Annotated in this window: 31 protein-coding genes and 2 pseudogenes (1 of these 33 running past the window's edge); 26 read left to right on the top strand and 7 right to left on the bottom strand. The window is 65.1% G+C overall.

Annotated features, from left to right (window positions below; genetic code table 11):
* Positions 1 to 187, bottom strand: the 5' end (the start) of a protein-coding gene (gspI, locus tag CRO75_RS17290; RefSeq protein WP_097137028.1) for a type II secretion system minor pseudopilin GspI. Its footprint begins 242 nt before the window's first position; 187 of the gene's 429 nt are visible here — the first part of the coding sequence; its start codon is at positions 185 to 187; the stop codon falls past the left edge of the window.
* 148 nt (positions 188 to 335) lie between these two features.
* Between gspI and gspG the strand changes: the two genes are divergently transcribed.
* From gspG to CRO75_RS32560, 13 genes are all read left to right on the top strand, one after another.
* Complete coding sequence (gspG, locus tag CRO75_RS17285) at positions 336 to 815, top strand: type II secretion system major pseudopilin GspG (protein WP_097137026.1); 480 nt, start codon at positions 336 to 338, stop codon at positions 813 to 815.
* An 8-nt stretch (positions 816 to 823) separates the two neighbouring features.
* Positions 824 to 1,807: a type II secretion system minor pseudopilin GspK gene (gene gspK, locus CRO75_RS17280; RefSeq protein ID WP_092418653.1), complete on the top strand. Its 984-nt coding sequence runs from the start codon at positions 824 to 826 to the stop codon at positions 1,805 to 1,807.
* Complete coding sequence (gene gspL / locus CRO75_RS17275; protein ID WP_097137024.1) at positions 1,804 to 2,997, top strand: type II secretion system protein GspL; 1,194 nt, start codon at positions 1,804 to 1,806, stop codon at positions 2,995 to 2,997. The genes gspK and gspL overlap by 4 nt, the downstream gene beginning before the upstream one ends.
* The gene (gspM, locus tag CRO75_RS17270; RefSeq protein WP_097137021.1) at positions 2,990 to 3,556 is read left to right on the top strand and encodes a type II secretion system protein GspM; all 567 of its coding nucleotides are present in this window, start codon (positions 2,990 to 2,992) and stop codon (positions 3,554 to 3,556) included. Before gspL ends, gspM begins: the two co-directional genes overlap by 8 nt.
* Entirely contained in the window at positions 3,553 to 5,964 is a 2,412-nt protein-coding gene (gene gspD / locus CRO75_RS17265; protein ID WP_097137019.1) for a type II secretion system secretin GspD, read from the top strand. The genes gspM and gspD overlap by 4 nt, the downstream gene beginning before the upstream one ends.
* A gap of 967 nt (positions 5,965 to 6,931) precedes the next feature.
* The gene (gene gspE / locus CRO75_RS17255; RefSeq protein WP_062825739.1) at positions 6,932 to 8,353 is read left to right on the top strand and encodes a type II secretion system ATPase GspE; all 1,422 of its coding nucleotides are present in this window, start codon (positions 6,932 to 6,934) and stop codon (positions 8,351 to 8,353) included.
* Entirely contained in the window at positions 8,353 to 9,564 is a 1,212-nt protein-coding gene (gene gspF / locus CRO75_RS17250; RefSeq protein ID WP_097137017.1) for a type II secretion system inner membrane protein GspF, read from the top strand. The genes gspE and gspF overlap by 1 nt, the downstream gene beginning before the upstream one ends.
* A gap of 602 nt (positions 9,565 to 10,166) precedes the next feature.
* On the top strand, positions 10,167 to 11,318 hold the full coding sequence (locus CRO75_RS17245; RefSeq protein WP_097137015.1) for a substrate-binding domain-containing protein: 1,152 nt from the start codon (positions 10,167 to 10,169) through the stop codon (positions 11,316 to 11,318).
* Positions 11,319 to 11,437: 119 nt separating this feature from the next.
* Complete coding sequence (locus CRO75_RS17240) at positions 11,438 to 12,598, top strand: substrate-binding domain-containing protein (protein WP_097137013.1); 1,161 nt, start codon at positions 11,438 to 11,440, stop codon at positions 12,596 to 12,598.
* Between the two features lie 137 nt (positions 12,599 to 12,735).
* The gene (locus CRO75_RS17235) at positions 12,736 to 25,404 is read left to right on the top strand and encodes a filamentous hemagglutinin family protein (RefSeq protein ID WP_097137011.1); all 12,669 of its coding nucleotides are present in this window, start codon (positions 12,736 to 12,738) and stop codon (positions 25,402 to 25,404) included.
* A gap of 247 nt (positions 25,405 to 25,651) precedes the next feature.
* The gene (locus tag CRO75_RS17230) at positions 25,652 to 27,358 is read left to right on the top strand and encodes a ShlB/FhaC/HecB family hemolysin secretion/activation protein (protein ID WP_097137009.1); all 1,707 of its coding nucleotides are present in this window, start codon (positions 25,652 to 25,654) and stop codon (positions 27,356 to 27,358) included.
* 24 nt (positions 27,359 to 27,382) lie between these two features.
* The gene (locus CRO75_RS17225; RefSeq protein ID WP_239990598.1) at positions 27,383 to 40,642 is read left to right on the top strand and encodes a filamentous hemagglutinin N-terminal domain-containing protein; all 13,260 of its coding nucleotides are present in this window, start codon (positions 27,383 to 27,385) and stop codon (positions 40,640 to 40,642) included.
* Between the two features lie 4 nt (positions 40,643 to 40,646).
* The gene (locus CRO75_RS32560) at positions 40,647 to 41,171 is read left to right on the top strand and encodes a hypothetical protein (RefSeq protein WP_143503942.1); all 525 of its coding nucleotides are present in this window, start codon (positions 40,647 to 40,649) and stop codon (positions 41,169 to 41,171) included.
* A 77-nt stretch (positions 41,172 to 41,248) separates the two neighbouring features.
* Here CRO75_RS32560 and CRO75_RS17220 read toward each other — a convergent pair whose 3' ends face one another.
* Both CRO75_RS17220 and CRO75_RS17215 read right to left on the bottom strand, forming a co-directional pair.
* Positions 41,249 to 41,521 (bottom strand): hypothetical protein, encoded by a 273-nt coding sequence (locus CRO75_RS17220; RefSeq protein ID WP_097137007.1) that lies wholly within the window; start codon positions 41,519 to 41,521, stop codon positions 41,249 to 41,251.
* Positions 41,522 to 41,934: 413 nt separating this feature from the next.
* On the bottom strand, positions 41,935 to 42,537 hold the full coding sequence (locus CRO75_RS17215; RefSeq protein ID WP_097137005.1) for a GNAT family N-acetyltransferase: 603 nt from the start codon (positions 42,535 to 42,537) through the stop codon (positions 41,935 to 41,937).
* 284 nt (positions 42,538 to 42,821) lie between these two features.
* Here CRO75_RS17215 and CRO75_RS17210 point away from each other — a divergent pair, with 284 nt between their 5' ends.
* The 11 genes from CRO75_RS17210 (at position 42,822) to CRO75_RS17160 (ending at position 53,902) form a co-directional block, all read left to right on the top strand.
* Positions 42,822 to 43,433 (top strand): transposase, encoded by a 612-nt coding sequence (locus tag CRO75_RS17210; RefSeq protein ID WP_169897782.1) that lies wholly within the window; start codon positions 42,822 to 42,824, stop codon positions 43,431 to 43,433.
* A gap of 74 nt (positions 43,434 to 43,507) precedes the next feature.
* Positions 43,508 to 45,169, top strand: a complete 1,662-nt coding sequence (locus tag CRO75_RS17205) for a ShlB/FhaC/HecB family hemolysin secretion/activation protein (RefSeq protein ID WP_239990597.1) — start codon at positions 43,508 to 43,510, stop codon at positions 45,167 to 45,169.
* 20 nt (positions 45,170 to 45,189) lie between these two features.
* Positions 45,190 to 47,013: a MotA/TolQ/ExbB proton channel family protein gene (locus tag CRO75_RS17200; RefSeq protein ID WP_097137000.1), complete on the top strand. Its 1,824-nt coding sequence runs from the start codon at positions 45,190 to 45,192 to the stop codon at positions 47,011 to 47,013.
* Between the two features lie 11 nt (positions 47,014 to 47,024).
* Positions 47,025 to 47,450 carry a biopolymer transporter ExbD gene (locus tag CRO75_RS17195; protein WP_007928991.1) on the top strand — a complete coding sequence of 142 codons (426 nt, stop codon included), beginning with the start codon at positions 47,025 to 47,027 and terminating at the stop codon, positions 47,448 to 47,450.
* A 3-nt stretch (positions 47,451 to 47,453) separates the two neighbouring features.
* Positions 47,454 to 48,191 carry an energy transducer TonB gene (locus CRO75_RS17190; RefSeq protein ID WP_097136999.1) on the top strand — a complete coding sequence of 246 codons (738 nt, stop codon included), beginning with the start codon at positions 47,454 to 47,456 and terminating at the stop codon, positions 48,189 to 48,191.
* Between the two features lie 43 nt (positions 48,192 to 48,234).
* On the top strand, positions 48,235 to 49,929 hold the full coding sequence (locus CRO75_RS17185) for a putative porin (protein WP_097136997.1): 1,695 nt from the start codon (positions 48,235 to 48,237) through the stop codon (positions 49,927 to 49,929).
* Positions 49,930 to 49,977: 48 nt separating this feature from the next.
* A complete protein-coding gene (locus CRO75_RS17180) occupies positions 49,978 to 50,622 on the top strand; it encodes a DNA repair protein (protein WP_097137163.1) in 645 nt (214 codons plus the stop codon).
* Positions 50,623 to 50,642: 20 nt separating this feature from the next.
* Complete coding sequence (locus CRO75_RS17175) at positions 50,643 to 51,179, top strand: YbjN domain-containing protein (RefSeq protein ID WP_097136994.1); 537 nt, start codon at positions 50,643 to 50,645, stop codon at positions 51,177 to 51,179.
* Positions 51,176 to 52,129, top strand: coding sequence for a peptidylprolyl isomerase (locus tag CRO75_RS17170; RefSeq protein WP_097136993.1), 954 nt, complete (start codon positions 51,176 to 51,178; stop codon positions 52,127 to 52,129). Before CRO75_RS17175 ends, CRO75_RS17170 begins: the two co-directional genes overlap by 4 nt.
* Before the next feature lie 78 nt (positions 52,130 to 52,207).
* A complete protein-coding gene (locus tag CRO75_RS17165) occupies positions 52,208 to 53,200 on the top strand; it encodes a LysR family transcriptional regulator (protein ID WP_097136991.1) in 993 nt (330 codons plus the stop codon).
* Positions 53,201 to 53,383: 183 nt separating this feature from the next.
* Positions 53,384 to 53,902: a GNAT family N-acetyltransferase gene (locus tag CRO75_RS17160; protein WP_097136989.1), complete on the top strand. Its 519-nt coding sequence runs from the start codon at positions 53,384 to 53,386 to the stop codon at positions 53,900 to 53,902.
* A gap of 171 nt (positions 53,903 to 54,073) precedes the next feature.
* Here CRO75_RS17160 and CRO75_RS17155 read toward each other — a convergent pair whose 3' ends face one another.
* Positions 54,074 to 54,778, bottom strand: a complete 705-nt coding sequence (locus CRO75_RS17155) for an aspartate/glutamate racemase family protein (protein ID WP_097136987.1) — start codon at positions 54,776 to 54,778, stop codon at positions 54,074 to 54,076.
* 79 nt (positions 54,779 to 54,857) lie between these two features.
* Here CRO75_RS17155 and CRO75_RS17150 point away from each other — a divergent pair, with 79 nt between their 5' ends.
* Positions 54,858 to 55,664 (top strand): AraC family transcriptional regulator, encoded by an 807-nt coding sequence (locus CRO75_RS17150; protein WP_097136985.1) that lies wholly within the window; start codon positions 54,858 to 54,860, stop codon positions 55,662 to 55,664.
* 69 nt (positions 55,665 to 55,733) lie between these two features.
* Complete coding sequence (locus CRO75_RS17145) at positions 55,734 to 56,225, top strand: hypothetical protein (RefSeq protein ID WP_177409759.1); 492 nt, start codon at positions 55,734 to 55,736, stop codon at positions 56,223 to 56,225.
* Between the two features lie 53 nt (positions 56,226 to 56,278).
* Here CRO75_RS17145 and CRO75_RS17140 read toward each other — a convergent pair whose 3' ends face one another.
* The 3 genes and pseudogenes from CRO75_RS17140 to CRO75_RS17130 form a co-directional block, all read right to left on the bottom strand.
* On the bottom strand, positions 56,279 to 56,506 hold the full coding sequence (locus CRO75_RS17140) for a CcoQ/FixQ family Cbb3-type cytochrome c oxidase assembly chaperone (RefSeq protein ID WP_085530978.1): 228 nt from the start codon (positions 56,504 to 56,506) through the stop codon (positions 56,279 to 56,281).
* A 99-nt stretch (positions 56,507 to 56,605) separates the two neighbouring features.
* Positions 56,606 to 57,019, bottom strand: a pseudogene (locus tag CRO75_RS17135) (cbb3-type cytochrome c oxidase subunit I); the annotation flags it as partial.
* Between the two features lie 508 nt (positions 57,020 to 57,527).
* Positions 57,528 to 57,671, bottom strand: a pseudogene (locus CRO75_RS17130) (IS5/IS1182 family transposase); the annotation flags it as partial.

Below are 57,671 nucleotides of genomic sequence, written 5' to 3'. Positions count from 1 at the left end.
GGGCGATGGATCTATCCCGCAGCAAACCATTGCTCTGGGTCATCAAGCCGGCCACGCGGATCGCCGCCGACATGGCCACGGCGATGATCGCCAGCGCCACCAGCACCTCGATCAGGGTGAAACCCCGCTGTTTAGCGGCTGGCGGTCCGGCGGGTGGTTTGAGTAGTGGCTGGCGGGCCCGCGGCATGGACGTCTCGTGGCGCAAATGGAGGCTTGCAGGCTACATGGCAAATTTGACCGATTGGCGACGGTCACTCCCGAGCAACGTCAATATCACTGACATATTTTCTTGCAACACTGCGCGACGAATCGAAATCAAGCCAAGGAACGTCGAGATGGATGTCGTGCGCTTCACGTCACACCCCGGATCCCGCTGTCAGCCCCGTCGCCAGCCCCGCCGCCCGCGCGGACAGGGCGGTTTCACCCTGATCGAGATCATGGTGGTGGTGGTCATTCTCGGGATCCTCGCCGCGATGGTGGTGCCCAAGGTACTCGACCGTCCGGACCAGGCCCGGGCCACCGCGGCCAAGCAGGACATCGGCGGGCTGATGCAGGCCCTCAAGCTCTATCGCCTCGACCACGGCACCTACCCGAGCATGAACCAGGGCCTGAAAGTGCTGGTGGAACGCCCGGCGGATGCCAAGAACAGCAACTGGCGTTCCTACCTGGAACGCCTGCCCAACGACCCCTGGGGCCGTCCTTACCATTACCTGAACCCGGGGGCCAACGGCGAAGTGGATGTGTTCTCCCTGGGGGCCGACGGCCAGCCAGACGGTGACGGCGTGAATGCCGATATCGGCTCCTGGCAGTTGTAAGCGCCGCCATGACAGCCCGTTCGCCGACAGCGGCGAAACAGCGTGGCATGGCCATTATCAGCGCCCTGTTGATCGCCGCCGTGGTGGCGGTGATCGCCGGCGGCATGCTGACCCGCCAGACCCTGTTCACCCGGGGGCTGGAAAGCGAGCAGCTGCGGGTCCAGGGCAGCTGGCAGCTGCAGGGCGGCATGGAAGTCAGCCGCCAGCGCCTGTGGGAAGACCGCCAACGCGACGTGCTGACCCGCCTCGACCAGAACTGGGCGCGGCCGATCCAGCTCGCGGCCCTGGGCCCGGGCGCCGGGCCGTTCGAGGGGCGGCTGGAGGACGAGCAGAGCAAGTTCAACCTGCGCAACCTGCTGGCCAACGACCGGCTCGACCCGTTGCAGATAGAGAATTTCCAGCGCCTGTGCGAGCTGCTCGGGGTCAACGCGACCCTGGGCCAGCGCATCAGTCAGCGGGTGATCGCTTCCTACCCACGGCAGTTGAGCCCGGAAGGCACGGCGGCGCCGGTCAATAGCGGTTTCCACAGCGGTCGCGACACTTCGCCCGAGGCCGCGCGCAAGCCGCTGTTGGCCAAGCAGCCGATGCTGCGCAGTCTCGACGACTTGCTGGGGGTGAACGGCGTCGATGAAAAGCTGCTGGCGCGCCTGGAGCCATTTGTCACCATCCTGCCGGCCAATACCTGGGTCAACGGCAACACCGCCAGCGCCGAAGTGCTCGCCGCGACCGTGCCGGGGCTGGCGCTGCCACGGGCCAAGGCGCTGATCGCCGAGCGCGACAGCGGCCAGTGGTTCATCAACCAGGGGGATTTCATCAACCGCCTGCGCATGCCGCACGTACCGGCGGACGCGGTGCGGGTCGGCATCACCAGCGAATGGTTCCGCCTGCAAGGCCAGGCCCGCGGCGAGCGGCGTCGGGTCAAGCTACTGGCCTTGTTGCACCGCAGCGAAGACAACATGCCCCGGGTGATCTGGTCGCGGGTGGGCGTATGAGCCGCTTGCGCGTCAGCCTGCCGCCCTTGCATACGCTGACGGCCGAGAGCCGGGTGAGCTTTGCCCGGCTCCAGGTCAAGGAAGGCCAGGTCAAGGAAGCCGGCGAAGCCAGCCTGATGCAACTGGGGCAGATGCCCAAGGCGCCGGCTGTGGAGTGTTTCCTGCACCCCGAGGACAGCCTGCTGGCGAGCATCGAGCTGCCGGCCCTGGCGCCGGCCAAGGTCAGCGCGGCGGTGGCCTGTGCCGCCCAGGCGCTGATTCTCGGCCACAGCGACAGCCTGTACGTGGCCCACAGCCCGCGCGACGGCGACGGCCAGGTGCACATCAGCTGGCTGCCGCGCGAGGCGCTGGCGCGGCTCGGCCAGGTGCTGGAGCAGGCCGGCCTGAAACTGCGCGGCCTGTACCCGGCGCCCTATGCCTTGCCGGTGCCGGCGGCGGGCCAGTTGACCGCCTGCCTGCAAGACCAGCACCTGTTGCTGCGCCACAGCCCGCGGCAGGGCAGTGTGCAACCGCTACCCGAAGACGCCTTGCAGGCCCTGCTGGCCAACGGCGCCGGGTTGCAATGGATAGGCGAGGCGGCCCCGCCAGCGGCCCTGGAGCAACTGCCGGACAGCTGTCGCTGGACCGGCCAGGCACCCGACTGGGGCCTGCACGGCGGAGTGCAGAACAACAGCGCTCGCCAGCAGGGCTGGGGCCGTGCCGCGGCGCTGTGCGCGGTGGCGCTGGTGGTCTGGACCCTGGGCCTGAACCTGTACGCCGCGCGCCAGGCGGCCCAGGGCCAGCAGCTCAAGGCGCAGATGAGCCAACGGGTGCAGCAGGTGTTCCCGGAATTGCCGGTGATCCTCAACCCCCTGCAACAGGCGCGTCAGCAACTGGCGGCGCGCCAGAGCGGGGCCAGCGGCGACGCTCCGCACAGCTTCAACAGCCTGGTGCTGCAGGCCAGCAATGCCATGCCTTTCGTGATCGGCGGGGTCGAGCGTTTGAACTATCAGAACGGCGAATTGCAACTGAGCCTGCTCAGCGACACCCGTGTCCCTGCGCCCGACAGTGGCTGGCAGGGCCTGCTGACCCAGGCCGGGCTCGAAGCCAGCCCCGGTGACCAGGGCTGGACCCTGCGCGCCGCCACAGGCATGGCGACCGGCGCGGTGCCGATGGAAGCCGACGACAGCGAGGAAGACGAGGATGAATAAGCTGAGCCTCAGCCATTACCGCCAGCGCTGGCAGCGCCAGGCCGCCCAGGCACAGCTGTACTGGAGCGGTCTGGCCCTGCGCGAGAAACGCCTGCTGGCCGGCGCGGCGGCGCTGCTGGGCGGCTCGCTGGTGTGGCTGCTGCTGATCGAGCCGGCGCTGAAGAAGATCGATTACTGGCAGGCCGAGATCCCCAAGCTGCGCTCCCAGTCCGAAGCCCTGGAACTGGTGCTGCACCAGGCCGGTGGGCCCCGTGGCGGCGAGCCGGGGCAGAGCCTGGAGCAGTCCTTGCGCCAGACCCTGGATGCCGCCGGCCTGCAGGGGCTGTACCAGTTGCAGGTGGTGGGCGAGGGCGAGTCCCAGGCCTGGCACTTGAGTTTTCAAGAGGCCCCGGCGGATGCCGTGGTCGGTTGGCTGCTGGGCAATCCCCGGCAGTTCTCCCTGGAAGTGATGGAGGCCCGCCTGCAACGCGCGGGGCCGGCCGACATCGATGGCACGGCAGGCAAACTGTCCGGAACCGTTCGCATGGATCAGGCGCTTGGCGCTAAGGAAGCTTCATGAAGTGGTCAGGTTCTTTCTATGTTCGCCAGTCGCGCAAGGCGCTGCCCTTGCTCCTGCTGGGGCCGCTGGCCCTGGCGCTGGCGGCGTGCAGTCACAACCAGGAGCCACAGCCACCGTTGCTGGTGGACAGCGAACTGGGACGGCCCCTGGGCGAGACCAATCGCAGTGGCGGCGATGTGGTGGCCGAGCGGGAGAGGGCCCAGGCGCAACAGACCCAGCGTCCCAAATTCCAGCATCCGATCAGCCGTGCGGGACGCGCGCCCGGTGCTCCCGCCGCCAGCGGCACCGTGGTGCGCAATCCCCTGGGCGACCAGCCGGTGCGCCTGAATTTCGTCGACGTCGATATCCAGGCTGTGGTCCGGGCGCTGGCGCGTTCCACCGGCCAGCAGTTCCTGGTGGACCCGCGGGTCAAGGGCAACCTGACCCTGGTCAGCGAAGGCGAAGTGCCGGCCCACCAGGCCTACGACATGCTGCTGGCGGCCCTGCGCATGCAGGGTTTCAGTGTGGTGGATGTCGGCGGCGTGGCCCAGGTGGTGCCGGAAGCCGACGCCAAGCTGCTCGGCGGGCCGATCTACAACGCCGGCAAGCCGTCGGCCAACGGCATGCTGACCCGCACCTTCCGCCTGCAATACGAAAACGCGGTGAACCTGATCCCGGTGCTGCGCCCGATCGTGTCGCCGAACAACCCGATCAACGCCTACCCGGGCAACAACAGCATCGTCATCACCGACTACGCCGAAAACCTCACCCGGGTGGCGCAGATCATCGAAGGCATCGACATCCCCAGCGCCCTGGACACCGACGTGGTGCCGGTGCAGAACGGCATCGCCGTGGACATCGCCGGCATGGTCTCCGAGCTGCTGGAAACCCAGGGCGCCGACCCGACCCAGAAGGTCAGCGTGGTCGGCGACCCGCGTTCCAACTCGATCATCATCCGCACCGGCAGCCCCGAGCGCACTGAGCTGGCGCGCAACCTGATCTACAAGCTGGACAACGCCCAGAGCAACCCGAGCAACCTGCACGTGGTGTACCTGCGCAACGCCCAGGCCGGCAAGCTGGCCCAGGCCCTGCGCGGCCTGCTCACCGGCGAGAGTGACAGCGGCACCGGCGACAACGCGCGGGCCATGCTCGGCAGCATGGGCGGCATGAGCCAGGGCGGCAGTTCCAGCAGCGGCCAGAGCGGCGGCAGCGGTTCCACCGGTGGCAGCTCCAGCCTCAGCAGCGGCAGCAGTTCCGGCAGCGGTTATGCCCAGGGCGGCAGTTCCAGCGGCAGCCAGGGCGGCACCCAGGCCTCCGAGCAGAACACCGCCTTCAGCGCCGGCGGCGTGACCATCCAGGCCGATGCCACCACCAACACCTTGCTGATTTCCGCGCCGGAACCGCTGTACCGCAACCTGCGCGAAGTCATCGACATGCTCGACCAGCGCCGCGCCCAGGTGGTGATCGAAAGCCTGATCGTCGAAGTCAACGAAGACGACGCCGCCGAATTCGGCGTGCAGTGGCAGACCGGCAATCTCGGTGGCAGCGGCGTCATCGGCGGCGCCAACCTCGGTGGCAGCGGCCTCAACCTCAACGGCAAGACCAGCCTCGACGTGCTGCCCCAAGGGCTCAACGTCGGCCTGGTCAACGGCACCGTGGACATCCCCGGGATCGGCAAGATCCTCGACCTCAAGGTGCTGGCCCGGGCCCTGAAGAGCAAGGGCGGGAACAACGTGCTGTCGACCCCGAACCTGCTGACCCTGGACAACGAAGCGGCGAGCATCTTCGTTGGCCAGACCATTCCCTTCGTCACCGGCAGCTACGTCACCGGCGGTGGCGGCAACAGCAACAACCCGTTCCAGACCGTGCAGCGCGAAGAAGTCGGCCTGAAGCTGAATGTGCGACCACAGATTTCCGAGGGCGGCACGGTCAAGCTCGACATCTATCAGGAGGTCAGCAGCGTCGACCAGCGCGCCTCGGTGCAGGCCGGCACCGTGACCAACAAGCGCGCGATCGACACCAGCATCCTGCTCGACGACGGCCAGATCATGGTCCTCGGCGGCCTGCTGCAGGACGGCTACAGCCAGAGCAACAACGCGGTGCCATGGCTGTCGACTATCCCCGGGATCGGCGCGCTGTTTCGCAACGAAAGCCGCTCGACCAACAAGACCAACCTGATGGTGTTCCTGCGGCCCTACATCATTCGCGACAGCGCCGCGGGGCGCAGCATCACCCTCAACCGCTACGACTTCATGCGCCGCGCCCAGGGCGGCCTGCAGCCGGACCGCAGCTGGGCCATGCCGGACATGCAGGCGCCGCAATTGCCGACGGCGGAGCAGGGGGTGCCGGGGGTTGTGCCGGTGTCGGCGCCTGCGCCGAACCCGGGGCAGGTGCCGAGGGCGAGGATCAGGGCGGTGCCAGTGCAATGAGTGCGCCTGTTGCGTTTACACGCTCGGCGTCTGGTGCGCTGGGTGATGGGGGGGATATCCGTTGCTGCGGTTATGGCGGCTTAGGGTTTCGCTTTTACAGCGGGGGCGGGGTACATATCCGTTACTGCGGTAATGGCTGTTGGCGGTTTCGCCCTTACGGCGACTCACTTTTTTCAAACGCCGGAGTGCCGGCCCAGCAAAAAGTAAGCAAAAACGCTTGCCCCTCCATTCGGTGCCTCGCTAGAGCTCGGCATGCCCTCACTCCGGCATTGCTCCGGGGGCCCGCCGCCACAGGCCATCCATGGCCTGGGGCGGCTAGCGCGGCATCCCTGCCGCGCTACCCCCTGCGCAACGCCTGCGTTCGGCCTCTGGGAAAGGGGCGGGTGGATCAAGATCAAAAGCCACAGCCAAAGCCAAGCGCGTTGTACGCGCTTCTTGTAGCCGCTGCCGCAGGCTGCGATCGGGCGCGCAGCGCACGCCAAACCAGACGACGCGATGTATCAGGCAGATCGAGGCGCATGGTTTTGCGTCTGCTTCGCAGCCGATCGCAGCCTGCGGCAGCGGCTACAGGGAACGTGTTCTCAGACAGGCCGACCGGCAGGTCGCCTCGCGTTGTTTTTGATTTTCTTGCCCCGTCGGGAGGCCGAGTGGAGGTTCTGCGCAGTGGGCAACCCGGCAGGGATGCCGGGTTAGCCGCCCCAGGCCATGGATGGCCTGTGGCGGCGGCCCACGGAGCAGGACCGGAGCGAGGGAATCCGAGCCCTAGCGAGGACCGGACGCTTGGGGCAAGAGCCTTTGGTTACTTTGGGCTCTTCAAAGTGACTCGCCGTAAGGGCGAAACCGCCAGCAGCCGTGACCGAAGTAACGGATATGTACCCCGACCCCGCTGTAAAAACGAACCCCTAAGCCGCCGTTACCGCAGCACCGGATCTGTACACAGCCCAGGCCAAGCCCCGGAGTTACTCCCATGAACCCCCAACTCCCTTACGCCTGGGCCAAATCCCAACGCATCCTCCTGCGCCATAGCGAGGAGGGCGCCGTACTCCTGGTCTGCCCCTCGACCCCCGGCTGGTCGATCAGCGAAGCGCGCCGCCAGTTCGGCCCGGCGCGGCTGGAGCGGGTGCGCGACGAGGAACTCGACGGCCTGCTGGCCAGCGCCTATTCCGACACCGGCAGCGCCGCCGCGGTGGTCGGCGCCGCCGAGAACGAGGTCGACCTCGACCGCCTGATGCAGGACATCCCGGAAATCACCGACCTGCTGGACACCCAGGACGGCGCGCCGGTGATCCGCATGATCAACGCCTTGCTGACCCAGGCCGCGCGGGACGAGGCCAGCGATATCCATATCGAGCCCTATGAAAGCCATTCGGTGGTGCGCTACCGGGTCGACGGCACGCTGCGCGACGTGGTCTCGCCGCGCAAGGCCTTGCACGGCGCGCTGGTGTCGCGGATCAAGATCATGGCCCAGCTCGACATCGCCGAAAAACGCCTGCCCCAGGATGGCCGCATCGCCTTGCGCGTGGCCGGGCGGCCCATCGATATCCGCGTGTCCACGGTGCCCACCGGGCACGGCGAGCGGGTGGTGATGCGCCTGCTGGATAAACAGGCCGGGCGCTTGCAACTGGAAACCTTAGGCATGGACCCGCAGGTGCTGGGCAAGCTCGACCACCTGATCCGCCAGCCCCACGGCATCGTGCTGGTCACCGGCCCCACCGGCAGCGGCAAGACCACCAGCCTCTATGCTGCCCTGGCGCGGCTGGACGCCAGCACCAGCAATATCCTCACCGTTGAGGACCCGGTGGAGTACGACCTGCCGGGGATCAGCCAGATCCAGGTCAACGCCAAGATCGACATGACCTTCGCCCTGGCCCTGCGCGCGATTCTGCGCCAGGACCCGGACATCATCATGATCGGCGAGATCCGCGACCTGGAAACCGCGCAGATCGCCGTGCAGGCTTCGCTCACCGGCCACCTGGTGCTGGCGACCCTGCACACCAACGACGCGGTATCGGCGGTCAACCGCCTGATCGACATGGGCGTCGAGCCGTTCCTGCTGGCCTCGTCGATGCTCGGCGTGCTGGCCCAGCGCCTGGTGCGGCGCCTGTGCCCGCACTGCAAGGAAGAAGACCCGACCGCCCCCGGCACCTGGCGCCCGGTGGGCTGCCCGGCCTGCAACCAGGTCGGCTACAGCGGACGCACCGGCATCCACGAGCTGTTCTGCATCGACGACGACATTCGCAGCCTGATCCACCAGGGCGCCGACGAGCAGGCGCTGCGCGCCGCCGCACGGCGCGCCGGGATGTTGAGCATGCGCGAGGACGGCGAGCGCTGGGTGCGCAGCGGCGCCACCGCCCCTGAAGAAATCCTGCGCGTAACCCGGGACGCCTGATGAACCGTTATCGCTACGAAGCCGCCGACGCCCTCGGCAAGATCGAGTCCGGGCACCTGGAAGCCGACAGCCAGAGCGCCGCTTTCGGCGTACTGCGCAGCCGCGGGCTGACGGCGCTGATGGTGCAGGTCGAGAGCAACACACCCAAGGCCGGTGGCGGCGGCCTGTTCAGCGCCAAGCTGTCGGACAACGACCTGGCCTGGGCCACCCGCCAACTGGCCAGCCTGCTGGGCGCCAGCCTGCCGCTGGAAGCGGCGCTGAGTGCCACGGTCGAGCAAGCGGAAAAAAAGCACATCGCCCACACCCTCAGCGCGGTGCGCGCCGATGTGCGCAGCGGCATGCGCCTGGCCGAAGCCCTGGCGGCACGGCCGCGGGATTTCCCGGATATCTACCGGGCGCTGATCGCCGCCGGCGAAGAGTCGGGCGACCTGGCCCAGGTCATGGAGCGCCTGGCCGACTACATCGAAGAACGCAACACCCTGCGCGGCAAGATCCTCACCGCCTTTATCTACCCCGGCGTGGTCGGGCTGGTCTCGGTGGGCATCGTGATCTTCCTGCTCAGCTACGTGGTGCCCCAGGTGGTCAGCGCCTTCTCCCAGGCGCGCCAGGACCTGCCGGGGCTGACCCTGGCGATGCTCAACGCCAGCGATTTCATCCGCGCCTGGGGCTGGTTGTGTTTCGGCGTGCTGGCCGGCGGCTTCTGGAGCTGGCGCCTGTACCTGCGCAATCCCCAGGCCCGCTTGAGTTGGCACAGCCGGGTGCTGCGCCTGCCGCTGATCGGGCGCTTCGTGCTGGGCCTGAACACCGCGCGCTTCGCCTCGACCCTGGCGATCCTCGGCGGCGCCGGGGTGCCGCTGCTGCGCGCCCTGGAAGCGGCGCGCCAGACCCTGTCCAACGACCGCCTGAGCCAAAGCGTCAGCGACGCCACCGCCAAGGTCCGCGAAGGCGTCAACCTCGCCGCCGCGCTGCGGGTGGAAAAAGTCTTCCCGCCGGTGCTGATCCACCTGATCGCCAGCGGCGAAAAAACCGGCGCCCTGCCACCCATGCTCGAACGCGCCGCGCAAACCCTGTCCCGCGACATCGAACGCCGCGCCATGGGCATGACCGCCTTGCTCGAACCACTGATGATCGTGGTCATGGGCGGGGTGGTGCTGGTGATCGTCATGGCGGTGCTGCTGCCGATCATCGAGATCAACCAGTTGGTGCAATAAAAGGAGGGCTTCTGTAGGAGCGAAGCTTGCTCGCGATAGCGTCCATCCAGACGATTCGCGTCGCCTGGATCGCGGGCAAGCCTCGCTCCTACGGATCGTGATTTTCCTCGACGGGCGTCTGTAGCCGCTGCCGAGCGCAGCGAGGCTGCGATCGAGGACGCAGTCCTCGCCAAACCTGAGCACGCGGTTCGCCAGGATCAACGGCAGGGCTTGCCGCAACTTTTTTCTCGACCACGCGACGCCACCCGAGCGGCAATCCCGACGAACTCGGGTTCCTCGTTCTGTCATGCACGACCACCCCCAGCGCCCCCAGCCCAAGACCTGTGCCGCGTGCCGCCAGGAACTGGCAAAAGGCCTGACGCAACCTCGCTGTCACCTGCGCTGAAAAGCCCGTGCCAGGGCCCTCGAACACCCGAGAAAGTTTTTCAGAATCAAGCGCTTTCTCCCGAGGTTTTTTCCTTTATCTGTCACCGGAAACTGCGAACTTCTTCCCCATGGCCTCACCCGCACAACGCTCTCAGAGCAGGGCAGAGGAGCTGAGCGCCATGGCGTCATGCAAGAACCATTGACCTCCGTATACACACGACGAAAGGAGATTCTTCATGTTTAAGCGCACTATGATCGCAGCTTCCCTGGCCGTAGCGGCTCTGGCTTCGGCCCAATCGATGGCGGCTGTTGTGGGTGGCGGTGCCACTCTGCCAGAGCAGCTGTACAACACCCCGGGCGTACTGACTCCTGGTTTCGGCACCTACTACGGCGTGGGCAGCGGTGGCGGCAAGACTGCCGTGCTGACCAACAACATCGGTTCGCTGACCACCACCCTGCCAGCCGGTACCACTGTGGACTACGCAGGCAGCGACTCGATTCTCAACGCCACTGAAATCAGCAACTACAAAACCGCCCACCAAGACGTACCGGCTACCGATCCTGCCAACTGGGGCCCACTGCTGCAATTCCCATCGGCCGCCACCTCGGTGACCATTCCTTACAACAAGGCCGGCACCACCAACCTGAACCTGACCAGCGAGCAACTGTGCCTGGCCCTGTCGGCCAACAACGGCGCCGCCCGTACCTGGGGTGAAGTACTCGGCACCTCCGATACCACTCCGGTTCGCGTGGTATACCGCTCCGGCAGCAGCGGTACCTCGGAAATCCTCACTCGCCACCTGAACAACCGTTGCCCATCGGTGTTCACCTCCGTCAGCAGTACTTTCGCCAATGCCCACCCAGGCGCGGAACCAGCTTCCTGGATCGGCGTCAGCGGCAGCGCCGCCGTGGCCAGCACCGTGGCTTCCACCGCCGGCGCCATCGGTTATGTCGGCCCTGAAGATGTCGACGCCACCAACAACGCTGTAGTGGCTCGCATCAACGGCCTGCTGCCAACCGTGGGCAACGTGCAGACCGCCCTGAGCACCATCGCGCCTCCGTCCACCGCCGCCGATCGTGCCGACCTGACCAAGTGGGCACCGGTATTGCCTAACCCGGCCACCGGCTATTCGATCGTCGGCTACACCAACTTCATCTTCGGCCAGTGCTACAAGGACACCGCGGATGTCAGCTCGATCCGCAGCTTCCTGACCAAGCACTACAACGCCACCTTCGCCAGCAGCAACGATCAGGCAATCATCGACAAGAAACTGATCCCGCTGACCTCAACCTGGAAGACCGCCATTCGCAATGCCTTCATTCCACCAACCAGCGCCCAGGGCGTGAACAACGCCAGCGTGTGCAACGGTATCGGCCGTCCAGCCTGATCCAGGCCGGGGTTGACTACCCGTAACACCGATCGGCAACGGCGCCAGCCGTTGCCGATTTTTTCTTCGCGCGAATTTCATGTTGCCATGGGGCATCCCGGGCAACAGAGGGAGTTGCCATGTCCAGATATCGGTTGGCTGCCCTGGCTGGGGCCTTGACCGGCCTTTGTACTGCTCCGGCCTCGGCGGCTCTGGACGGCGGCGGTTCGTACCTGATGCAGGGTTTCTACAACACCTCGGGCGTATTGCCGCCGACAGCTGGGGTCTATCGAGCCGCAGGCAGCGGGGCCGGCAAGAAGGCGCTGCTGATCAATGACAGCCAGGCACTGACCCCGGGCTCCTCTGTGCCGTTTTCCGTGGACTACGCCATCAGCGAATCACGGCTGACCGTCAACGAGCTTGCGCAATACCGCAGCAACCACCAGGTACCGGGGGCCATTGCCGGCTCGGCGGCAGACTGGGGCCCGCTGATCCAGGTCCCGGTGGCGATCACCTCGGTGGCGATTCCTTATCGGGTACGCTTGGCCAGCGGCCAGCCGGTGACCGACCTGGACCTGAACGGCGGCATGCTCTGTGGCCTGTTTTCCGGAGCTATCAGTACCTGGGACCAGATCAACCCGGCCTATTCGCGCACGCCGGTGACGGTGATCTACCGCGCCGACCGCAGTGGTTCCAGCGAGCTGCTTGCGCGCCACCTCAACAGCCTCTGTCCCCAGGCCTTCAACGTCAGCAACCTGTTCGTTTCGGCCCACCGGGGGCCGCTGCCCGGGCACTGGCAGGCGGTACGCAGCGATCAGGCGCTGCTGGCCGGGGTCGCCGCCAGCGAAGGCGCCATCGGTTACACGGGGCCCGCGTCTGTGGATATCAGCAGCAACGCCCAGGTGGCGCGGATCAACGGCCTGTTGCCGCCCTCTGCGCTGAACCAGGTCAGTCTGGCGCAGTTCACGCCACCGAGCACCGTCAGCGATCGTGCCGACCCGCAGAAGTGGGCAGCGGATATCGCCAATCCGGCCTATGGCTATGCCCTGGTTGGCTACAGCTACCTGATCTTCGGCCAGTGCTATCGCGACCCGCGGGACGTTACGGCGATGCGAAGCCTGCTGATGCGCCACTTCGGTCCGAACCCCCAGATCAACACCGATGCCCGGTTGAACGCCCAGCACCTGATCCCTGTGGACGCGCTCTGGAAAAAGGCCGTGCGCGACAATTTCCTGCTGACTGCCAACCCCCTGAGCCTGAACTACCCCAGCGTGTGCAACGGCATTGGCCGTCCGCTCTGAACCCACACGCGGATGAAGTTTTCATGACAAAGGTTCGGTGCCGGCCGGCGCCAACCGCCTACTACCTGAGCGCTCCGTCCGTGACAGCGGGTGGGCCGCCGACCTATTTCGCGACTGTGTAAAAGGATAAGTGAGCGATGCGCCTCGGTAAGCCCAACCCTGTTCTGAAGTCAGTAACCCGCTGCGAGGCGTTGCCTGTCCTGCGTCTCAATCCGCTGGCCCACGCCATTGCCCTGTTGCTGGTGGCGAGCAGTGCCCAGGCCGAGACGGCGTTCAGCGCCGGCTGGTTCGCCAGCAAGGGCGCGGCGCAGCAGACGGCGGGCGTCGGCGGGGTAGCGGGGAGCCTGCCCAAGCCGGGTTCGCCACCGCCCCTGGCCCAGCAGTTGAAGGCCAACCAGCAGTTGCAGCAGTCCTTGAGCAACGTCAATAACACGGTGGCGGCCATCGCCGCGCAGCAGGCGGCCCAGGCGGCCGGGCGGCGTTCGGCGCTGGTGGCGGCCTCGAGTATTCCCGATGGCTTGGGCGAGGGCGGGCTCAAGGTCGACGAGAATACCCTGACCAAAGGCTGGACCAATGCCAGCAACCCGGTGCAGACCCAGGCCGACGGCAAGACCACGGTGAGCATCGGCCAGACCGCGGACAAGGCCATTCTCAATTGGGAAACCTTCAACGTCGGGCGCAACACCACGGTGGATTTCCAGCAGCAGGCCGACTGGGCGGTGCTCAACCGGGTCAACGACCCGCAGGCGCGGCCGAGCGAGATCCAGGGTCAGATCAAGGCGGCCGGCACGGTGATGCTAGTCAACCGCAACGGGGTGATTTTCAGCGGCAGCAGCCAGGTCGATACCCGCAACCTGGTGGCCGCCGCCGCGACCATCAGCGACAGCCAGTTCCGCGAGCGCGGGCTGTATGTCGACAGCATCGGCTCGCAGCCGACCTTCACCGACGCCGCTGGCAAGGTCCAGGTGCAACAAGGCGCGCTGATCCAGACCCGAGCGCCGGGCGTGTCCACCGAGTCCGGCGGTTATGTCCTGCTGCTGGGCAGCGAGGTGGACAACGCCGGCAGCCTGGTCACGCCCAAGGGCCAGGCGACCCTGGCCGCCGGCGACAGCTTCTATATCCGCAAGGGCGCCGGCACCGCCGGCAATACCACCTCGACCACCCGCGGCAATGAGGTGGCCAGCACCCGCAAGGCCGGCAGCCAGGCCGGCAAGGTCAGCAATAACGGCCTGATCCAGGCCTCCACCGGCGATATCACCCTGACCGGCCACCAGGTGCAGCAGAACGGCCTGGTCCTGGCCACCACCTCGGTGGACAGCCGCGGCACTGTGCACCTGCTCAACTCGGCCAGCGACAGCAGTTCCAGCGTGACCCTGGGCCAGGGCAGCCATACGGCGATCCTGCTGGACGCCGCCAGTGGCACGGCCCTGGACAGCCAGCGCAACGCGGGCCTGGCCGGGCTGGGCGGCCTTGGTAACAGCATCGGTGGCGCCTTCGACAACCTCAGCAGCGTGGCCGACCGTACCGACCAGTCGCGGGTAGAGATCGTCAGCGGCGGCACCGTGGACTTCCAGTCCGGCTCCATTACCCTGGCCACCGGTGGCCAGGTGGCGGTCAGCGCCGGCCAGCGCAGCCTGGTGCGCGACGGCGCGCTGATCGATGTGGCGGGTGCGGTCGGGGTCAAGGTGGCCATGGAGGCCAACAGCGTCAAGGTCAATATCCAGGGCAACGAGCAGCGCGATGCCGCCGGCAACCGCGACCAGGGCAGCCTGAACAACAACGATGTGTGGGTCGATGTGCGCGAGCTGGTCTATGTGCCGGCCGGGACCAATGGCTACGCCACGGACCGCTGGTACACCGCCGGCGGCTTGCTGGAGGTCGGTGGCTACCTGGGGACCCAGGCCCACGGGGTGGGCGAGTGGATGGCCCAGGGCGGTACCCTGACCTTCACCGGGCGTGATGTGGTGACCCAGGCCGGTTCGAGCATCAACCTGTCCGGCGGCACCCTCGATGTCCAGGGTGGCCTGGTGCGCCAGACCTGGCTCAAGGGCCCGGACGGGCGCCTCTACGAGTTGTCCCGGGCGCCGGGCGACATTCTCTACAGCGGTATTTACAAGGGTTATGAGGACAGCAGCCCGCGCTGGGGCCAGACCGATTACTACTACAGCCCGCTGATTGCGCCGCAGCAGCGCTACGAAGACGGCTATAGCGTTGGCCGCGATGCCGGCAAGCTGGTGGTCGGCACCGGCAGCGCGGTGCTCGAAGGCCAGTTGCTCGGCAACACCTACCAGGGCGAACGCCAGGCCCTGGCCCCCCAGGCCGGGCTCGATGGCTACGACCAGGCACAGAATGCCGTGGCCCGTGGCGCGCAGTTGCTCGTCGGCAGCTATACACCGTTCTGGCACAAGGACAGCGGCACCCTGCAAAACATCTTGCAGGCCACCGACCGCACCCTCAAGCAGGTGGTCCTGGCCCCGGGGCAGGTCCCCCAGGCCCTGGACATTGGGCTGGACTCGGTCCTGGGCGAGCGCCAGGGGCGGCTGCAACTGGATACCGGGCTACTCAACGGTTTCGACCTGGGCGCGGTGCGGGTCGCCGCCTACGAGAGCGTCACGGTCGACGGTGACCTGCAGGTCGGGCCGGCGGGGGAGATCGCCTTGCACGGTCCGCAGGTCCAGGTGAATGCCGGGCTGACCAGCCATGGCGGGCGCATTGCCCTGGGCAACGTGCTGCGGCAAAGGCCATCGTCGGCAGCTGACCTGATGGACACCCTGATCGGTTCCACCGCATCCCGGGCCAGCCTGGTCTTGAGCGAGGGGGCACGCCTGGACACCAGCGGCCTGTGGAGCAACCTGTTGCTGGCGCCGCAGGACAACAGTGGCCTGGCCTTTGTCAATGGCGGCAGTGTGTCCCTGCGCAGCCGTGGCGACCTGACCCTGGCCGCCGGCAGCCAGGTGGATGTCAGCAGCGGCGCGGTGCTGCTGCTGAACGGCAGCCTGCGTGGTGGCAAGGGCGGTGACCTGACCCTGGCGGCCAATGCCGGCACCAGCATCGGCAATGGCGTCCTGACCCTGGCTGGCCAGCTCAAGGGCCATGGGGTGAACGGCGGCGGCACCCTGAGCCTGCAGGCAGGCAAGGTGCAGATCGGCGGCGGAACGTCGCCCGACGCCGCGACCCTGGTCCTGGCCAGCGACTTTTTCGACAAGGGCTTCGGCGCCTACGACATCACCGGCAACCAGGGGTTGAAAGTCGCCGAGGGCGCCCAGGTGGATGTGCGGGTGCCGGTCTACGCCCAGTCCGCCGGGACGACCCGTGTCGCCACCGGCGAGCCGGCCGCCAGCGCGCTGCAGCCGTGGCTGCCGCAGCCCTACCAGGAGGACCCGGCCAAGGGCCGCCTGAGCCAGCGCGCCGGTACCAGCCTGACCCTGCAGACCGGGGGGCTCGATTCCACTACTGCCGATATCGCCAGCGTGGCCCTGGATATCGGACAGGGCGCCACCGTGAGGGTGGACGATGGCCAGTCCATCGCCTTGCGCGGGATCGGCCAGATCAACATCGACGGTCATCTGATCGCCCATGGCGGCAAGGTCTCGATCAGCGCCACGCGGATGCCGCAGGTGGACACCGACGCCCTGAGCACCCTTCATCAGCGCTCGATCCTGTTGGGGAGCAATGCCCTGGTGGATGTTTCCGGGCGCGCGGTCACTGCCCTGGACGCCCAGGGCCGGCGCTACGGCAAGGTCAGCGACGGTGGCAGCATTGTCATCGGCGGTACCCTGGACCCGGCCACTGGCCGTGCGGCGGCGCCGGATCTGTTCGTGCAGCTCAAGGCCGGTTCGCGCCTCGAGGCTTCCGGCGCCCAGGCCGCCCTGGATATCAGGGGCGCCGGTTCGACGACCGTAGCCAGCAATGGCGGCAGTATCAGCCTCAGTTCGCTCAATGGCCTGTACCTGGACGGTGACCTGCGCGCCGCCGCTGGCGGGCAGGGGGCGGCGGGCGGCAGCCTGGCGGTGGCCTTGGAGACCGCTGCCTATGATCGTGCCCTGCTGGGCAGCGATGCGCCCCTGGCCCCGCGGGAACTGCTGATCAGCCAGCGCCGCTGGTCCCTCGACGAGACGGCTTCCGGGACGTTGGCCTATGGACAAGGCAATCTCAGCGTGGAGCAGGTCGACGCTGGCGGTTTTGGCAACCTGGCCCTGCTGAGCAACGGCCAGATCAGTTTCGACGGCGATGTCGATCTGGCCCTGGGCCAGGGCCTGCAGCTGTATTCGGCTTCCCTGGGGCTGGCCCAGGGCGCGGAGGCCGATACCCGGGTCAGGCTCAGTGCGCCTTACGTGCGGCTGGCGGAGGCTGCTCGGAACAATAACGGCTCCCCAGGGTTGACGGTGCCCGTGGTGCGCGGTGGCAGTTCGACCCAGGCGACCCAGGCGCAGTTGACCGTGACCAGCCAACTGCTGGATATCCGCGATGAGGTCAACCTCGGTGCCCATGGCGACATCAACCTGGGCAGTGGCCAGTTGCCGTTGGACCAGCGCGGCTTTGCCACGATGGAGGTGCGCAGCGCTGGAGACATGCGCATGCTGCGCCCCACGGGCAATATTTCCTTCACCCGCCTGAACACCCCGGGTGACCTGGACCTGACGGTGGCGCAGCTCTACCCGGAGACCCTGGCCCGTGCCGAGATCCGCGCCCGCCACCTGAGTATCGGCCGCAGCAGCGCCCAGGACCCCGGCGTGCCTTATTCGGCCTATGGCAGCCTGCTGCTGTCCGCCCAGAGCATCGACCAGGGCGGGGTGGTTCGCGCGCCCCAGGGCAGCCTGGTGCTGGGCTTCAACGGCGGCCCGCAAGATCACAGCTCGATCGTGCGCTTGCTGCCCGGCAGCCTGACCTCCCTGAGTGCGGCGGGGCTGGTGATGCCCTTTGGCGGCACGGTGGACGGCCAGACCTGGACCCAGGACGGCAAGCCGCTGGGCGAGAGCGTACTCAATCCCATCCTGGGGCCCGAGTGGCTGACCCTGACGCTGTTGGGGCAGTCGATCGATGTCCAGAGCGGTGCCGTGGTGGACTTGTCGGGCGGCGGCGAACTGACCGGCGCCGGCTTTATTTCCGGGCGTGGCGGTTCCACCGATGCGCGTTTCAACCCCTTGGTGCGGATCGGCGCCGACGGTCGTTTCAGCCTGCCGGGGCGGGCCAGCAATCCGGTCTACGCCATCGTGCCCGGCAACCAGGCAGGTTATGCCCCTGGCGCCGGACAGAGCGGTGCCCTGGACCCGGTGATCGGCCAGCAGATCACTTTGGAGGCCGGGGTGCCGGGACTGGCGCCGGGGGTCTATACCCTGTTGCCGGCGACCTATGCGCTGCTGCCGGGGGCGTTCCGGGTCGAGCTCAACGGTGGCGCCGGCCTGGCCGCCCAGCAGCCGGGCCTGGCCATGGCCAATGGCTCCTGGAGTACCTCGGGGCGCTTGTCGGTCCTCGGCACCGGGATCCAGGACAGCCTCTCGCGCCAGGTGATCCTGACCTCGGCCGATGTGCTGCGCCGCTATTCCCAATACAACGAAACCTCCCTGACTCAATTCCTCGTCAGCGACGCGGCGCGCCTGGGCATTCCGCGCGCTGCCCTGACCGCCGACGCCAAGGGTCTGACCCTGAATCTGTTGCAGAACCAGACCGGGCAACCGTCCTTCACCTATGCCGGCACCAGTCGCTTCAGTCCGGACAAGGGCGGCTACGGCACCGTCGCCAGCGTGCTGAGCCAGAGCCAAAGTTCCCAGATGGAGATCGTCGCGGGCGGTCCCAGCGCGGGCTTTACCGGCACCTCGATCGATGCCGCGCAACTCAATGCCCTGGGCGCGGCCAGCCTGCGGATCGGCGGCACCGGTACCCGCCAATATGGCCAGGGCGGCAATTACATCACCTTCAGCTCCAACCTGAGCGACCTGACCTTGCGCTCGGGGGCCCTGTTGTCGGCCCCCGAAGTGATGCTCCTCAGTGGCATGACCACGGGTGGCATCGTGGTGGAACAGGGCGCCGGGATCGATACCCTGGGGCGTGGCGCCAGTGCCTACGATTCCCGCGATGGCTTTATCTACGATCCCGGCAGGACCAGCCTGCTAGCGGTGTCCAACGGCTGGCTCGACCTGCTGCCGCCGACCCCGGCGCAGAACGGCCAGGTGGGGCCGGGCAGTATTCGCATCGGCAGCTGTGCCGGTAGCTGCAGCGGTGTGACCCAGTTGTATTCCGAAGGCACCCTGGCCGCGGCCACCGATAACCTGTTCGAACTGGGGGACGAGGTGCGTTATGGCACCCGCAACCTGACCCTGGCGGTGGGTGGGGTCAATGTCGGCAGCGGCCAGAGCCTGGCCGCAGCCGCCGCGGGCCATACCCTGGCACCGGGCCTGACCCTCAACCAGCAGGTGCTCGACCGCCTGCTGCGCGGCGACCGCGAGCGCGGCGCGCCGGCCCTGGAAACCCTGACCCTGAATGCCCGGGATTCGTTGAACTTCTATGGCTCGACGCAGTTGAGCACCCTGGACCCGGTCACCGGCCAATCCAGCCTGAGCCACCTGATCCTGGGTACCCCGGCGATCTACGGTCATGGCGACGCCGAGGACGTGGCCAGCATTCGCACCGCGAACCTGATCTGGAACGGCACGGCCGGGCTGCCAGGCACGGTGATCAACCAGGGCGCCGGTACCGGCAGCGGCCGCCTGGAGTTGGCCGCCGAGCGCATCGAGTTCGGTTACGGTGCGCAATCGCAGCCCGATAGCCTGGCCTCCTTCGATCGCCTGGCCCTGGGTTTTGCCACGGTCGACCTGCGCGCCAGCCAGCGCCTGACCGCCAACCACAAGGGCAGCCTGGCGGTCTACCAGAGCCAGGGCGCCTACGAGAGCGGCAAGGGCTACAGCTACAGCGGCGGCGAGCTGAATATCGTTACCCCGTTGCTGACGGGCGAAGCCGGCTCGGTGAGCCGGATCAAGGCCGGCGGCGATATCCGTATTTCCGGTGGCGGTGCCGTGCCGGGGTCGATCAACACCCTGGGCGGCGAACTGGCGCTGCAGGGGCGCAGCATCAGCCTGGACACCGCGGTGGTGCTGCCCAGCGGCAAGCTGAGCCTGCTGGCCGAGCGCGACCTGGTGCTGGCGGGCAATGCCCGGCTAGACCTGGCCGGGCGCACCGTGCCCTTCAATGACCTGAACAAATACAGCTGGGGCGGCGATGTGCTGCTGGAAAGCCGTGGCGGCGATATTCGCCAGGCGGCCGGCGCGCGGATCGACCTGTCGGCGCAGAACAACAAGGCCGGGGCGCTGAGCGCCATCGCCCTGGACCCGGGAGCGGGCCAGGTAGAACTTTTGGGGGCGATCCTCGGCGGCAGTTCCGGTCATTACGATGCCGGCGGCACCCGGGTGCCGTACAAGGCCGGCGGGGTGGATATCCGTGCCCAGGGCGTGGGCGATTTCGCGGCCCTCAACCAACGCCTCAACGAAGGCCAGGTCTATGGTTCGCGTAGCTTCCAGCTCAAGCAGGGCGACCTGCAACTTGGCAACGAACTCAAGGCGGGGGAGATCAACCTGTCCCTGGACAATGGCCACCTGACGGTACTTGGCACCGTGGATGCCAGCGGCGAGCAGGTCGGCAGCATCCGCCTGGCGGCGCGCAACGGGCTGACCCTGGGCGCGGCGGCGCTGCTCGATGCCCATGGCACGCAATTGCGGGTCGACAGCTACGGCAAGATCATCGATGCGCCGAACCGCGCGGTGGTCGACCTCACGTCGGGCGAGGGCCGGTTGGTCCTGGCCGAGGGCAGCCGCATCGACCTGCGCCACGGCACCGCCGCGACCCTGGGCAGCCAGCCCGGGCAGTATGACGGCCAGGCCCGAGGCACCCTGGAACTCAATGCGCCACGGCTGGGCGGGGTCAGTGGCGGCGATATCGATATCGATGCCAGCGGCCGCCAGCAGATCAGCGGGGCCAGGTCGATCGCGGTCAATGGCATCTGGCGTTATGACGACAGCGACAGTGACGCCTTGCTCAAGGACGGCAGCGACGCCGCCAGCGGCAGGCCGTACCGGGTGATCGACCAGGCCTACATGAACCGCAAGCACGACCAGAGCACGGCCTTCATCGACGCGGCGCTGGCCAACACCGCGTTGCTCGACGGCAAGCTGGCCGGCCTGACCGCCGGCGGTTATGCCGATGCCTTGCACCTGCGCCCCGGGGTGCAGATCAGCAGCGAGCGGGACGTGGTGATCCAGGGTGACCTGGACCTGTCCGGCTACCGCTATGCCAGCCTCAATCCGCACTTTGCCAGGACCGCGGTCTACGGCTCCGGCGAGACCGGTAGCCTGGCGATCCGCGCCGCCGGCAACCTCGAAGTGCGCGGCAGCGTCACCGATGGCTTTACCCCGCCGCCCGCCACCCCGGACGATGCCGGCTGGGTATTGTTGCCCGGCATGCAGCCGTTCGGCGGCGAGCTGGTGGTGCCGGGGATGGGCGTGACCCTGGCCGATGGCTCGCTGTTCCTGGGCGGCAAGACCCTCAACTACGACTTGCCGATCAAGGCCACCACCTTCGCCAGTGGCGTGGTGCTGCCCACCGAGGGCCGCCTGGCGCAGGCGCTGACCCTGGATGCTGGCAGCGTCGTGCGCGGTGATGTGCGCGCCGCCGACGGCAGCCTGCTGTACGCCGCCGGCACCTTGCTGGAGCAGGCGGTGACCCTGCCTGTGGGCACCCGGCTCGGCGCCGGGACTCTGTTGACCACGCGCACCGCCTTGCAGGCCATGCTCTGGCCCAAGGGCGTGGCGCTGCCAGCGACCCTCGATCCGAGTAGCGGCCAGCAGGACACTTATGCCCTCAATGGCGATCTGGCGCTGAAAGCCGGTGCGCTGATCCCGTCCCAAACCGACGTCAAGCTGCCCAACGGTGCCTTGTCGGTGGCCTTGCGTCCGGCCGATGGCGAAAGCCAGGGGCGCAACTGGGCGATCGCGGGGTTGCTGCCCGAGGGCTCGCAATCCTGGTCGCTACGCCTGGTCAGCGGTGCCGACACCGAGGCGGCCGACACCCGCAGCGTCAAGCCCCGAGTGGTCGATGGCCAGTTGATCCTGGCCGATACCCATTACTCGCTGTTCAGGGACCGCGAGATCGTTCCTGGCAAGCCGGGGGGCAACTGGGTCTGGGGGGCTGAGGTAGAGAGTCCGGATTGGAGCTGGTTGGGCGGCGTGGTGGGGCAGCCGCTGTCGCCGGAAGATCTAGCTAACGGTTATTGCGATTGGGCGCCGGGACTGTGTGAATTCAAGCCCAGTGTCGATAGCTGGGTTTGGGGGCCTGAGGTGGAAAGCCCGGATTGGAGCTGGTTGGGTGGCGTAGTGGGGCAGCCGCTGTCACCGGAAGATGTGGCTAATGGTTATTGCGACTGGGCACCGGGACTGTGCGTCTTCAAGCCCGGAGAGCCAGGCGAACCCGACAAGCCCGGAGAGGTGATCGCGGTGCGCGCCATGGCGCCGATCTTCAGCGTGCTGCGCACCGGCACCGGCGACCTGGACCTGGTTTCCGGCGGCGACCTGAGCATGCAATCGGTATTCGGCGTCTACACCGCCGGCACCCAGTCCGAGGCCATGGGCGCAGGTTATGCGGCAACCCGCGGCGTGGGCAGTAAAGGCACGGTACTGGGCGCTTACGACAACCTCGATCTGTACAGAGACGCCAATTACAAAGCTGGTTTCGACGAGCAGGTGGCGGCCTACGAAAAACTAGTGGAAGGCGATAGCCTCTACCAGGCCTGGTACCCGGAGCAGGGCGGCAACCTGCTGCTGTCGACGGCGGGCAGCCTGCGTGGCGATGCCTTGGGCAGTACCTTCGACCAGGGCCAGAGCACAGGCAGCAGTGCCCTATCGAGTGTCGGCATAGGCAACTGGCTATGGCGCCAAGGTAGTGGCTCTGCGGCGGTGGACCAGACGGTTCCAACTGCCTGGTGGATCAACTTCGGGACCTATGTCACCCCGACCATTGGCACGCCCATGCCGCAGGTTACCGGCTTTACCGGAGTCGGTACTTTGGGTGGCGGCAATCTCGAGGTACGGGTCGGCGCCGATGCCGGCACCCTGCTGCGCCGTGGCGACCGTACAACCCTGGCCGCGCCGCGCAGCGAGGCGCTGATCCTGGCGGTGGGCAGCACCGGGCGGGTGGGCGCCGATGGCGGCTTGACCCTGACCGGGGGGGGCGACCTCAAGCTGAATATCGGTGGCGGCCTCAATCCTTCCCTGGACGCCCGGGCTTCTAGTGTTCGCAGTGGGCCCGCGCAAGGGCAGAACCATGACTTGAACGGCGCCCTGATCAATCTACGGGGCAATGTGCAGGCCAATGCCGGGGCCATGGGCGGTATCAAGCAGAATTTCGGCCGCTTCAGCTTTAACCAGGATGCCCGCGAAGTGCGGGCCTATGATCCGTATTCGTCCTCGGTGGCCAGTGCCACCGGCGGCCTGGTGATCGTCCCCGGCGATGCCACGGTCAGCCTCGCCACCCGCGGCGATCTGGTGCTGGGTGGCGCGGTCGACCCGGGTCGCACGCGGCAGCACAATACGTCGGCGTTCAGCCTGGACGGCACTACCTACCTGGGCGGCGGTAGTAGCTGGTTTTCGCTCTGGACCGAGCATACCGCCATCGACCTGTTCTCGGCGGGGGGCAATCTGACGCCTTCGACACAGACCGGAGAACTGGCTGTGGGCAGCAATGACACCCCCCGGAGCCAACTCAATACCTCGCCGACCGACGGGCGCTTTATCTATCCCTCGATCCTGCGGGCCGTCGCCCCGGGCGGCAACCTGTACTATGGCTCTTCGGCGCTCTCTACCGACAGTGGCCAGAAAAACTCGCCTTATTCCCTGGTACTGGCACCTTCGCCCAACGGCCAGTTGCAGATGCTGGCCGGCGGCTCGATCTTCGCCGGCGGTTATGCGCTCAATCAGTCCGGAGCCGATAGCCGCCTGCTGCCGACGCCGTTCATGCCGGCCTTCGAAGGGCGCGAGCAGGGCGGTGGCGAGCGCCTGCTGGTGAACAATCTCAGCCCCGATGGTTTGTCTTCTCTGCAAGGCATGGGCGGCTTCCCGCTCTTCGCCTTTGGCGGCGACACCCTGACCACTTTCGGCGGCCGGCGTGAGCCGGCGCGCTTCTATGCCATGGCCGGCGATCTGGTGGGCATACGCTCGGGTGAGCAACTGAACTTCAGCGCTTCCGGCTCGCGCCCGGCCCAGACCTGGTACGACGCGGCCGCGCCGGTCTGGATGCTGGCCGGTCGGGATATCGTCAACAGCGGCACCCCGTTGGGGCAGGCGACAGTCATCGTGCCTTTGCTGGGTAGTGGTTCGAGCAGCGGCAACCTGTTCGTGCATAACGATCCGCTGGATATCTCCCTGGTCTCGGCCGGGCGCGACATTCTCTACAGCAGCTTCAATATCGCGGGGCCCGGCCTGCTGCAAATCAACGCCGGGCGCGATATCCGCATGGAAGACAAGGCGTCGATCACCAGCCTCGGTGCCTTGGTGCCGGGTGACAACCGACCGGGGGCGAGCATCGTCCTGCAGGCGGGGGCCGGGGCCAGTGGGCCGAACTACACGGCCTTTGCCGCGCGCTACCTGGACCCGGCCAACCTGGCCAGCGACAGCGCTTCCCTGGCCGCGCAACCGGGCAAGGTGGCCAAGACCTACGAAACGGAACTGGCCAGCTGGCTGAAGCTGCGCTACGGCTTCAGCGGCAGCGACGAGCAGGCCCGGGCCTACTTCGCCGGCTTGCCGGCGGTGGAGCAGGGATTGTTCGCGCGCCAGGTGTATTTTGCCGAGCTGCGCGCCGGCGGCCTGGAGTACAACCAAGTCGATGGTCCGCGCCAGGGCAGCTACTTGCGCGGGCGCAACGCCATTGCCGCGCTGTTCCCGGACACCGATGTGGCCGGCAACCCGATCGTCTACCAGGGCAATATCACCCTGTATGGCGGCGCCGGGGTGCACACCAATGTCGGCGGCGATATCCAGATGCTCACCCCGGGCGGGCAGCAGGTGTTTGGCATCGAGGGCGAGGCGCCACCGTCCACGGCGGGGGTGATCACCCAGGGCCAGGGCAATATCCAGCTGTACTCCCAGGGCAGCATCCTGCTGGGCCAGAGCCGCATCATGACCACCTTCGGCGGTTCGATCCTCGGCTGGTCGGCCGAGGGCGATATCAACGCCGGGCGTGGCTCGAAAACCACCGTGGTCTACACCCCGCCCAGAAGGGTCTACGACAACTGGGGCAATGTGACCCTGTCGCCGTCGGTGCCGAGCACCGGGGCCGGTATCGCCACGCTGAACCCGATTGCCGAGGTGGCGCCGGGGGATATCGACCTGATTGCGCCTCTGGGCACCATCGACGCCGGCGAGGCCGGGATCCGGGTCTCGGGCAACGTCAACATCGCGGCCTTGCAAGTGGTCAACGCCGCGAACATCCAGACCCAGGGCAAGTCCTCGGGGATTCCGGTGGTGGCGTCGGTCAATACCGGGGCCCTGACGTCGGCCAGCTCGGCGGCGTCTTCGGCGACCCAGGCGGCCGAGGATGTGGCGCGCCAGCAGCAGGCGGCGGCGCGGCAGAACATGCCGTCGGTGTTTAGCGTGCAGGTGCTGAGTTTCGGCCAGGAACGCCTGGCGCCGACCCGGGATGGCGCCAGCCGGGCCAACCCCGGCTACAACCCGGACAGCCCGGTGCAGGTGCTGGGCGCCGGGCCGCTGAGCGATCAGGCGCGGCAGCAGTTGACCGAGGAGGAGCGGCGGCAACTGACTTTATAGGTTCTCTCGTGGCAACACAGTTCGGGGCGATCGTTGATCGCCCCTTTTTTTGCAGACCTGCCACACAGGTGCCCATCCCCCCTTGAAACCTAGGCGAAGGCTCTAGTCCGCTGGTTTGCCATTTTCTGCCCGGATCCATGGAGAAGACCGGCGCCTATCGGCCGGCCCGGCGGATGATTGACGGCAAAATAATGGCAAATTAACATCGCGCCACTATTTTGATATCAGTTGTTTCGAGGGACCGAACATGTACTCACCCGCCCTCGCGGGGAGGTTGTGCCTGGCTTTGCTGTGCCTGACTCCACTGCACCTCGTTCATGCCGCTCCCACCCCCGGTGACACCGACCTGATCCGCGAACGCCAGGACCGCCTGCTCGAAGAGCAGCGTCGGCGCCTGGAAGAACTCAAGGACCTGCCCGGTAAAGAGGCGGCCCCCACGGCGCCGACCGCACCTGCCGACACCCGCTGTTTCCCGATCAAGGACATCGAGCTCAAGGGCGCCGACAGCCTGTCTGCCGCCGAGCAGGCGCGCCTGCTCAAGCCCTATATCGGTCAGTGCCTGGGTGTCAGCCAGCTCAACGAGCTGCTCAAGGTCATCACCGATCACTACCTCGAGAAGGGCCTGGTGACCAGCCGCGCCTACCTGCCGCAGCAGGACCTGTCCGGCGGCCACTTGAAGGTGCTGGTGGTCGAGGGCCGGCTCGAAGGCTTGAAGGGCGCGGCCGACAGCCAGCTGTCCGAGCGCGAGCTGGCCATGGCTTTTCCCGGGAAGGTCGGCGAGCGGGTCAACCTGCGGGAAATCGAACAACTGGTGGACCAGCTCAACCGCCTGCCGTCGAACCAGGCGCAAATGGAGCTGGCGCCCGGCAAGGAGGTCGGTGGCAGCGAAGTGCTGGTCAAGAACACCGCGCAAAAGCCCTGGCGGGCCGGGTTGTCACGCAGCAACGACGGTCAGCGCAGCACCGGTGAGCAGCAGTGGGGCACCACCTTTGACTGGGACAGCCCGCTGGGGCTGGCCGACCAACTGATGTTGCGCGGTGGCCACGATGCCATGAGCGATCACCAGCACACCTCCAATAACGCCATGCTCTATTACAACCTGCCCTGGGGCTGGTGGAACTTCAGTTACACCTACAGCCAGAGCGAGTACCGCTCCCAGGCCCAGGCCAATGGTTTCAGCTTCAAGCAGACCGGCGACAGCCAGAACCACCAGCTGCGCGCCGAGCGGGTGATCCTGCGTGACGCGGTGAGCAAGACCTCGCTGAATGCCGGCCTGGCCTACCTGCGCACCAACAACTTCATCGAAGACAGCAAGCTGGCCTTGAGCAGCAATCGCCTCAGCGAAGCCCAGTTCGGCATCAACCACGGCCGGCGCATCGGCGGTGCCTTCGTCAACCTCGACCTGGGCATGCAGAACGGCATTGGCGCTTTCGACGCCCAGGACAATGGCCACCCGGGACCCGGCGAGCCGAATGCGCGCTACCGCAAATACAGCGCCACCCTCAGTTACCTGCAGCCGTTCAAGCTGTGGGGCGAGTCGTTCAGCTTCAGCAGCCTGATGACCGGCCAGCGCAGCGAAGACGTGCTGTTCAGCCCGCAGCGCACCAGCCTGGGCGGGCAGTCGTCGATTCGCGGGTACAAGGATCAGTCGCTGTCCGGCGACAGCGGCGGCTACTGGCGCAACGACCTGCGCTGGAGCCGTCCGGTGACCTGGGCCTGGCTCCAGCCACTGTTCACTGAGTACGGCAGCAGCCTGGGCTACGACCAGGGCGTCATCCGGGGCGATCGCTACAACGGCGAGCAGCACGGGCGCCTGTCGAGCAACTCCCTGGAGCTGTTCGCCCGCGGCCGGCACCTGGCGACCAGCGTGACCTTCGCCCATTCCCTTGAACGCCCGGATGTCCTGAGCGAGCGCGAAGCGCCGATCTACTTCCGCGTGGATTTTTTCCTCTAACAACGCTTTTTCGAGATTTTCGACATGGACGTTCGCCAATTCGCTTTCCTGGCTCGCCAACCTTCTGCGCGTGTGAAAGACCGCGAGCATTTCTGCGGCCTGCCCAAGCGCAGCCTGGCGTTCCTGCTGGCCAACGCCATGTTCTGGCAACCGTTGTGGGCCCAGGCGGAGGGCATCGTGGTCAGCGCGCCGGGCACCAGCCTGGGCCAGGCGGGCAACGGCGTGCCGATCGTCAACATCGCCACGCCCAATGGCAGCGGCCTGTCGCATAACCAGTTCCACGACTACAACGTCGGCCAGCAGGGGCTGATCCTCAACAACGCCACCGACCGCACGCAGAACACCCAACTGGGCGGGATCATCGTCGGCAACCCGAACCTCAAGGGCGTCGCGGCGCAAACCATCCTCAACGAAGTCAACGGCGGCAGCCCGAGCCAGCTGCGCGGCTACACCGAAGTGGCAGGGCAGTCGGCCCATGTGATTGTCGCCAACCCTTATGGCATCAGTTGCAACGGCTGCGGCTTCATCAACACCCCGAAAGCCACCCTGACCACCGGCAAGCCGGTGATCGAAAACGGCCAGCTCAGCCGTTACCAGGTCGATCAGGGGCAGGTGACCATCGACGGCGCGCAGCTCAACGCCAGCAACGTCGACAGCTTCGAGATCATCACCCGCAGCGCCAAGATCAACGCCGAGATCCAGGCGAAAAACCTGACCATCGTCACCGGCCGCAACGACGTCGACGCCCGCACCCTGAACGCCACGGCGCGCGCCGACGACGGCAGCGCCAAGCCGGAACTGGCGATCGACTCTTCGGCCCTGGGCGGGATGTATGCCGGGGCGATCAGGCTGGTGGGCACCGAAGCCGGGGTCGGGGTAAAACTCGACGGCAAACTGATCGCCAGCGGCGGCGATATCCAGCTCGATGCCAATGGCCATCTGCGCATGGTCGACGCTGCGGCTGCCAATGGCGCGGTCAAGGTCACGGCGGCGAGTCTGGATGCCCAAGGATCGGTCCATGCCGGCAGCGCACTCACTGTGCAAACCCAGGGCGACTTGAACAACCGACAAAACCTGACCGCGCGCGACAGCATCACCCTGAGCGCCGGCGGCCGCCTGACCAACAGCGGCATCATCGAAGCCGGGGTCAATGCCGACAACAGCCGCAATGCCAATGGCGATGTCAGCCTGAGCGCGCAGCACCTCGACAACAGCGGCAAGAGCGTGATCGCCAGCCGCAATCTGAGGGTGAACGCGGCACAAGCCCTGAACAATCAGGGCGGGACCTTGAGCGCGGGGCAGAGCGCCAATGTCAGCGCCGCGACCCTGGATAACCAGAACAAGGGCCGGGTGCTGAGCAGCGGTAGCCTGAATCTGAATGCCAACCAGTTGCTCAATAGCCAGGGTGGACTGGTGAGCAGCAATGGTGAACTGGTCGCCAATGTGGCGGCGCTGGGTAATGCTGGCGCTGAAATATCCAGCCTCGCCGGGGTGAGCTTGAATGTTGCCTCCCTGGATAACGTCGCCGGTCTGATAGCGGCCGGCGGTGCTTTGAATGTCAACGCCAGCGGTACCTTCAACAACCAGGGCGGCCGGGTCCAGAGCACCGGCGCTGCGCTGGTCAACAGCGCCAGCCTCGATAACAGCCAAGGCACGCTGCTGAGCAGTTCGAGCCTGAGAGCGAAAATTGCCGGGCACTTGCTGAACCAGGCCGGCCTGTTGTCAGCGAACGATTGGCTGGCCCTCGACAGTGCCAGTCTCGACAACCAGCTCAAGGGACGAGTCGTCAGCAAGGGCGGCCTCGACCTGAACACGGCGGGCGTTCTGGATAACCGCAGCGGCAGTGTCAGCGCCGGTGGCGTCCTGACGCTCAATGCCAACCGAGTGGATAACCGTCAGGGCGGTTCGCTGGGCGCCGTCCAGGGAATGAACCTGGGGGGTGGCAGTCTCGACAATCAGGGCGGCAGCGTCTCCAGCCAGGGCTATCTGAAACTGACGGGGACCACGCTGAATAACAGCAATGGCGGCAAACTGCTCGCCAATGGCGACATCAACCTGAACCTCGAACAACTCGACAACCAACTCGATGGCCAGTTGTCCGGGCAGGCGGCTGTGCAGGTCAAGGCTGCGCGGTTGAACAACGGCCAGGGTGGCAATCTCTACGCCAAAGGCAATCTGGACCTTGCAGCGAGCGAGCAATTGCTCAACGCGCGAGGCACGCTCAAGGGTGATGGCGCCGTTCTGCTCAAGGTCGGCAGCCTGAACAACGACGGCAGCAACCTCTCCAGCGTCAAGGATTTGAAGCTCACCAGCCCGGGCACCGTCAGCAACCTGGGCGGCACTCTGGTCAGCGGCGATACGCTCGACCTCAGCAGCGGCCAGCTCAACAACGGCGCCCAAGGCAGCATCTCCAGCACCAAGGCCCTGACGGCCAGCGTCAGCGGCCTCGATCAACAAGGCGGCAAACTGTTCAGCAGCACGGGGCTGAGCCTCGACCTGAACAACGGCCAACTGAATAACCAGGGCGGCTTGATCAACGCCCCAGGCCAGTTATTGCTGAAGAACCTCAAGGGTGTCGCGAACCAGAAGGGCGAGATTTCCAGCGACCAGGGCTTCACCCTGGCCGCGCAAACGCTGGACAACACCGACGGCAAGGTGATCAGTCAGAACGCATTGGTCCTGCGCATCGACCAAGCCTTGAACAACGTCAGGGGACTGGTGTCGGCCGATGGCCTGGATGTCCGGGCCGCTAGCATCGACAACACGGCCGGCAAGATGGGCAGCGACTCAGGCCTGGCCTTGCACGTCGAAGGTGCGGTGATCAACGTTAATGGCTCCGTTTCCAGTGCCGGGTTATCGACCTTCAAGGCGATGAGTCTGGACAATACCCAAGGCCAGCTGACGGCCGACCTTGGTCTTGGCGTCGAGTTGAGCGGGGCATTGAACAACCAAGGCGGCAAGGTCGGCTCCGGCAAGGCGTTGAACCTGGCCGCCGGCAGCCTCGACAACCGCGCGGCGGGAACGCTGCTGGCCGTCGATGGCAGCCTGACGGCAACAGTTGCTGGAGCCTTCGACAATCGGGAGTTGGGGAAACTCAGGGCCGGCGGCGGCATCGAGCTGACCACCGGCCGTCTGGATAACCGTGGCGGCAGCCTGTCCGGCAAGGATCGGCTGACCTTGCGCAGCGACCTGGCGGATAACCGGGGAGGGCTGATCCAGGCCGATAAGGACCTGAAGTTACTGGTCGGACAGTTGGATAACCGCGATAAGGGCGTGGTGACCGGCAAGGCGGCGATGGGCTATGAAGGCTCACGACTGGACAACAGCGGCGGCCTGCTCAGTGCAGTCGGTCCGTTGACGCTCAAGGCCCTGGACGTCACCAACAGCAAAGGCCGGATCGCCAGTCAGGGCGATCTGGTCGCAACCCTCGACACCCTGAACCAGCAGGGGGGTGAGTTGGTCGCCAAAGGCAGTTTGCTGCTGACTGGCAAGACCCTCGACAATCGCGGCGGCCTGGTGGGCAGCACCCACGCATTGACCCTCAATGTCGACCAGGCGGACAACCGGGCGGGGGAGATCTCCAGTACCGAAAGCAGCCTGAGCCACACGGGCCAGCGTCTGGACAACAGCGACGGTGGCAAGCTGCTGTCCGCTAGCGACCTGCAGCTGACCGTGGCGCAACTGATCAACCAGACCAAGGGCAAGCTGTTTGCCCAGGGCGCGGCTCACCTGACCGGCACCACACTCGATAACGCCGGTGGTAGTTTCTCTGGTCTCAAGGGCCTGGATATCCGCCTGGACGGGGCCCTGCTCAACAACACCGGATTGCTCAGCAGCGAAGAGGCACTGACCCTCAATGTCGCCACGCTGGACAACACCGCGGGCAAGCTCAGCGGCGCCCGCGCCCTGTCGCTTGCCAGCCTGGGGGCAGTGCTCAACCAGGGTGGCTCGATCATCACCGACCAAGGGTTGATCCTGTCCAGCGCCAGCCTCGATAACAGCCACAACGGCGTGATCAACGGCAAGGGCGCAACCGATGTCACCACCGGTGTCTTGGACAACAGCCAGGGCGGCCACCTCACCAGTGACGGTACGCTGGAGCTGACTGCCACCCAGGTCAGCAACGGCGCCGCCGGCCGCATTGCCAGTGAAAAGGATCTGACCGCCAGCGTCACGGGCCTGGATCAGCAAGGCGGCGAGTTCTTCAGCAAGACCCGTCTGGAGCTGGACCTGAACAACGGCCAGCTCGACAACCGCAACGGCCTGATCAACGGGCCCGTGCTGGTACTCAAGAACCTCAAGGACGTCGCCAACCAGAAAGGCGAAATTTCCAGTGCCCAGGCCTTCACCGTCACCGCGCAAAACGTCGACAACAGCGGTGGCAAGCTGCTGAGCGACCAGGGCCTGACCCTGCGCATCGGGCAGCTCCTGAACAACCTCGACGGGCTGGTTTCCGCTGCGTCCCTCGATAGCCGCAGCGCCTCTCTGGACAACAGCCGCGGCATGATCAGCAGCCGTGGCGCTGTCGATCTGGGCGTGGCCCAGACCTTCAACAACCGCAATGGCACGCTGATCGGCGACGGGGCAGTGCTGTTGGCGGCCAACCGTCTCGACAACCGCGATGGTTCGGTGGCCGGCAAGGCCGATGTGTCGGCCAGCCTCGGCACCCTCGACAACCAGAACGGTCAATTGATCGCCAGCGGTGCGCTGAATCTGACCGCCAGCACGCTCGACAACCGCCAGGATGGCCTGGTGGCGGCTACAAAAGCGCTGAAACTCGAGGTCGGCGAGATCGACAACCGGGGCGGCGAACTCTCCGGCAGCGCCGGTATCAGCCTGACCGGCAACCGCCTGGACAACAGCGACAGTGGTCAAATCATCGCGGCCATGGGCTTGACCATGACCCTCGGCCAGGTGTTCAACCGCAATCAGGGCTTGATTGACGGCAAGGCGGGTTTGACCCTGGATGGCCAGACCCTGGATAACACCGCAGGTCACTTGCTCAGCGGGCAGGACCTGCGGCTGGGCCTGGGCAGCGACCTGACGAACGATCAGGGCCAGATCAGCAGCGAAGGCACACTCGATGTCACCGGCGCCAACCTGAGCAACGCCGGCGGCAGCCTGTCGAGCGCAGGTGCCTTGAAGGTCAAGGTCAGCGCTGCACTCGGTAACCAGGGCGGGAAATTGGTCAGCGACGGCAGCGTCGACCTGCACAGCGCCAGCCTCGACAATCGCCAGCAAGGCGTGATCAGCGGCAAGGGAGTGGTCGGCGTGACCACTGGCGCCTTCGACAACAGCCAGAAGGGTAGCCTGAACAGTGGCGACAGCCTGACCCTCAGTGCGGGCCAGGTCACCAATCGGGACGGCGGCAGCATCGGCAGCGTCAAGGCCCTCATGGCCAGCGTTACCGGCCTCGACCAGATGGGCGGCAAGCTCTTCAGCGAAACGAGTCTCACCCTCGACCTGCACCAGGGGCAACTGAATAACCGCAACGGCCTGATCAATGCGCCGTCGCTGGTGCTCGACAACCTCAAGGGCGTTGACAACCAGGGCGGTGAAATCTCCAGTGCCCAGGCCTTTGCGCTTGTCGCCGACAGCCTCGACAACAGCAACGGCAAGCTTCTCGGCAACCAGGCCGTGACCCTGCGCGTCAATCAGGCCTTGAGCAACCTCAAAGGCCAGATTGCCGCGGCGGCCCTCGATGTACGCGCCGCCAGCCTGGACAACGCCGAGGGAACCGTTAACAGCCGTGGCGATTTGAACCTGAATATTGCCGGCCTGTTGAGCAACCGAGACAAAGGCCTGATCAACGCGAAGCAGAACCTGATACTCGGCAGCGCTGACCTGAATAACCAGGGGGGAACCCTGCTCGCTGGCAGCGCCGTGACCCTCAATGCAATGGCACTGAACAACAGCGCCAACGGCTTGATTAACAGCCAGGGCGGTTTGAGCCTGACCGCCCACAGCCTGAACTCCAATGACGGCGGGGAAGTGTCGGCCAAAGGCGACATGGCCTTGACCCTGGGGGCATTGACCCAGAATGGCGGTCGCCTGCTGGGCGACAGCGGTGTGCGTCTCGAGTTGTCGGGCAGTGACCTCGACAACCGCAATGGCTTGCTGATCGCCAAAGGCCCGCTGAGCATCAACCGCTTGCGCGACCTGAATAACCAGAATGGGGAGATTTCCAGCAGCCAGAGTTTCAACCTTATCGGTCGTACGCTGAACAGCAGCGGTGGCAAGTTGATCAGCCAGAACCAACTGGGGCTGACAGGCGACACCTTGCTCAACCAGGGCGGCCTGATCTCTGGCTGGCAGGGGCTGGCAGTCAATGGCGGCAGCCTCGACAACCGCAACAACGGCACGCTGTCCAGCCGCAGTGGCGACCTGGATGTGAGCGTCAGCGGTGCCTTGCTCAACAGCAACGCCGGCGCGCTGGTCAGCCAGAAGACCCTGACCGTCAAGGCGGCCAGCCTGGATAACAGCGCAGGCATTCTGTCCAGCGGCGGGGCCCAGTTACTGACCGTTGGCGGGCTGTTGAACAATACGCTGGGTGGTTCGATCGACAGCGGCGCGGCCCTGACGTTGCAAGCCATGGCCTTGAACAACGGCGGCAACATCAATGCCCAGCAGTCGCTGGGCTTTACCGGCACGACCCTGGATAACTCCGGCGGCAGCCTGGCCAGCAATGGCGCGGTGAACCTCGACCTGCTGGGCAACCTGACGAACACCAATGGCAAACTGGCCAGTGGCGGTCCGCTGGTGATCAGCCGTAGCAGCCAGATCAACAACCAGGGCGGCCAATTGGTCAGCCAGGGGTTGCTGAGCGTGCTCAGCGGTGGCCTGGATAACCGCAATCGCGGCACTGTCGCGAGCAATGACACCCTGGTCATCAATAGCTCCGGTGCTGTCCAGAACAGCGGCGACGGCCTGATCTACAGCCAGAACGGCAACCTGCAACTCACTGCCGCCAGCCTGGGCAACGCCAAGGGCACCGTGCAAAGCCAGGGCGCGTTGAACCTGGCCGTGACCGGCGATATCGACAACCAGAGCGGCCGGCTCCTGGCCCAGAACGGCGATCTCAAGGTCAGCGCCACCAATCTCGATAACCGCGGCGGTACCCTCGCCAGCCTCAAGGGCGCTCTCGAAGCCCGTGTCGTCGGCGTGTTGAAAAATGGCTACGACCTGACCAACAACCGCCAGGGCGGCATCACTCAGGCTCAGCGCCTGAACCTCAGTGTATTGGGCGGCATCGATAACTATGGCGGGCGCATTTCGGCCCAGGGCGGCGATGCACTGATCACCACCGCCAACTTCGACAACCGTAACGGCGGCCTGTATGCCAAAGGCCTGGTCTACATCAGCGGCAATAATTTCGACAACAGCGGCGACAACGACGGCCAGATCGCCGGTAACCGGATCGACCTCAGCCTCAACGGTCACTTGAACAACCGCATGGGCATCATCGAGAGCGACAGCACCCTCAGCGTGCGTGCCGCCAGCCTCGATAACCAGACCGGCCAGCTTCGGGCCCTGGGCACCGGCGGCAAGACCGACTTCCAGATCGGCGGCCTGTTCGACAACCGCAACGGCAAACTGGAAAGCGCCAACAGTGACCTGACCCTGAATGCCGCAAGCTTCCAGAACCAGGGCGGCAGCTTGTTGCATGTGGGCAACGGCACCTTCGATATCGCCACGGCCAACGTCACCAATGCCGGCGGCAGTCTCGTCACCCGAGGCGGGCTGACGCTCGCTGCCGACAGCTGGACCAACAGCAGCGTGATCCAGGCCGGGCGCCTGACCATCAACGTCAACAACCTGACCCAGACCGGCAGCGGGCAATTGCTGGCCTCCACCAGCCTGGTGGGCAACGGCGGTAACTGGGCCAACGATGGCCTGATTGCCAGCGACGGTACGGCCAGCCTGAACCTGGGCGGCAGTTATGGCGGCAACGGGCGTTATACCAGCCTGGGCGACCTGGGGCTGACGGCCGCGTCGGTGAGCCTGGGCAGTGCGGGCAGCGTCGCCAGCGGCGGCAATGCCACGATCAATATCGGCGGGCAGCTCAACAACTATGGGCGCATGACTTCTGCTTCCGGGATGAACGTCAATGCCGGCTCGATCAACAACTTCGGGACCCTGGGCAGCAGCGGCAACCTGCAATTGGGTACGTCCAGCCTGCTGAACCAGAAAGGTTTGATCTTCAGTGGCGGCGACATGACCTTGAGCGTCGCCAACCTGACCAACCAGAACGGCGACCTGTACGGGCTCGGCAACGTGGCGATCGGCGGCTATGGCGGCGCTGCCCGGGCCGCGGGGGTCTACAACGTCTCCGGTTCGATGGAGAGCGGCGGGGTATTCGCGCTGAACGCCGATGTGTTCCAGAACCGGACCGATGGCGCGGTGGCGTCGGGCAGTCGCAAGCTGCTGTCGGGCTTTATCGCCAACATCTGTAACGACTGCAAAGGGAGCCTTTACACCTTCACTCTGGCGGCCCGCGAGGTCTACGAGAGCATCGACAACGACACCAGTGCCTCGGCGGTGCTGACCGCCGGCAGGGATCTGGTGTTCCAGGGCGGCAGCTTTCTCAATAGCAAAAGCACGGTGAGCGCGGGCGGCAATATCAATATCACCGCCGACAGCCTGCAGAACATCGGCGCGCAGAACGGGACCATCGAGCGCACGCGCCTGTACAAGGTCTACGATATGGGCTCGGGTGCTACCTGGCAGTATTTCGACGATGTCCTGACGCCCTACAACCAGCGCAACAATCCTGATTTCCCGTATGTGTACTACCTCGATCTGGCAGATAACATCCACAAGGGCATACCTGAATCGACCAGTTACAGCGATGGTGGGCCAGACCCTCAAACGTATGATGGGGTGTCTCTCATAGACGCCGATACGGGGGCGGGCGTCAACACGGAAGGTGTCTATAACATTGTCTTTCCTGGGTTGAAATACGGCTTCGAAAAGACGACGTTTTCCCAGTACGACCCGAACAACCTGCTTGAACTGCCGAGCCAGCTGGCGCAACACACGCTGCTCAGCGATGTTGAAATCGCCAAGGACAGTAGCGGTGCCGTTAGCACCGCAGGCAGCCGTAATGCGGTCATCCAGGCAGGCGGCAATGTTTCGATCACCGCCGCCAAGGACCTGCAGAACAGCGTCATCCATCAGGACTACAGCGTCGGCGGTGGTACGAATAAAGTCGCCGACACCCAGGTGAATGCCAGCGGCACCACCGTTGTGCGGATCAATAGCCAACTGCCTCCCGATCTGGCCCAGCAACAAGTCAACCCGCTGAGCCTGCCCGGCTTCACATTACCAACAGGGCAAAACGGCCTGTTCCGCTTGAGTGGGCAGGGCGCAGCGGTGCAGCAGGCGACCCAGGCCAATAGCGGGCCGCAAGACTGGAGCATGGGCAGCGCCTCGGTCAGCACCGCCCAGCGTCAACAGAACCTGCCGGATATTCAGGCGCGTAGCTTCCAGATTGCCGATGTTGCCCCAGTGGCCTCCAGCGATCGGCAACTGACCCGGGTTACTCGCCAGGTCACCGACAGCAACGTGGGTGCCAGTGCGCTCGATGTCAGTGCCCCGACCGACAATGGCGGCAACCTGCTGTTGCCAGGCTATGAGGGCCATGCTGGCGCGATCACTCAGGTGGGAGCCGTGCAGGTCGAAGGCGCCAGCCATAGCGCAGTTGCCACGGGGCCGGACCTGAGCGTGCCAACGCTGCCGCTGGCCCCCTCGACCGGCGTGACCACGCCTGGGAACAGCCAAACCCCCGGTGCAATGGTCGCGACACCTGTGGCCAGCCAAACCCTGGCCCGGGTGCAGGGCCTGCCGGATAGCAGTTTCAAGCCCAATCCGCAGAAGTACCTGATTGAAACCAATCCGGTGCTCACTGACCTGAAACAGTTCATGAGCTCGGACTATCTGCTCGCCAACCTGGGCTATAACCCCGACGAGAGCCAGAAGCGCCTGGGCGATGGTTTCTATGAGCAGAAGCTGATCCAGCAGGCGGTCGTCGCCCGCACTGGCCAGCGTTTTATCGACGGCCAGACCTCGGACGAAAAACTCTTCAAGTACCTGATGGACAACGCCATTACCAGCAAGCAGCAGCTCGGCTTGTCGGTGGGTGTGACGCTGACCTCACAGCAGGTCGCGGCGCTGACCCACGACATCGTCTGGCTCGAAGAGCACGCAGTGAATGGGGAAAAAGTCCTGGTGCCGGTGTTGTACCTGGCCCAGGCCGAAGGCCGCCTCGGCCCGACCGGTGCCTTGATTGCCGGTAACGATGTCAGCCTGATCGCCGGGCAGAACCTCGACAACGTCGGCACCCTGCGTGCCACCAACAACCTGTCGGCCACCGCAGGCAACAACCTGGTCAACAGCGGCCTGATCGAGGCCGGCAAACGCCTGGACCTGCTGGCGGGCAACGACATCGTCAACAAGGCCGGAGGCATCATCGCCGGGCGCGACGTGAACATGACGGCGATCGGCGGCGATGTGCTCAACGAGCGCAGCGTCACCTCGGCGGACAGCGTGGCACGGGGCTATTCGCACAAGGATTACGCCAACAGCGCCGCGCGTGTCGAAGCCGCCAACGACATGAGCATTTCCGCCGGTCGTGACCTCAGCACCCCTGGCGGCGTGCTGCAAAGCGGCCGGGACATGAACCTGAGCGCGGGGCGCGACGCCAATCTGGTGTCCACTGAGCTCAGCAACAGCCTGGTGCTGGGTAAAAAACACTACAGCAGCGATATCACCCAGATCGGCGCCGAGGTCAGCGCCGGCCGCGACCTGACGGTCAAGGCCGGTCGCGACATCAACGCCATCGCCAGCGAAATCGAGGCCAAGCGCAACATCGCCATGGCGGCCACCGAGAACCTGACCCTGTCCTCGGCGGCCGACGAACAGCACTCCTACGAAAAAACCAAAAAAGTCACCCGCCAGGAAGACCACGTCAGCCAGGTCGCCACCACCCTCAACGCCGGCGGCGATGTCTCGCTCAGTGCCGGCAAGGACATGGCGCTGATCTCCAGCCGTATCACTGCCGGCGACGAAGCCTACCTGGTAGCTGGCAACAACCTCGAATTGCTGGCGGCGCAAGACAGTGACTATTCGCTGTACGACAAAAAGAAAAAGGGCAGTTTTGGCAGCAAGCAGACCAAGCGCGACGAAGTCACCGATGTGAAAAACATCGGCAGCGAAATCACCACCGGCGGCGACCTGACCCTGGTCAGCGGCGGCGACCAGAAGTATCAGGCCGCCAAGCTGGAAAGCGGCAATGACCTGACGGTGCAGAGCGGTGGGGAGATCACCTTTGAGGGGGTGAAGGATCTGCATCAGGAGAGTCACGAAAAGACCAACAACAACGCGGCCTGGGTTTCCTCCAAAGGCAAGGGCAATACCGACGAAACCCTGCGCCAGACGCAGATGCTGGCCGCCGGCGACATCGTGATCAAAGCCGTTGACGGCTTGAAGATCGACGTCAAACAGGTGGACCAGCAAACCGTCAGCCAGAGCATCGATGCGATGGTGAAGGCCGATCCGCAATTGGCCTGGCTGAAACAGGCCGAAGCACGGGGCGATGTGGATTGGCGCCAAGTGAAGGAGATTCACGAATCCTTCAAATACAGCAACTCCGGGCTCGGGCCGGCTTCGCAGATCATTATTGCGATCGTGATGGCGGCGGTCGTCGGGCCTGCCGCTGCCGCCATGGCTGGCGGTGGTACCACGGGCGCTATGGTCGGTGCTGTTGCAGCAAACGCTTCGACCAATGCAACGGTCAGCGCTGTCAATAATCGCGGCAACCTTGGCGCGGTATTCAAGGACGTGACCTCTTCCGATGCGATGAAGGGGTATGCGGTTTCAGGTATTTCCGCTGGTTTGACGGCTGCCTATTTCGATGGGTGGACAGGAACCGAAACCAACACGGCGACGGGCAAGATCGCTCCTCCCTCTCTGAGCACATGGAAAGGTATCGGCCAGTTTGCAGCCAATCAGAGTTTGCAGAATGGCACGTCGCTAGTACTGAACAAGGCCTTGGGCCAAGGCGGTAGCGCCAACGAAACCCTGAAAAATGTCTTGTTCAACACCCTGGCGGCGGCGAGCTTCAACGCAGTGGGTGATTACACCCAAGGTGTCTTGGCGAATGGCTCTCTGCCAAAAATAGCGGTCCACGCGATGGTAGGTGGCTTGCTGTCCAAGGCAACTGGAGGCGACTTCAAGACCGGTGCGTTGGCGGCGGGGGCGAACGAGGCGCTGGTGGTGCAGCTGGACACATTGGTCAAGGGGAATGGGAACCTGTTGACCATGAGTTCACAGATCGTTGGGGTGCTGGCGGCTGCGGCACAAAGCGATGCTGATGCGGCCAAGATGGAGAAGGGGAGTTGGGTTGCGAAGAATGCAACGCAGTACAACTGGCTCCTGCATCATGAGTCGGAGGAGATGCTGCGTGAAATTGATGAGCAAAAGACCGAAGAGGACAAAAATAAGGTTCGGGAGCGGTATGCAGAGCTAGACGAGGCAAGGAACAAGGAGCTTCCAGAGCTTTGTCGGAACTCACCTGGTTTTTGTGATCGCCTGTCACAAAAGCTACTTCAGGACGATCCGAAACTGCTGGCGCTGGCAAAGACATTGTCAGCTAGTGGAAAATATGATGAAGCGACAGTCATCGGGCTGATTATCACCAACAGTAACCTTGCTGCTGGGAGCATTATTGCTACAGAGTTGGCGACCCTTGATGAGGGAGAGAGCACTCGATTTAAGAATGCGTTGGGTGGGGTGGCGCTTGGTGCCATACTGGGAGGAAGCAACCCTGGACGTGGTGATGCAAAAGGGACTAGTGGTTCTGCAAAAGAGATCCCTGCAACCTCTGCAAATGCACGGGTAGGCTTGCGAGAAGATCTAGCTGTACAGGCTGGCATCCCAAGAAGTTTGGATAAGGTTTGGGGGGCGTCAATAGATGATCTTGTCCGATCTTATAAGATGGATGGTGCAACGCTGACCCCAAGTGTTCGCTCAGGGACCTCAGGAAGGGCCCAAGCATATACAGTTGAAGGGCATCCAACAATTTCGGAGATTCAGTATCATCCAGGTGGTGGAAGACACGAGGCTGGCGAGTATTATAAATTCACTTATAAAGATGGTTTGGAGGTTAGAATTATTGATCCGGCTTCGGGGTTTAAGTCTGGGACTATTACTAATTATCAGAAGTACTATGACCCTAGAGGTAATAGGTTGAAGTATGAGGCGGGCAAGTGGAGCGCTTGGGAGTAAAGTTATGGGATTGATAACTCCAGACGTATGTGCGGATTTGGTTCCTGGTTATTCTGGGGCTGGGTTTAGACTCGGAGAGTCTTTAGAAAGCATAGAGAAAAGACTCGGCGTGGTTCAATGGTTTGAAAACGACTGCAATCTGCAAGATGTACTTTCTAGGAACTCTGGTTGGGTCGGGGTAATATCAAAAATAGGGCAGGCAGCTGGGCTTAACCTAAAAGAAGTTTCTTTCTCATATATGAATGATGTTGTTTCTTTGTTTTTTGAAGAGAAGAAAGTTCTTTATAGGATTCTAGTGGGTAAAGGGTATCTTGGAAGTTTTCGGGGTGTTAAGCCTGGGGGCAGTATCTCGGAGTTAAGCCGATTTTATAGGATCGATTTTAACTGTGAGGATGATGAGTTTCTTGTTGTTGGGGACGATGGGGTTGTAGGTGGGGTAAGTTTTATTACGGACTATAGGGCGTCTTTAGAATGTGTGCCAGAGCAAGAAGTCCAATATATATCTATCCATGATTGGGCTCTTCGATAAATAGAATGCAAGAGCCCCAGCTCGTAAGCTGGGGCTCTAGATAAAGAGTGGACGAGCCAACACCGCCCACTACTCATTTACACCGAAGGCCTTTCTTGTAACTTCCGTCCCGCCACATCCATCAAATCACAGCCATCGCGCAGCATGATGCTGCAAACCAAGGTCAGTTCCTGCAGGAGAACAGGTTCATGCCGAGGGGTATCCGCTACCGAAAAACTTTCCAGCAGTTGGGTGACCGCACGTATGCGATAAGCCGCTGCATCGTGCAGTACGTCGATGGGAGCTTGGGTATCTATAAGCAAGGAAGGGATGTTGCAGCCGTTGCCGGTAATCGGCATGTAACGGTTCATACGTTCACCTCTGGTTGATTGCCTGAGCCATCATCCCTCTGGTGTCAGGTCGCCAAACCCGGTCGCCATTTGGGCGACTGGCCGACTGTAAGCCGTGCTGGGCTGGGCGGGAATAAGGGGAGTTCACCGCTGGTTGTAAGGCCTTTCTGATTATCAATGCAGCAGGCAGATCTGCTTGAACTCGTCCTTATCAATAGGGCATGACGACGTCGCGGCCGTTCCGGCCGATCGCAGCCTGCGGCAGCGGCTACAGGGATTGCATCGGTCCGGCGTCTTTTTGTCGGGCATGGGGGCTTTCGGGCTTGGCCGCTCAACGGCCGATAGCTGGCGAGAAAAATGCCTTGAAGCTCACCACCTTTCGACACAGCCGGTCGTCGCTCAGCCGTGGAATGCCGATCTCACCGACACGGTCCCTATAAAAACTGTCCATCTGGAAGGTCGAGATCGATGGTCCCTCTGGTCAATACAGAGGCTGCCGCGATTGCCTTGGGTGAAAACAGGCGCAACAGAACGACTTTGCCCAGCGTATCGCTGCGTAACGCCATTTCGTTCTGATTGCCGATCAGCACTACGTCGGGCGCAATGGGCCAGCCGCCTGCCCGGGCATAGAAACGTGCCAGCGGTGGGTCGCAGGTGAAGACGCCGATATCGAGGTTGCTGTGTTCCATGCAGCGCGTGGCCGCGGCGACGGTCCTCAGGCCCAGGCCTTGTCCCTGGCAAGCGGGATCGGTCATGACGCAGCTGAGCCCGGCGATGTCGAATGTGTGGCCGGCATGCTCGATCGTCTTCATGGCGACAGCGGCGTAGCTGAGCACCCGGTCGGGTGCGCAGATGTAGAACGAGAAGGTGTCGAACACGGGATCGTGCAGCGGGGCGGCTTCGGCGTCTTCAGGCACGTCCGGCTCGGGATAGACGCGCCGCTGCAGCAAGGCAAATGCTCGCTGCAAGGCCGAGGAGGCCCGCTGGTAGGCGATGGCGTCGACAGTCCCGGGTTCCGAGGGCCTGAGGTCTGTCATGGGTGTGTCCTTGTCTGAAATAGCCTGGTTGAGGGATCGACATTCTCGCATGCCGGCCGTGTGGCGTTCACCGCGCCACCACCCGCCACCTTTCCACCCCGTCTTTCCGAGCCAGGCACCCTGGCGCCCTCAGGCCTGTCCTGGCCGAACCTTCCTGGGGTGAATGAAGCTTTTATGACAAAAGTTCGGTAGCACTTCGCCAGTCCCGTCATGGATATGTGACGCGCTTGAGGGGGCCTTCTGGCCACTGTTCTGAGCCGAGGCGGGACGCCGGGAGTGAGGTGATGGGGACTATGGAACGCTACGCGAAAGTGGGCATGCAGGAGCTGGACCAGCGGTTGTCGAAGATCGTCGAGGCCGCGCGCAAGAAGCCGGTGTCGGTCTATCGCTACGGTGCGCCGTGGGTCTGGATCGTTTCCCAGGATGACTGGCAGGGCGCCTTGAAGGAGGTGTCGAGCTATATCCCGCCGGGCCATTCGCTGGTGTTGCTGCGTCCGCAGATCGACGCCTTGCTCGACCAGCACCGCGACATTCTCCAGGGCCTGGATGCCGAGCCCGGCATGCTTATCGCCCCACGCACGGTGATGCACATCCTGCTGTTGCAGCTGCTGTATTCGGTGCCCGGCGAGCAGCAGTTGTACGAACAACTCAATTACAACCTGCTGTTTCGCTGGTTCGTCGGCCTGGACCTGAACCAGAAGGTCTGGAGCCTCGGCGTGCTGAGCCGCGATATCGCCACGCTGTTGAACGACGCGCGGGCGGTTCTGCTGATCCAGAAAATCATCGGTGAAGTGTTCTGTGGCGCCTTGCTGCAAATGCCCGAGTTCTCGTTGAACTTCGCGCTGTTGCACAGCTGGCTGGCCAAGCACGCCACGACATCGACCTTGAGCAATTGAGGCGGCCAAACGCCGTACAGACGGCGACGGCGGTTTCGACGCGGTTGGACATTCTTGGAAATCTAGGGGGCGGTGTGGAGCATCTGTTCAAGAGATGGCGGCCGGGGCCGACCAGGCGCTGGCTGCCGGTGTGCGGCTGGCTGGCGCTGGTCGCGCTGGGCCAGCCGCTGCAGGCCGAGGAGGGCGGCCCGGTGGCAGGCGAGCCGGTGCAAGGCGGCGCGGCGCAGGGCGAGGCCGCGCCCGCGCGGCTGGTGGATGTGAATGAGTACTTCGTGCGCGGCAACACCGTGCTCGATGCCCGGGCCATCGAAGAAGCGGTGTATCCCTTCCTCGGCCCGCAGAAAGCCCTGAGCGATATCGAGGGCGCCCGCGACGCCTTGCAGAAGGTCTACCAGGCCCGCAGCTACCAGTCGGTGTTCGTCGAGCTGCCGGAGCAGAAGGTCGAGGACGGCATCGTCTACCTGCAGGTCAGCGAGACCAAGGTCGGGCGGGTGCGGGTGGTGGGGGCCAAGCATTACTCGCCGGTGGAAATCCGCGACGAGGTGCCGGCGTTGCAGGAAGGCGAGGTGCCGGACTTCGCCAAGGTCCAGGGCCAGCTGGCGAGCCTGAACAAGACCCCCGGGCGCCAGGTCATGCCGCTGGTCCGCGAAGGCCAGCGCCCCGGCACCATGGACGTCGACCTGCAGGTGGAAGACCAGAACCCGTGGCAGGCCAGCGTCGGCCTGAACAACGACTACAGCGCCGACACCAAGCACCTGCGGGCGGTCACCAGTCTGGGCTACAAAAACCTCTGGCAGCTGGGCCACAGCATTTCCCTAACCTATTTCACCGCGCCCGAGGACCAGGACAACGCCAAGGTCTGGTCCGGTTCCTACACCGCGCCGCTGAACGAGCGCTGGAGCCTGCAGTTCGCCGGCTACCAGTCCGACAGCAACGTCGCCACCATCGGCGGCAGCAACGTGCTGGGCAAAGGGCATTCCTACGGCCTGTCGCTGATCTACAGCCTGCCGGCCAGCGGCAGTTGGGCCAATTCGTTCTCGGTCGGGGTGGATTTCAAGGACTTCGAGGAGGAGCTGAGCCTGGGCGGCGACAGCGACAAGGTGCCGCTCAAGTACGCGCCGTTCACCTTCGCCTACAACGGTTTCCGCTACACCGAGACCTCCCAGCTGGGCCTCGGCCTGAGCCTGGTGGCCGGTACCCGCAGCCTGTTCGGCTATGGCAGCTCGGACGAAGACTTCGACTACAAGCGCTACCGCGCCAACCCCAGTTTCGCCGTGCTCAAGGGCGACCTGAATTACACCTACACCTTCGCCAACGACTGGCAGACCGGGTCCAAGGCGGCGTTCCAGCTGGCCTCGGGGCCGCTGGTGTCCAACGAGCAGTTCTCCGCCGGCGGCGCCACCTCGGTGCGCGGCTACCTGGCGGCCGAGCGCACCAGTGACGACGGCTACCTGTTTTCCCAGGAGCTGCGCACGCCGTCCCTGGCCAAGTACCTGGGCGGTTATGTCAACGAATGGCGCTTCTATGCCTTCGCCGAAGGCGCGCGGATGTACCTGCGCGACGAGCTTCCCGACCAGGAGGCCGACTACAGCCTGGCCAGCGTCGGCCTGGGCACCCGCGCCAGCTTGAGCAAATGGCTTTCCGGCAGCCTGGACTGGGGTTACCCGCTGCTTGATGGACCGAACACCCAGAAACAGGACTCGCGCGTGCACTTCAGTGTGCAGGCGACGTTTTGATCTTTCACGGAGTAACTTTCATGCAGCGCTTACTGATTTCCCTGTTGATCTGCCTGGGCTTCGTGCTCCCGGCGACCGCCCAGGCGTGGTGGCAGGACGACTGGCACTACCGCAAGCAAATCTCGATCGACACCACGCCGCAAGGCGCGGCCATCAACCAGGCCCTGGGCCGCACCGCGCTGCTGGTGCGCCTGCACACCGGCAATTTCAGCTTCGACGGGGTCAAGGAAGACGGCTCCGACCTGCGCTTCGTCAGCGCCGACGACAAGACCGTGTTCAACCACCAGATCGAAAGCTTCGACCCGCTGATGGGCATGGCCCTGGTCTGGGTCGACGTGCCGAACGTGGAGGGTGGCCAGCGCCAGGACATCTGGATGTACTACGGCAACCAGAAGGCCCCGGCGACCGCCAACGGCCAGCTGACCTTCGACCCGAACTACGTCGCCCTCTATCACTTCGACGGCGCCAACGGCACCCCGGCCAAGGACACCACGGCCTACGGCAACCATGCGCAGAACGCCACCGGCGCGAGCATCGATGGGGTGATCGGCCGGGCCTTGCAGTTCAACGGCCAGCCGCTGCTGTTGCCGGCCAGCCCGTCGCTGCAACACAGCGCCGACGGCGCCTTTACCTTCAGTGCCTGGCTGCGCCTGGACCAGGCCAGCGGCGAACAGTTGCTGCTGGCCCGGCGTGAAGGGGCCAGCAGCCTGCTGATCGGGGTCAACCAGGGCGTGCCTTTTGTCGAGGTCGACGGCCAGCGCGCGGTGTCGACCCAGCCGCTCAATCCCGGGCAGTGGCAGCACCTGGCCCTGACCGCCCAGGGCAGCCAGCTGGCATTGTTGGTCAATGGCCGCGAAAGCGCCCGCCTGGCGGTGGCGCTGCCGGCGTTCAACTCGCCGCTGGCCATCGGCGCCGATTTGCCGCCGGCATCAACGCCAGGGGCAACGGCCGAGGCCAGTGCCTTCCTGCCGTTCAATGGCGCCATCGACGAGTTGCGCCTGTCCAAGGTGGCCCGTCCCGCCGGCCTGCTGCTGGCCGATGCCGCGGCCCAGGGCGCCGAGTCGAAACTGGTGGTGTACGGCGTCGATGAAGAACAGTCGGGCTTCGGTTTCGGCAGCCTGGGCTTTTTGCTCAAGGCCGTGCCGGTGGACGCCTGGGTGATCATCGCGGTGCTGGTGCTGATGATGTTCCAGTCGTGGATCATCATGATCCGCAAGAACCGCATGGTCGGCCGCGTCAGCAGTGCCAACCAGATCTTCCGCGAGCAGTTCGCCCGGGTCGGCACCCGCCTGGAAATGTTCGCCGACGACCGCAATCTGGCCCAGCGCCTGGAGCATTCCTCGCTGTGGCGCCTGTACCAGGTGGCGGTCCAGGAGATCCGCACCCGTCGCGAGCAGGGCGCCGACACCTCGTCGGTCTCGGCGGCGACCATCGAGGCCATCCGCTGCTCCATGGACGGCGTGCGCACCCGCGAGAACCAGCAGCTCGGTTCCAAGCTCTCGACCCTGTCCAACGCCATCGCCGGCGGGCCCTACATCGGCCTGCTGGGTACGGTGCTGGGGATCATGGTGGTGTTCCTCGGCACGGCCATGGCCGGCGACGTGAACATCAACGCCATCGCCCCGGGCATGGCCGCGGCCCTGCTGGCCACCGCCATGGGCCTGTTCGTCGCGATCCCGGCGCTGTTTGGCTACAACCGGCTGATCACCCGCAACAAGGAAGTCAGCGCCGACATGCGGGTGTTCGTCGACGAGTTCATCACCCGCCTGGCCGAGTTGCATGGCGCCAGCCAGTCCAGTGAAGCCGCGCCCGCGCGGGCTCATAACGCCAGCGTGCCGGCCTGAGGAGAAACGTCATGGCTTCTGTGAACGCCTCCCACGACGACGATGACGACGCGCCAGTGGACAGCATCAACATCACGCCCCTGGTGGACGTGCTGATGGTGGTGCTGGTGATGTTCATCCTCACCGCCACCGCCCAGGTCTCCGGGATCCAGATCAACCTGCCCAAGGCCAGCGCTTCGGTGTCGCTGTCCGAGGCCAAGACCAAGGCGATCTCGGTCAACGACGGCGGCCAGGTGTTCCTCGACGCCTACCCGGTGACGCTGCCGGAGCTGGAAGAACGCCTGCGCATGGAAAAGGCCCTGAACCCGGACTTCCCGGTGATCGTGCGCGGCGACGCCACGGTGCAGTACCAGAAGGTCATCGAGGTCCTGGACCTGCTGCGCCGGCTGGAGCTGTCCCAGGTCGGGCTGGTCACCGGCAAACCGAGCCAGGGCTGAGCCATGACCGCACAACCATCGATCACACCACCACCGATCACACCACCACCGATCCAGCTGCCGCCGGTGAAGAACCGCACGGCGCCGCGCCTGCTCAAGTGGGGCGTGGGGCTGCTGCTCGGGGCCATTGCCGCCTGGCTGCTCTGGCAGTGGGCCAACGACATGAGCGGGGTGCGCCGGGAGGCGCCCAAGGTGCCGACCATTATCCCGCTGCCGCCACCACCGCCACCGCCGCCGGAAAAACCCAAGGAGCCGGAGCCGCCGGTCGAGGAGAAGGTGCCCGAGCCGGAACCGACCCCGGAGCCGGAACAGGTCAAGCCCGAGGAAGAAGCGCCGCCGTCGCCGGTGGACGATCTGGCTAATCCCATGCAGATGGATGGCGATGCCCAGGCCGGCAGCGACGCTTTCAACATCGGCGCCGGCAAGGGCGGCGGCATGGCCGGTTCCGGCGGTGGGCGCCTGGGCAACGGCACCTACAGCCAGTTCCTGGCCTTCACCTTCCAGCGCGTGCTGCGGGAAAACCCGGACCTGCGCAACCAGGCCTTTTCGCTGCAAACCGACGTCTGGCTGAGCGCCGTCGGCGAGATCACCCGGGTCGAGCTGGTCAAGTCCAGCGGCAACCCGCAAATCGACACCCAGGTGCTGGCCGCCTTGCGCGGCGCGGCGCATTTGACGGAGCGGCCACCGGCCTCCCTGACCCTGCCTGTACGCCTGTCCCTGCAGGGGCGGCGTCCGGGTTAACCGAACGACTGATGCAAGTTTTGCCAAAAGGAGCTGTGTGCAAATGATTTCCAACGTGAATCGATTGTCCCTGGCGATCGGCATGGTCATCGCGACCCTGGTGGGACCGGTAGCGGCCGCGCCCGCTGCGCCCTCGGAAAACGCCACGATCAATCTGATCCGTTTGCTGGTGCAGCAGGGCGTGCTGAAACAGGAACAGGCCGACGGCCTGATCGCCCAGGCCGAGCGCGAAGCGCAGCAAGCGCGCCAGGCCAGCACCGCGGTGGCGGCGGGGCCGGCGGCGACGCCGGGGGATGTGCGGGTGCAATACCTGCCGGCCATCGTCCGCGACCAGATCCGCGACCAGGTCAAGGCCGAGGTCATGGCCACCGCCAAGCAGGAAAACTGGGCCCAGCCCAACACCTTCCCGGACTGGGTGTCGCGCATCAGTTTCGACGGCGACATTCGCCTGCGCGACGAGTCGCGCTACTACTCGGGCAGCAACAGCAACGAAATCGTCGACTTCGCCAAGCTCAACGACAAGGGCCCGTACGACGTCAACCCCAACAGCAGCTCCAACCTGCCGCCCTTGCTCAACACCCGCGAGGACCGCGAGAACCTGTTCCGCCTGCGCGCCCGACTGGGCATGAAGGCACAGGTCGCCGAGGACTGGACCGCCGGCATCCGCATCGGCACCGGCTCGGACAACAACCCGGTGTCCACCACCCAGACCCTGGGCGGCGGGTTCGGCAAGAAGGACATCTGGCTCGACCAGGGCTACCTGACCTGGAAGGCCACCGACGCGCTGACCCTGACCGGCGGGCGGATCGCCAACCCGTTCTTCTCCACCGACCTGCTGTATTCCAACGACCTGAACTTCGACGGCGTGGCGGCGATCTTCAACCACAAGCTCAATCGCGACTGGGGCCTGTTCGGTACGGTCGGCGCGTTCCCGGTGGAGTACACCAACGACACCTCCACCAGCAACGGCTTCGACAAGGAAGAGAGCGACAACAAATGGCTGTACGGCGCGCAGATCGGCGCCAACTGGGCGATCAACGGCAACCACCGGCTCAAGGGCGCATTGGCCTACTACCGCTTCGACGATATCGAGGGCCAGCGCTCCGGTGCCTGCGAACCCTGGGCCGGGGCGCCGGGCTGCGACAGCGACGGCAGCCGCGTGGCCTTCATGCAGAAGGGCAACAGCGTGTTCCTGCTGCGCGACATCACGCCCAACCCGCTCAACCCGGCCGCCACCGCGCAGCCGCAGTTCGTCGGCCTGGCCTCGGAGTTCAACCTGCTGGACCTGAACCTGGTATGGGACGCCGACCTGCCGGAGAACTTCAAGCTGCGCAGCCAGGCCAACTACATCCACAACCTGGGTTACGACGAAGGCGAGATGCGCAAGCGCTCTGAAGGCCAGATCGTCAACAACCTGGACAGCAACGGCGAGCTGGAAAGCGGCGCCAACGCCTGGATGGTGCAGTTCACCCTGGGCAACAGCCTGGAGCTGGCCAGGCAGGGCGACTGGAACCTGTTCGCCGGCTACAAGTACATCCAGCCCGATGCGCTGCCTGACGGTTTCAACGATTCCTCGTTCCACCTCGGCGGCACCAACGCCAAGGGTTATTTCCTCGGCGGCAACTACGGCCTGGCCAAGAACGTCTTCGCCACCGGCCGCTGGCTGAGTTCCGAGGCGGTGTACGGCGCGCCGTTCGACATCGATGTCTTGCAGCTTGAAATCAACACGCGCTTCTAGGGCGCAAGGGGCATTGTCATGACCAGTCTTGCTATGAACAGCACGGCGATGAACACGCAAGCCAGGGCGGGGCGCTGCCTGCTGTTGGCCCTGGGCGTGCTGATGGCCAGCGGGGCCAGCGCCGAAGGCATGGAGGAGCGCTTGCGCACCCAGTTGCGCAGCACCACCCAGCAGTTGCAGGCCCTGCAGAGCGAACAGGCCCAGGCCAGCGCGGCCCGGGTCGCCGCCGAAAACCAGGCCAAACAGGCACAGGCGCAGATCAAGCAACTGACCGCCGACCTGGCCAAGGCCCGCGGCGTCGCCGAGCAACTGGCCGGCCAGCAGCAGAACCTGCACAGCCAGGCCCAGGCGCAGATGGCCGCCAGCAGCGAGCAGATCGGCAAGTTCAAGAAGGCCTATGACGAGTTGCTGGTCATGGCCCGGGCTAAAGAGGCCGAGCGGGCCAGGCTGCAGGCGCAATTGAGCGAACGTGACACACAAGTGCAGCAATGTTCGGTCAAGAATCAGCAAATGTATGGCGTGGCCAAAGAGATCCTCGCGGCCTACGAGAAGATCGACGTGGCGCAGGTGATGAAAATCCGCCAACCCTTCGCCGGCGGCGCCCGGGTCAAGTTCGAGGAACTGGCCCAGGGCTTTGGCGACGAGCTGTACAAAACCCAGTTCGATGCCCCGCGGGCAGCGAGCACCCACTGAATATCAGGGAAGAATCGAGCATGACTGAACAAGCGCAATTGATCGCCAGCGTCACCCCGCAGAGCCTCACCGAACTGCTGCAAGGCGCCGGCTACCGGGTCAACCAGACCGACCAGAACGGCATCGTGCAACTGCTCAGCGCCAGCCAGGGCATCGGCTACGCCGTGCGCTTCGGCAACGCGGCGGCGGCTGAACCGCGCAGCTATGTGGACTTCACCTTCAGCTGCGCGCTGCGGGTCCAGGGCGAGTTGCCGGCGGGCCTGGCCGAACTGTGGAACGCCTCGCGACGCTTTGCCCGGCTGTCGGTGCAGGGCGAGTTCCTGGTGATGGAAATGGACGTGGTGGTGTCCGGGGTTGGCCACGATCACCTGCGCAGCCAGCTGGAACTCTGGGACCGGCTGTTGCAGGAGTTCATCGTCTACCTGCGCGACTACAGCCAGCACGCCGCGCGCCTGCAGGCCCAGCCTGAAGCCACGCCAGAAACCATGCCTGAAGCAGCGCCCGAGGCCGTCGCCGAGGCTGTCGCCGAGGCTGTCGTTGAGGTGCCTGGGCAGTGAAGAAGCCAAGCCTGGTGGTCGGTGTCGGCGCCCTGGCCCTGGTGGCGCTGGCGGTGTGGCTGGGCGTGCGTCCGGGCAGCGACCCGGTGGCGGCGCAACAGCCCAGGGTGGCGCTAGCCAGCCCGGTCGACGACGGTCCGGCGGTGGCGCGCCTGGGCAACCAGCGGGTGGCGCCGGAGGAGCTCAAGGCGCTGTTCGCGGCCTTGCCCGAGGCGTCCCGCGAGCAGCTGCGGGGCAATCGCCCGGCCCTGGAAAACTGGATTCGCACGCGCCTGGCGGAAAAGGCCGTGCTCGAACAGGCCGATGCCCAGGGCTGGCGCCAGCGTCCGGAGGTGGCCTTGCAGACCAAGGTGGCCACGGAACAGATCGTCTTTCGCGACTACTTGCGCTCGGTCAGCCAGGTACCGGCCGGCTACCCGAGCGAGGCCGAATTGCAGCAGGCCTACGACGCCGGCAAGGCGCAGTGGCAAACCCCGGCCTTGTACCGGGTCAGCCAGATCTTCCTCGCGGTGAATGAGCCGCAGGCGCTGGAGGCGACGCGCAAGCAGGCCCAGGAACTGAGCAAGAAGGCCCAGGCCGCCCCCGGCGAATTCGCCGCCCTGGCCAGCCAGTATTCCCAGGACCCCGACAGCGTCCGGCGCGGCGGCGACTCTGGGTTGCAACCGTTGCAGCAACTGCTGCCCGAGGTCCGCGGTGCCGTGGCGCGCTTGAAGGTTGGTGCGGTGTCCGATGCGGTGCAGAGCGCGGCGGGTTTTCATGTGCTCAAGCTGACCGAGCAGCAACCGGCCCGCACGGCGACCCTGGACGAGTTGCGCGAACGCCTGACCCAGGCCCTGCGGGCGCAGCGCCAGGAACAGATCGCCAAGGCCTACCTGGAAGGCATGCTCGACACCGCGACCCTGAGTATCGACGGCGCGCAGTTGAGCAAGGTGCTGGAGGAGAAGCTATAGGGGGGCGGTGTGGCCGATACCGCTATCGCCTGAACAACGTGCAATGGATGCCATCACTCACACGACAGGGAGTCACTCATGTCCTTTCTCGAACCCGTCCCGATCTCGGGCATCACCCCCTACATCGCCCAGGCCGAACCCCGGGAAGCCTGGCTGGCCCTGGCCGCCGGGATCGAGCCGGAGCTGGCCCAGTATTTTCTGGTCACCGCCCGATGCGGCTGCTTCATGCAGGCGGCGCGCAGCCTGAACATCAAGTCGACGCTGCTGCGCAAACAGCTGGCGCACCTGGAGGAACAGTTGCGCCGCCCCTTGTTCAGCTTCCAGGGCAGTGCCCTGAGCCTCAGCCGCGAAGGCCAGCAGCTCAAGGCGCAACTGATCGCCCTGGCCCACGAACGCACGCTGCCGGTGCTCGAACAGCCGCTGCTGCGCCTGGCGGTGGCCGAGTCGATCCTGCACGACATCCTCGGTCGCGACCTGATTGCCCTGTTGCGGCGCAACGCCAGCGTGCGCCTGGAGATCATCTCCATCGACAGCGAGCTGTCGCTGCGGGCCCTGAGCGCGGACGTGGTGGTGTGGCTGGGCGGGGTGGATTCACCCAGGCCGGGGCCGAGTTTCGTCACCAGCGCGCCGCAGCCGCTGGTGCGTCTGGACTACCTGCCGCATATCGCCAAGCGTTATTCGCGGGTCGCGGCGCGCCCCGACAGCCTGGACGACCTGGCCGACTACATGCTGGTGCAATGGCAGCAGGACCGGCAGGTCGAGCCGCTGCGGCCGTGGAACCAGCTGGTGGAGCAGCGCCTGGCGGGGGTGGTGCAGGTGCATTCCTACGAGCTGATGCTGGAGATGATCCGCTGCGGCGCCTGCATCGGCCTGCTGCCTCATTACATGAGCCGCTTCGACCGCGGCCTGACGGCACTGCCCGGGTTGTTCGACGAGGCCATGGCGCGCCAGGTGTGGATGGCGGTGAACGCCGAAGTGGAGCACGACGCCGAGGTGCGGATGCTGGTGGAACTGGTCCTCAATACCTTCCGCGAACGTGGCGAATGGTTTGACTCAGTCAATCCGCTGTAGGAGCAGCCGGTCGACGCTCGATTGCTGGCGATGGCGTCCTGCCTGATACACCGCGGCGCAGGCATCGCCAGCCAGGCTCCTACACCGGGAATGGGCTCGCCTGGCCCCTGTGTCCGACACTCGCCATCCGCGGCGCTGGCGCTCTACACTCGACGGCCGTCTCGCATGAACCAAGGAAGACTTATGCCCGCCGAAATCCCCAGCATCGTCATCGAACGTTTCAGTGAAGCCCATGTGCAGGGCATTACCGCGCTGTACAACGACCCCACGGTCGCCCGCCAGGTGCTGCAGATGCCGTTTCAGTCCGCCGAGGTCTGGCGCAATCGCCTGGCGCCGGACAACGAACGGCGGGTGGCCCTGGTGGCGCTGCACCAGGGTGCGGTGATCGGCAGTTGCAGCATCGAGCAATACTCGCGCATCCGCCGCGCCCACTGCGGCAGCGTCGGCATGGGCGTTGCGGTGGAATGGCAGGGCCAGGGCGTCGGCAGCCGGCTGTTGGCGGCGGTGCTGGACGTGGCGGACAACTGGATGAACCTGCAACGGGTGGAACTGACGGTGTTTGCCGACAACGAAGCCGCCCTGGGCCTGTACCGCAAGTTCGGCTTCGAAAGCGAAGGCCGGCTGCGCGACTACGCGGTGCGCGACGGCCAGTACGTCGACGTCTTGAGCATGGCGCGCCTGCGCCGCGCCCTCGCTACCTGAACGTTTACCTAACCTCCACCGCCCCCTGTAGCCGCTGCCGAGCGCCAGCGAGGCTGCGACAGGTCCGCAGGACCTCAGCGATCTCGAGAGCGCCGCGCCCGTTCCGGGCGATCGCAGCCTCGCCAGGGCTCGGCAGCGGCTACAGGCTTGCGGATGGCCGATGATCCGCGGTCAGCCATGCCGCGCTCCATCCAAGGCAAACGCCACCGCCGCCCGCGCATGCAGCTCGGTGGTGTCCAGCAGCGGCAGGGGGCTGTGTTCAGGCTTGAGCAGCAGGCCGATCTCGGTGCAGCCGAGGATGATGGCCTGGGCGCCGCGCTCCATCAGGGCCTGGATCACCTGCTGGTAGCGCTGGCGCGAGGCCTCGCTGATGACGCCCACGCACAGCTCGTCGTAGATGATCCGGTGCACGGCCTGACGGTCCACGGCGTCCGGCACCAGTACCTTGAGGCCGCGATCGAGCAGGCGTTGCTTGAGGAAATCCTGTTCCATGGTGAAGGCCGTGCCCAGCAGGCCCACGCTGAGGGTGCCGGCCTCGAGGGCGGCCTCGGCGGCCGGGTCGGCGATGTGCAGGAAGGGCACCGAGAGCACGGCCTGAATCTCGTCGGCGACCTTGTGCATGGTGTTGGTACAGAGCACCACGCATTCGGCGCCACCGGCCTCCAGGCGGCGCGCCGCATCCACCAGGATCCCGGCCGCGAGGTCCCAGCGTCCGGCGTGCTGGGCCTGTTCGACAGGCCCGAAGTCGACGCTGTACATTAGCAACCGCGCCGAGCGCAGCGGCCCGAGACAGTCCCGTACCTGTTGGTTGATAAGGCGGTAATACTCGGCGCTGGACTCCCAGCTCATGCCGCCGATAAGGCCGATGGTGCGCATACACAGCTCCTGTTGCTGACAAACCTGAGTGTCGAGAGTGTCCCGTGATGCAGCCCCGCGATCTATCAAGAAATTTCACATGCCCGGCGCGCTGAGCAGCAAAGTCCAGGATCACGAGCCGCTGCGCCGCGAATTGCTGGGCGGCACGCTCGACCTGCAATTGCTGCCGCGCGCGGCCTACAGCGCGCGCGATCCGCTGCAGTGGCAAAGCCTCGGCCTGAGCCTGGAGCGCCAGCGGGGCGTGCACGCCATCGGCAGCGACCGGCGCGAGGATTTCGACAGCTGGCCGGGGACCCTGGCCTTGACCCCGGCCGGGGTCGAGGTGTTTTCCGAGTCGCCCCAGGGCGGTGAATACCTGCTGCTGCGCTGGCTGGCCGACCCCCAGGCCCTGGGCATCGCCCGCGGTTCGCGACGCTTGCAACGGCCCGGACACGCCCGGGCCCTGGCGCTGGGACGCCAGGCGCGGCGGCTGTTGCTGGAACCCGCCGGCGATCCGTTGGCCCTGGAACAATGTGCCCTGCAGTTCGCCGGCCTCGCCGCCCTCGACCCAGCACCGGCCAAGGCCGCCAGGCGCACCGAGTTCAGCCGGGTGCTGACGCTGATCGAGCAGCAGTACGCCGAGCCCCTGTCGCTCGGTGAACTGGCGGCCTGCACCGGGCGCAACGAACTGCGTTTCCTGCGGGATTTCACCCGCGCCATCGGCATGACGCCCCATGCCTGGCTGGTCGAAGTCCGGGTGCAGGCGGCGCGTCGGCTGATCGAACGCAGCGACCTGCCGCTCGCCGCCATCGCCCTGGAAACCGGCTTCGCCCACCAGTCCCATATGGGCAGCGCCTTTCGCAAGGTCCTCGGCCTGACCCCCAGCCAGTACCGCGCAGGTTTTTAGTCGTACGCCGACACCCCCCATCTGCCATGCTCAAGGTCCGCAACCGCGGTTTCTCGAAGAGGCATGAACATGGACGACGTACGGCAACTGGGCGAGATGCTTCGGCGCTATGCAGAAAGCGAAGCCCACAAGAAACAGCTGTTCGAAAGCCAGAAGGTGGTCTGGGCGAGCCGCATCACCGAGCTGTTCGAGCATATCCAGCAGTGGCTGGCGCCGGTGCTGATGCCGGACCTGCTGGCCTTGAGCCGGGAACCCTACTTGGCCTTCAGCGCCAGCGTCCCGGTGAAAACCTCGACCTTCAAGACCGAGAAGCTGACCATCGTCATCGCCGGCAAACCGGTGGAGTTCGTGCCCGATGTGATGGGCGCCGCCGGGCAGATTTCCCTGGCGGTCATGGGCCTGACCGCCGCGCGTTACGGCAGCGTGTCCCTGGTGGGCTTGGCCGACGGCAGCTGGCAATGGCGCCAGGCCAACGGCCTGAAGGAGTCCGACGTCTTTACCTTCGACGGCAACTTCCTGGCGTCGCAGCTGCAGGCGCTGATTCCCCGGGAGCGTGGGTAAGGCAGTAGCTGTCTGGTGGCCTGGGCGTCTACCAGACCCATCAAGGGCATTCTTCAGATCTCTACATTGCCCCAGCCGGGCCTGGCGGTTTGCGGTTCCGGCGCTACGGCGTCGATTTTCTTGCCGGTGGCCAGTTCCACCCGGCGTGCCACGTCCGGGTCGTCGGCGAAGGGGATCAGGCTGGCGTCGTCGAGGCTCTTGGCCGATTGATGGCGCAGGCAGTAGCCGATGCTGAGGTAGAGGAAGGTCACGCCGAGCAGGTCAAGGGCGAATTCGATCATCGGGGGCTCGCTGTGCTGCAGGAGGGATGAGCGACGCGGGCCGGGTGTGGCCCGCGTCGTGGTCGTGGTCGTGGCTTGGGCGATCAGGCGATCAGGCGATCAGGCGATCTGGGCGTCGCTGAGGGCCAGGCGCGGGTCGGCCACGCGCACGGTGCGCCAGGTGTTGTAGGCCATCAGCAGCATGCCGCTGAGGAAGAACACGCCCCCGGCGAAGCGCACGATAAAGCCCGGGTGGCTGGCCTGCAGGGCCTCGACGAAGGAGTAGGTGAGGGTGCCGTTGTCGTTGACCGCGCGCCACATCAGGCCCTGGGTGATGCCGTTGACCCACATCGAGGCGATGTACAGCACTGTGCCGATGGTCGCCAGCCAGAAGTGCAGGTTGATCAGTGGGATGCTGTGCATTTGCTCACGGCCGAAGACCTTGGGCACCATGTGGTAGATCGCGCCGAAGGTGATCATTGCCACCCAGCCCAGGGCCCCGGCGTGGACGTGGCCGATGGTCCAGTCGGTGTAGGCGCCGAAGAACCAGTTGCCGACGTAGATGTGTTTGGTCTTGCGCTGCACCACGGTGGTGAAGAACACGATGGCGTAGGCCACCCAGCAGTGGCTAAAAAGCCAGGAATAAGTGAGTGATCTGAGCGTTTGGATCGGCTCACTACTTTCAAAATCGGCGGTGACCGAAGTCAGTCAGAAACACATGGCTACTTCAGACCATCCCTTACGTTTGTCGGCGTATTCGAAGTCGGAAAAGCTCATCTGGCTCATGAAGGGCTCGGGTCAAGTGATGAGGCTGTATTTCAGCAAATAAGGCTCCTGGGCGTCGCCCCTGAAAGACAGAACTCCGTTCATCTTGAAAGCAGACTGTGGCATTACCTTGGGATGGTCTGAAGTAGCCCAATATTTTCTGGCTAATTCTTCATCCTCGATGCCAAAAGGGCAGCAGGTCAAGATGCGATCAGATCTGCTGTCTATTTCATATTTTTTCGCCGCTGCGAGCACCTCGTAGCAACCATTTCGCGTACTACAGATGCACCTCTCCTGTCTTCGATAGCAAATGCCGACGAGCCATCCACAGGTTCGATAGCGCGAACAGCATCACCATCTGCGCGGTGTTCTTGACCAAGCCTCGGAACCGCACCTTGGTAGAACCAAACTCGCGCTTGAT

It is taken from the genome of Pseudomonas sp. LAMO17WK12:I10 (assembly GCF_900215185.1).
GTDB classification, from domain to species: Bacteria; Pseudomonadota; Gammaproteobacteria; order Pseudomonadales; family Pseudomonadaceae; genus Aquipseudomonas; species Aquipseudomonas chlororaphis.
This window is presented reverse-complemented; position numbering and strand designations above follow the sequence as displayed.

Excerpts from the sequence above, each read along its gene's own strand:
- gspG (WP_097137026.1), top strand. The coding sequence starts at position 336 with ATGGATGTCGTGCGCTTCACGTCACACCCCGGATCCCGCTGTCAGCCC.
- gspK (WP_092418653.1), top strand. The coding sequence starts at position 824 with ATGACAGCCCGTTCGCCGACAGCGGCGAAACAGCGTGGCATGGCCATT.
- gspL (WP_097137024.1), top strand. The coding sequence starts at position 1,804 with ATGAGCCGCTTGCGCGTCAGCCTGCCGCCCTTGCATACGCTGACGGCC.
- gspM (WP_097137021.1), top strand. The coding sequence starts at position 2,990 with ATGAATAAGCTGAGCCTCAGCCATTACCGCCAGCGCTGGCAGCGCCAG.
- gspD (WP_097137019.1), top strand. The coding sequence starts at position 3,553 with ATGAAGTGGTCAGGTTCTTTCTATGTTCGCCAGTCGCGCAAGGCGCTG.
- gspE (WP_062825739.1), top strand. The coding sequence starts at position 6,932 with ATGAACCCCCAACTCCCTTACGCCTGGGCCAAATCCCAACGCATCCTC.
- gspF (WP_097137017.1), top strand. The coding sequence starts at position 8,353 with ATGAACCGTTATCGCTACGAAGCCGCCGACGCCCTCGGCAAGATCGAG.
- CRO75_RS17245 (WP_097137015.1), top strand. The coding sequence starts at position 10,167 with ATGTTTAAGCGCACTATGATCGCAGCTTCCCTGGCCGTAGCGGCTCTG.
- CRO75_RS17240 (WP_097137013.1), top strand. The coding sequence starts at position 11,438 with ATGTCCAGATATCGGTTGGCTGCCCTGGCTGGGGCCTTGACCGGCCTT.
- CRO75_RS17235 (WP_097137011.1), top strand. The coding sequence starts at position 12,736 with ATGCGCCTCGGTAAGCCCAACCCTGTTCTGAAGTCAGTAACCCGCTGC.
- CRO75_RS17230 (WP_097137009.1), top strand. The coding sequence starts at position 25,652 with ATGTACTCACCCGCCCTCGCGGGGAGGTTGTGCCTGGCTTTGCTGTGC.
- CRO75_RS17225 (WP_239990598.1), top strand. The coding sequence starts at position 27,383 with ATGGACGTTCGCCAATTCGCTTTCCTGGCTCGCCAACCTTCTGCGCGT.
- CRO75_RS32560 (WP_143503942.1), top strand. The coding sequence starts at position 40,647 with ATGGGATTGATAACTCCAGACGTATGTGCGGATTTGGTTCCTGGTTAT.
- CRO75_RS17220 (WP_097137007.1), bottom strand. The coding sequence starts at position 41,521 with ATGAACCGTTACATGCCGATTACCGGCAACGGCTGCAACATCCCTTCC.
- CRO75_RS17215 (WP_097137005.1), bottom strand. The coding sequence starts at position 42,537 with ATGACAGACCTCAGGCCCTCGGAACCCGGGACTGTCGACGCCATCGCC.
- CRO75_RS17210 (WP_169897782.1), top strand. The coding sequence starts at position 42,822 with ATGGGGACTATGGAACGCTACGCGAAAGTGGGCATGCAGGAGCTGGAC.
- CRO75_RS17200 (WP_097137000.1), top strand. The coding sequence starts at position 45,190 with ATGCAGCGCTTACTGATTTCCCTGTTGATCTGCCTGGGCTTCGTGCTC.
- CRO75_RS17195 (WP_007928991.1), top strand. The coding sequence starts at position 47,025 with ATGGCTTCTGTGAACGCCTCCCACGACGACGATGACGACGCGCCAGTG.
- CRO75_RS17190 (WP_097136999.1), top strand. The coding sequence starts at position 47,454 with ATGACCGCACAACCATCGATCACACCACCACCGATCACACCACCACCG.
- CRO75_RS17185 (WP_097136997.1), top strand. The coding sequence starts at position 48,235 with ATGATTTCCAACGTGAATCGATTGTCCCTGGCGATCGGCATGGTCATC.
- CRO75_RS17180 (WP_097137163.1), top strand. The coding sequence starts at position 49,978 with ATGAACACGCAAGCCAGGGCGGGGCGCTGCCTGCTGTTGGCCCTGGGC.
- CRO75_RS17175 (WP_097136994.1), top strand. The coding sequence starts at position 50,643 with ATGACTGAACAAGCGCAATTGATCGCCAGCGTCACCCCGCAGAGCCTC.
- CRO75_RS17165 (WP_097136991.1), top strand. The coding sequence starts at position 52,208 with ATGTCCTTTCTCGAACCCGTCCCGATCTCGGGCATCACCCCCTACATC.
- CRO75_RS17160 (WP_097136989.1), top strand. The coding sequence starts at position 53,384 with ATGCCCGCCGAAATCCCCAGCATCGTCATCGAACGTTTCAGTGAAGCC.
- CRO75_RS17155 (WP_097136987.1), bottom strand. The coding sequence starts at position 54,778 with ATGCGCACCATCGGCCTTATCGGCGGCATGAGCTGGGAGTCCAGCGCC.
- CRO75_RS17150 (WP_097136985.1), top strand. The coding sequence starts at position 54,858 with ATGCCCGGCGCGCTGAGCAGCAAAGTCCAGGATCACGAGCCGCTGCGC.
- CRO75_RS17145 (WP_177409759.1), top strand. The coding sequence starts at position 55,734 with ATGGACGACGTACGGCAACTGGGCGAGATGCTTCGGCGCTATGCAGAA.
- CRO75_RS17140 (WP_085530978.1), bottom strand. The coding sequence starts at position 56,506 with ATGATCGAATTCGCCCTTGACCTGCTCGGCGTGACCTTCCTCTACCTC.